This is a genomic window from Nocardioides sp. (assembly GCF_044226765.1).
Taxonomy (GTDB): domain Bacteria; phylum Actinomycetota; class Actinomycetes; order Propionibacteriales; family Nocardioidaceae; genus Nocardioides.
In genome coordinates this window covers 113,213-169,413 of sequence record NZ_JBGAGJ010000009.1, presented here as the reverse complement: position 1 = coordinate 169,413, position 56,201 = coordinate 113,213, and the positions used below count along the sequence as shown (strand labels likewise).

General features: G+C 73.1%; 52 protein-coding genes (2 of these 52 running past the window's edge). 19 read left to right on the top strand and 33 right to left on the bottom strand.

Annotation, left to right across the window (positions count from 1 at the left end; all coding sequences use genetic code 11):
• The 4 genes in view from ACILRH_RS17785 to ACILRH_RS17770 are tightly spaced (at most 11 nt apart) and all read right to left on the bottom strand, a layout consistent with a single transcriptional unit that may run on beyond the window.
• A protein-coding gene (locus ACILRH_RS17785; protein WP_395695389.1) for an MCE family protein crosses the window boundary here: on the bottom strand, positions 1 to 577 show its 5' portion. Its footprint begins 509 nt before the window's first position; 577 of the gene's 1,086 nt are visible here — the first part of the coding sequence; it begins with the start codon at positions 575 to 577; its stop codon lies beyond the left edge, outside the window.
• Complete coding sequence (locus ACILRH_RS17780) at positions 574 to 1,890, bottom strand: MCE family protein (protein ID WP_395695388.1); 1,317 nt, start codon at positions 1,888 to 1,890, stop codon at positions 574 to 576. The genes ACILRH_RS17785 and ACILRH_RS17780 overlap by 4 nt, the downstream gene beginning before the upstream one ends.
• 11 nt (positions 1,891 to 1,901) lie before the next feature.
• A complete protein-coding gene (locus ACILRH_RS17775; RefSeq protein ID WP_395695387.1) occupies positions 1,902 to 2,741 on the bottom strand; it encodes an MlaE family ABC transporter permease in 840 nt (279 codons plus the stop codon).
• A 7-nt stretch (positions 2,742 to 2,748) separates the two neighbouring features.
• Positions 2,749 to 3,522: an MlaE family ABC transporter permease gene (locus ACILRH_RS17770; RefSeq protein ID WP_395695386.1), complete on the bottom strand. Its 774-nt coding sequence runs from the start codon at positions 3,520 to 3,522 to the stop codon at positions 2,749 to 2,751.
• Positions 3,523 to 3,695: 173 nt separating this feature from the next.
• Between ACILRH_RS17770 and ACILRH_RS17765 the strand changes: the two genes are divergently transcribed.
• Both ACILRH_RS17765 and ACILRH_RS17760 read left to right on the top strand, forming a co-directional pair.
• Complete coding sequence (locus tag ACILRH_RS17765) at positions 3,696 to 4,241, top strand: DUF1707 domain-containing protein (protein WP_395695385.1); 546 nt, start codon at positions 3,696 to 3,698, stop codon at positions 4,239 to 4,241.
• Positions 4,238 to 4,912: an ion channel gene (locus ACILRH_RS17760; RefSeq protein WP_395695384.1), complete on the top strand. Its 675-nt coding sequence runs from the start codon at positions 4,238 to 4,240 to the stop codon at positions 4,910 to 4,912. Before ACILRH_RS17765 ends, ACILRH_RS17760 begins: the two co-directional genes overlap by 4 nt.
• Here the strand turns inward: ACILRH_RS17760 and ACILRH_RS17755 are convergent.
• Entirely contained in the window at positions 4,881 to 5,252 is a 372-nt protein-coding gene (locus ACILRH_RS17755; RefSeq protein WP_395695383.1) for an MmcQ/YjbR family DNA-binding protein, read from the bottom strand. The genes ACILRH_RS17760 and ACILRH_RS17755 overlap by 32 nt on opposite strands.
• A gap of 16 nt (positions 5,253 to 5,268) precedes the next feature.
• Positions 5,269 to 5,817 (bottom strand): hemerythrin domain-containing protein, encoded by a 549-nt coding sequence (locus ACILRH_RS17750; RefSeq protein WP_395695382.1) that lies wholly within the window; start codon positions 5,815 to 5,817, stop codon positions 5,269 to 5,271.
• Between the two features lie 18 nt (positions 5,818 to 5,835).
• Here ACILRH_RS17750 and ACILRH_RS17745 point away from each other — a divergent pair, with 18 nt between their 5' ends.
• Positions 5,836 to 6,894, top strand: coding sequence for an AbrB family transcriptional regulator (locus ACILRH_RS17745; RefSeq protein WP_395695381.1), 1,059 nt, complete (start codon positions 5,836 to 5,838; stop codon positions 6,892 to 6,894).
• Here the strand turns inward: ACILRH_RS17745 and ACILRH_RS17740 are convergent.
• The 4 genes from ACILRH_RS17740 to uvrB form a co-directional block, all read right to left on the bottom strand.
• Entirely contained in the window at positions 6,848 to 8,131 is a 1,284-nt protein-coding gene (locus ACILRH_RS17740; RefSeq protein ID WP_395695380.1) for a nitrate/nitrite transporter, read from the bottom strand. The genes ACILRH_RS17745 and ACILRH_RS17740 overlap by 47 nt on opposite strands.
• A gap of 171 nt (positions 8,132 to 8,302) precedes the next feature.
• Positions 8,303 to 10,810: an SCO7613 C-terminal domain-containing membrane protein gene (locus tag ACILRH_RS17735; RefSeq protein ID WP_395695379.1), complete on the bottom strand. Its 2,508-nt coding sequence runs from the start codon at positions 10,808 to 10,810 to the stop codon at positions 8,303 to 8,305.
• 77 nt (positions 10,811 to 10,887) lie between these two features.
• Entirely contained in the window at positions 10,888 to 11,331 is a 444-nt protein-coding gene (locus tag ACILRH_RS17730; protein WP_395695378.1) for a VOC family protein, read from the bottom strand.
• Positions 11,328 to 13,448, bottom strand: coding sequence for an excinuclease ABC subunit UvrB (gene uvrB / locus ACILRH_RS17725; RefSeq protein WP_395695377.1), 2,121 nt, complete (start codon positions 13,446 to 13,448; stop codon positions 11,328 to 11,330). Before uvrB ends, ACILRH_RS17730 begins: the two co-directional genes overlap by 4 nt.
• 83 nt (positions 13,449 to 13,531) lie before the next feature.
• Between uvrB and ACILRH_RS17720 the strand changes: the two genes are divergently transcribed.
• Positions 13,532 to 14,791: a phosphatidylserine/phosphatidylglycerophosphate/cardiolipin synthase family protein gene (locus ACILRH_RS17720; protein ID WP_395695376.1), complete on the top strand. Its 1,260-nt coding sequence runs from the start codon at positions 13,532 to 13,534 to the stop codon at positions 14,789 to 14,791.
• A 16-nt stretch (positions 14,792 to 14,807) separates the two neighbouring features.
• On the opposite strand, the gene ACILRH_RS17715 is transcribed toward ACILRH_RS17720, so the two are convergent.
• A complete protein-coding gene (locus ACILRH_RS17715) occupies positions 14,808 to 15,740 on the bottom strand; it encodes a DNA-3-methyladenine glycosylase family protein (RefSeq protein ID WP_395695375.1) in 933 nt (310 codons plus the stop codon).
• Positions 15,741 to 15,805: 65 nt separating this feature from the next.
• Here ACILRH_RS17715 and ACILRH_RS17710 point away from each other — a divergent pair, with 65 nt between their 5' ends.
• The gene (locus ACILRH_RS17710; RefSeq protein WP_395695374.1) at positions 15,806 to 16,591 is read left to right on the top strand and encodes an enoyl-CoA hydratase/isomerase family protein; all 786 of its coding nucleotides are present in this window, start codon (positions 15,806 to 15,808) and stop codon (positions 16,589 to 16,591) included.
• A 12-nt stretch (positions 16,592 to 16,603) separates the two neighbouring features.
• Here the strand turns inward: ACILRH_RS17710 and ACILRH_RS17705 are convergent, their stop codons facing one another.
• From ACILRH_RS17705 to ACILRH_RS17695, 3 genes are all read right to left on the bottom strand, one after another.
• Positions 16,604 to 17,635 (bottom strand): peroxiredoxin family protein, encoded by a 1,032-nt coding sequence (locus tag ACILRH_RS17705; RefSeq protein WP_395695373.1) that lies wholly within the window; start codon positions 17,633 to 17,635, stop codon positions 16,604 to 16,606.
• Positions 17,636 to 17,721: 86 nt separating this feature from the next.
• A complete protein-coding gene (locus ACILRH_RS17700; protein ID WP_395695372.1) occupies positions 17,722 to 18,708 on the bottom strand; it encodes a 5'-3' exonuclease H3TH domain-containing protein in 987 nt (328 codons plus the stop codon).
• Positions 18,705 to 19,724 (bottom strand): App1 family protein, encoded by a 1,020-nt coding sequence (locus ACILRH_RS17695; RefSeq protein WP_395695371.1) that lies wholly within the window; start codon positions 19,722 to 19,724, stop codon positions 18,705 to 18,707. Before ACILRH_RS17695 ends, ACILRH_RS17700 begins: the two co-directional genes overlap by 4 nt.
• A 69-nt stretch (positions 19,725 to 19,793) precedes the next feature.
• Between ACILRH_RS17695 and ACILRH_RS17690 the strand changes: the two genes are divergently transcribed.
• On the top strand, positions 19,794 to 21,302 hold the full coding sequence (locus ACILRH_RS17690) for an ATP-dependent DNA ligase (RefSeq protein WP_395695370.1): 1,509 nt from the start codon (positions 19,794 to 19,796) through the stop codon (positions 21,300 to 21,302).
• 56 nt (positions 21,303 to 21,358) lie between these two features.
• On the top strand, positions 21,359 to 22,039 hold the full coding sequence (locus ACILRH_RS17685) for a TetR/AcrR family transcriptional regulator (protein ID WP_395695369.1): 681 nt from the start codon (positions 21,359 to 21,361) through the stop codon (positions 22,037 to 22,039).
• Here the strand turns inward: ACILRH_RS17685 and ACILRH_RS17680 are convergent.
• On the bottom strand, positions 22,036 to 23,316 hold the full coding sequence (locus ACILRH_RS17680) for an acetyl-CoA C-acetyltransferase (protein ID WP_395695368.1): 1,281 nt from the start codon (positions 23,314 to 23,316) through the stop codon (positions 22,036 to 22,038). The two genes, ACILRH_RS17685 and ACILRH_RS17680, sit on opposite strands and share 4 nt — an antisense overlap.
• Positions 23,317 to 23,415: 99 nt before the next feature.
• On the opposite strand from ACILRH_RS17680, the gene ACILRH_RS17675 reads away from it, so the two are divergent.
• Together ACILRH_RS17675 and ACILRH_RS17670 are read left to right on the top strand one after the other, a co-directional pair.
• Positions 23,416 to 24,750, top strand: coding sequence for a 3-oxoacyl-ACP reductase (locus ACILRH_RS17675; RefSeq protein ID WP_395695367.1), 1,335 nt, complete (start codon positions 23,416 to 23,418; stop codon positions 24,748 to 24,750).
• 1 nt (position 24,751) lies between these two features.
• Positions 24,752 to 25,597 (top strand): MaoC family dehydratase, encoded by an 846-nt coding sequence (locus ACILRH_RS17670; RefSeq protein ID WP_395695366.1) that lies wholly within the window; start codon positions 24,752 to 24,754, stop codon positions 25,595 to 25,597.
• A 146-nt stretch (positions 25,598 to 25,743) separates the two neighbouring features.
• Here the strand turns inward: ACILRH_RS17670 and ACILRH_RS17665 are convergent, their stop codons facing one another.
• Positions 25,744 to 26,148: a nitroreductase family deazaflavin-dependent oxidoreductase gene (locus ACILRH_RS17665; RefSeq protein WP_395695365.1), complete on the bottom strand. Its 405-nt coding sequence runs from the start codon at positions 26,146 to 26,148 to the stop codon at positions 25,744 to 25,746.
• A 32-nt stretch (positions 26,149 to 26,180) separates the two neighbouring features.
• Between ACILRH_RS17665 and ACILRH_RS17660 the strand changes: the two genes are divergently transcribed.
• Positions 26,181 to 26,594 (top strand): nitroreductase/quinone reductase family protein, encoded by a 414-nt coding sequence (locus ACILRH_RS17660; protein ID WP_395695364.1) that lies wholly within the window; start codon positions 26,181 to 26,183, stop codon positions 26,592 to 26,594.
• Positions 26,595 to 26,666: 72 nt separating this feature from the next.
• Here ACILRH_RS17660 and ACILRH_RS17655 read toward each other — a convergent pair whose 3' ends face one another.
• From ACILRH_RS17655 to ACILRH_RS17645, 3 genes are read right to left on the bottom strand one after another with little or no spacing between them, the layout of a single operon-like run.
• Positions 26,667 to 27,542 carry an acyl-CoA thioesterase gene (locus ACILRH_RS17655; RefSeq protein ID WP_395695363.1) on the bottom strand — a complete coding sequence of 292 codons (876 nt, stop codon included), beginning with the start codon at positions 27,540 to 27,542 and terminating at the stop codon, positions 26,667 to 26,669.
• Positions 27,539 to 28,405, bottom strand: coding sequence for an acyl-CoA thioesterase (locus ACILRH_RS17650; RefSeq protein ID WP_395695362.1), 867 nt, complete (start codon positions 28,403 to 28,405; stop codon positions 27,539 to 27,541). The genes ACILRH_RS17655 and ACILRH_RS17650 overlap by 4 nt, the downstream gene beginning before the upstream one ends.
• A complete protein-coding gene (locus ACILRH_RS17645; RefSeq protein WP_395695361.1) occupies positions 28,405 to 29,346 on the bottom strand; it encodes a proteasome assembly chaperone family protein in 942 nt (313 codons plus the stop codon). The genes ACILRH_RS17650 and ACILRH_RS17645 overlap by 1 nt, the downstream gene beginning before the upstream one ends.
• A 133-nt stretch (positions 29,347 to 29,479) precedes the next feature.
• On the opposite strand from ACILRH_RS17645, the gene ACILRH_RS17640 reads away from it, so the two are divergent.
• The 4 genes from ACILRH_RS17640 (at position 29,480) to ACILRH_RS17625 (ending at position 35,684) form a co-directional block, all read left to right on the top strand.
• Entirely contained in the window at positions 29,480 to 30,682 is a 1,203-nt protein-coding gene (locus ACILRH_RS17640) for a thiolase family protein (protein ID WP_395695360.1), read from the top strand.
• On the top strand, positions 30,679 to 32,763 hold the full coding sequence (locus ACILRH_RS17635) for a 3-hydroxyacyl-CoA dehydrogenase NAD-binding domain-containing protein (RefSeq protein WP_395695359.1): 2,085 nt from the start codon (positions 30,679 to 30,681) through the stop codon (positions 32,761 to 32,763). The genes ACILRH_RS17640 and ACILRH_RS17635 overlap by 4 nt, the downstream gene beginning before the upstream one ends.
• A gap of 68 nt (positions 32,764 to 32,831) precedes the next feature.
• Positions 32,832 to 33,533 (top strand): peptidoglycan-binding protein, encoded by a 702-nt coding sequence (locus ACILRH_RS17630; protein WP_395695358.1) that lies wholly within the window; start codon positions 32,832 to 32,834, stop codon positions 33,531 to 33,533.
• 72 nt (positions 33,534 to 33,605) lie between these two features.
• The gene (locus ACILRH_RS17625) at positions 33,606 to 35,684 is read left to right on the top strand and encodes a SpoIIE family protein phosphatase (protein ID WP_395695357.1); all 2,079 of its coding nucleotides are present in this window, start codon (positions 33,606 to 33,608) and stop codon (positions 35,682 to 35,684) included.
• A gap of 6 nt (positions 35,685 to 35,690) precedes the next feature.
• Here the strand turns inward: ACILRH_RS17625 and ACILRH_RS17620 are convergent, their stop codons facing one another.
• The 3 genes from ACILRH_RS17620 to ACILRH_RS17610 are packed head-to-tail and all read right to left on the bottom strand — an operon-like array spanning position 35,691 to position 39,733.
• Positions 35,691 to 36,890, bottom strand: coding sequence for a hypothetical protein (locus ACILRH_RS17620; protein WP_395695356.1), 1,200 nt, complete (start codon positions 36,888 to 36,890; stop codon positions 35,691 to 35,693).
• On the bottom strand, positions 36,871 to 38,775 hold the full coding sequence (gene dxs / locus ACILRH_RS17615; RefSeq protein ID WP_395695355.1) for a 1-deoxy-D-xylulose-5-phosphate synthase: 1,905 nt from the start codon (positions 38,773 to 38,775) through the stop codon (positions 36,871 to 36,873). Before dxs ends, ACILRH_RS17620 begins: the two co-directional genes overlap by 20 nt.
• A 19-nt stretch (positions 38,776 to 38,794) precedes the next feature.
• Positions 38,795 to 39,733: an SMP-30/gluconolactonase/LRE family protein gene (locus tag ACILRH_RS17610; protein ID WP_395695354.1), complete on the bottom strand. Its 939-nt coding sequence runs from the start codon at positions 39,731 to 39,733 to the stop codon at positions 38,795 to 38,797.
• A 29-nt stretch (positions 39,734 to 39,762) separates the two neighbouring features.
• Between ACILRH_RS17610 and ACILRH_RS17605 the strand changes: the two genes are divergently transcribed.
• Entirely contained in the window at positions 39,763 to 40,533 is a 771-nt protein-coding gene (locus tag ACILRH_RS17605; RefSeq protein WP_395695353.1) for a thioesterase family protein, read from the top strand.
• 10 nt (positions 40,534 to 40,543) lie between these two features.
• On the opposite strand, the gene ACILRH_RS17600 is transcribed toward ACILRH_RS17605, so the two are convergent.
• Positions 40,544 to 41,272, bottom strand: a complete 729-nt coding sequence (locus ACILRH_RS17600) for a TSUP family transporter (RefSeq protein WP_395695352.1) — start codon at positions 41,270 to 41,272, stop codon at positions 40,544 to 40,546.
• Positions 41,269 to 41,697 (bottom strand): NUDIX domain-containing protein, encoded by a 429-nt coding sequence (locus ACILRH_RS17595; protein ID WP_395695351.1) that lies wholly within the window; start codon positions 41,695 to 41,697, stop codon positions 41,269 to 41,271. The genes ACILRH_RS17600 and ACILRH_RS17595 overlap by 4 nt, the downstream gene beginning before the upstream one ends.
• 30 nt (positions 41,698 to 41,727) lie before the next feature.
• Between ACILRH_RS17595 and ACILRH_RS17590 the strand changes: the two genes are divergently transcribed.
• From ACILRH_RS17590 to ACILRH_RS17580, 3 genes are all read left to right on the top strand, one after another.
• A complete protein-coding gene (locus ACILRH_RS17590) occupies positions 41,728 to 42,732 on the top strand; it encodes a glycosyl hydrolase family 18 protein (protein WP_395695350.1) in 1,005 nt (334 codons plus the stop codon).
• Between the two features lie 31 nt (positions 42,733 to 42,763).
• The gene (locus ACILRH_RS17585) at positions 42,764 to 46,189 is read left to right on the top strand and encodes a BTAD domain-containing putative transcriptional regulator (RefSeq protein ID WP_395695349.1); all 3,426 of its coding nucleotides are present in this window, start codon (positions 42,764 to 42,766) and stop codon (positions 46,187 to 46,189) included.
• Positions 46,190 to 46,528: 339 nt separating this feature from the next.
• Complete coding sequence (locus ACILRH_RS17580; protein ID WP_395695348.1) at positions 46,529 to 46,846, top strand: hypothetical protein; 318 nt, start codon at positions 46,529 to 46,531, stop codon at positions 46,844 to 46,846.
• A 50-nt stretch (positions 46,847 to 46,896) separates the two neighbouring features.
• On the opposite strand, the gene ACILRH_RS17575 is transcribed toward ACILRH_RS17580, so the two are convergent.
• The 6 genes from ACILRH_RS17575 to ACILRH_RS17550 form a co-directional block, all read right to left on the bottom strand.
• Positions 46,897 to 47,322 (bottom strand): DUF4262 domain-containing protein, encoded by a 426-nt coding sequence (locus ACILRH_RS17575; protein ID WP_395695347.1) that lies wholly within the window; start codon positions 47,320 to 47,322, stop codon positions 46,897 to 46,899.
• A gap of 730 nt (positions 47,323 to 48,052) precedes the next feature.
• Positions 48,053 to 49,135 (bottom strand): IS110 family transposase, encoded by a 1,083-nt coding sequence (locus ACILRH_RS17570; RefSeq protein ID WP_395695346.1) that lies wholly within the window; start codon positions 49,133 to 49,135, stop codon positions 48,053 to 48,055.
• A gap of 306 nt (positions 49,136 to 49,441) precedes the next feature.
• Positions 49,442 to 49,957, bottom strand: a complete 516-nt coding sequence (locus ACILRH_RS17565) for a hypothetical protein (RefSeq protein ID WP_395695345.1) — start codon at positions 49,955 to 49,957, stop codon at positions 49,442 to 49,444.
• Positions 49,958 to 50,192: 235 nt separating this feature from the next.
• Positions 50,193 to 50,408 carry a hypothetical protein gene (locus ACILRH_RS17560; protein WP_395695344.1) on the bottom strand — a complete coding sequence of 72 codons (216 nt, stop codon included), beginning with the start codon at positions 50,406 to 50,408 and terminating at the stop codon, positions 50,193 to 50,195.
• Positions 50,409 to 50,721: 313 nt separating this feature from the next.
• Positions 50,722 to 51,453 (bottom strand): hemerythrin domain-containing protein, encoded by a 732-nt coding sequence (locus tag ACILRH_RS17555; protein WP_395695343.1) that lies wholly within the window; start codon positions 51,451 to 51,453, stop codon positions 50,722 to 50,724.
• 2 nt (positions 51,454 to 51,455) lie between these two features.
• The gene (locus ACILRH_RS17550; protein WP_395695342.1) at positions 51,456 to 53,615 is read right to left on the bottom strand and encodes an MMPL family transporter; all 2,160 of its coding nucleotides are present in this window, start codon (positions 53,613 to 53,615) and stop codon (positions 51,456 to 51,458) included.
• Between the two features lie 126 nt (positions 53,616 to 53,741).
• On the opposite strand from ACILRH_RS17550, the gene ACILRH_RS17545 reads away from it, so the two are divergent.
• Positions 53,742 to 54,116, top strand: a complete 375-nt coding sequence (locus ACILRH_RS17545) for a hypothetical protein (protein WP_395695341.1) — start codon at positions 53,742 to 53,744, stop codon at positions 54,114 to 54,116.
• 31 nt (positions 54,117 to 54,147) lie between these two features.
• Here ACILRH_RS17545 and ACILRH_RS17540 read toward each other — a convergent pair whose 3' ends face one another.
• The 3 genes in view from ACILRH_RS17540 to ACILRH_RS17530 are tightly spaced (at most 5 nt apart) and all read right to left on the bottom strand, a layout consistent with a single transcriptional unit that may run on beyond the window.
• Positions 54,148 to 54,804 carry an ABC transporter ATP-binding protein gene (locus tag ACILRH_RS17540; protein WP_395695340.1) on the bottom strand — a complete coding sequence of 219 codons (657 nt, stop codon included), beginning with the start codon at positions 54,802 to 54,804 and terminating at the stop codon, positions 54,148 to 54,150.
• Positions 54,797 to 55,717, bottom strand: a complete 921-nt coding sequence (locus tag ACILRH_RS17535) for an ABC transporter ATP-binding protein (RefSeq protein WP_395695339.1) — start codon at positions 55,715 to 55,717, stop codon at positions 54,797 to 54,799. Before ACILRH_RS17535 ends, ACILRH_RS17540 begins: the two co-directional genes overlap by 8 nt.
• Positions 55,718 to 55,722: 5 nt before the next feature.
• Positions 55,723 to 56,201, bottom strand: the 3' end of a protein-coding gene (locus ACILRH_RS17530) for an FtsX-like permease family protein (protein WP_395695338.1). 2,599 nt of this gene lie beyond the right edge of the window; the window shows 479 of its 3,078 coding nt (coding positions 2,600-3,078); its start codon lies beyond the right edge, outside the window; its stop codon occupies positions 55,723 to 55,725.

Sequence of the window (56,201 nt, the reverse complement as noted above, 5' to 3'; positions counted from 1 at the left end):
CCAGGGTGTTGGTCAGCGACGCTGTGTGGGCCAGGAGGCTCTGCACGGTGCCGCCCTCGCCCTGCAGGACCTGCACGAGGTTCATGCTCAGGTCGTTGACCTGCTTCGGGTCCAGCGCCTGGAAGAGCGGCTGGAAGCCGTTGAAGAGCACGGTCAGGTCGAGCGCCGGCTGCGTCTGCCCGATCGGGATGGTGGCGCCGTCGGCCAGCGGCTCCGCGCCGCGGTCCGCGCCCTGCTCGAGCGCGAGGTAGCGGTCGCCGACGAGGTTGAGGAAGCGGATCTCCGCGCGGGACGCCGTCGTCAGCGGGACGTCGGACTTCACCCGGAACGTCACGACCGCCTCGGTGCGCTGGTAGTGCTCGACGTCCTTGACCTCGCCGACGCTGACGCCGGCGACCCGCACGTCGTCGCCCTTCTCGAGCATCGAGGCGTTGCTGAACACCGCGCGGTACGTCGTACCGCTGCCGAACCCGACGTTGCCCATGATCGCGGCGAGCAGGCCGGTGACCAGGATGGAGACGACGGTGAAGATGCCGAGCTTGACCCCGGCCGCGATGGTGGTGGAGTTCCTGGTCACCGGGCCACCCCCTCGCGCACGAGCGGGCCGTACATCAGCGAGCCGAGCGACCCGAACGAGTCGGCGGCGACACCGGTGCGGGCGGAGAGCAGCGCGTTGAGGATCCGCTGCTCGCCGGTGCTGCCGGAGTAGTCGGCGCCGACGCGGCCCAGGCCTCCGGGAGCCGCGAGGTACGGCGGCACCGGGGAGGTCGGCGGGTGCTCGTCCATGTCGCTGCCCTGCTTCAGCGCGACCGGCGGCGAGGGCACCCTCGGGCTCGGCAGCCCGAGGCACCACGGACCGTGCCCGACCTCGCCGTACGTCGGGCGGTCGCGCTGGTCGTAGGCGCGGTACTGCGGCGTGCCGAACTCGAGGTACTGCTTGACCTGGTTGCCCTCGAAGGTGCGCGCGAGCCGGGGCGCGTAGCGGGCGGCGCCCTCGAGCAGGCAGGGCAGCTCGGGTGAGTAGACCGCGAGCAGCCGCAGCACCGGCTCGGTGACCTGGCCCAGCCGGATCAGGTTGGCGCCGTTGGCCTGCAGCACCCGGGTCGAGGTGTCGGCCAGGCCGCCGAGGTCGGAGAAGAAGGTGCGCAGCTGCTGCTTGCTGTCCACCACGGTGCGGCTGGTGACCGTGACGTCGCGCAGCACGCCGAGCAGGTCGGGAGCGGCAGCGTCGTAGGTGTCGGCGACGTCGGCGAGCTTGACCAGGTCGGTGCGCAGCGTGGGCAGGTGCCCGGAGATCTGCCCGAGGTAGTGGTCGAGCTCGTCCATCGTCGCGCCGAGCTGCTCCCCGCGGCCGCCGAGGGCGGTCGCCAGGGCGTTGAGGGTCGCGTTCAGGTCGGCCGGCTGCACCGACCGCAGCAGCGGGAACAGCCGCGCCAGGATCCGGTTGAGCTCGACGTTGGTCTCGACCCGGTCCGCCGGGATCACGTCGCCGTCGGCCAGCGGCGTGCCGGAGGGGTCGTCGGGCAGCACCAGCGACACGAACTTCTGCCCGAACAGCGTCGTCGGGAGGATCTGCACCGTGACGTTGTCGGGGATCTGCTCGGCCTCGTGGGGGTCGAGGGCCACGGTGATCTCGGCGTGGTCGCCGCTCTGCGAGATCTTCCGCACCTGCCCGACCAGCGCGCCGTTGACCCGGACGTCGCCGAACTTCGCGAGCTGCAGGCCGGCCCGGTCGGCCTGGATGGTCACCGTCGTGACGTCGGCGAACGCCTTGTCGTAGATGGCGATCGAGAGCGCCACGAGCAGGGCGATCCCGGTGAGGAAGGCGACGCCCGCCACCTGCAGCCGCCGGTGCTCCCGGCGGCTGTCGTGGTGGATGTTGACCAGCATCGGCCCGCGCCTCAGCCCGTGATCCGCACGGTGGTCGTGGAGCCCCAGATCGCGAAGCTGAGGAAGAAGTCGGCGACGACGATCGTGACGATGCTGGTGCGGATCGCCCGGCCGACCGCCATCCCGACGCCCGCCGGCCCACCCGACGCGGTGTAGCCGTAGTAGCAGTGGACCAGGATCACCGCGACGGCGAGGAACAGCAGCTTGAAGAACGACCAGAGCATGTCGATCGGTGGCAGGAACTGCAGGAAGTAGTGGTCGTAGGTGCCCGGCGACTGGCCGTAGATCAGCGTGGTGATCAGCCGCGGCGAGAGGTACGACGCGCTCAGCGCCACGATGTAGAGCGGGATCACCGCGACGAACGCCGCGACCATCCGGGTGGTCACCAGGAACGGCAGCGACGGGATGCCCATCACCTCGAGCGCGTCGATCTCCTCCGAGATGCGCATGGCCCCCAGGCGGGCGGTGTAGCCGCAGCCCACGGTGGCCGCCAGCGCGATCGCGGAGACCAGGGGCGCGACCTCGCGGGTGTTGAAGTAGGCCGAGATGAAGGCGCTGAACTTCGCGACCCCGATCTGGCTCAGGGAGGCGTAGCCCTGGATGCCCACCTCGGTGCCGGCGAAGAACGCCAGGAACGCGATGACCCCGACGGTGCCGGCGATCAGGCTCAGCCCACCCGCTCCGAAGGTCACCTCGGCGAGGGTGTTGAGGATCTCGCGCGGGTAGCGCCGCACGGCACGGGGCACCCATCCGAGCGCCTTGACGTAGAAGAGCAGCTGGTCGCCGTACGCCTCGAGGGAGTCGCGGCGGCCGCGGACGAAGCTGCTGCCGAGGACGGAGAGCTGGGACATCGGCGTCTCAGAGCCCCGGCGGCGGGACGATCTGGAAGTAGATCGCCGTGATCACCGCGTTGAGGAAGAACAGCAGCATGAAGGCGACGATCACCGACTCGTTGACCGCCCGGCCCACGCCGTTCGGGCCGCCGCCGGCGTTCAGGCCCTTGTAGGCGCCGACGATCGCGGCCAGCCAGCCGAAGACCACCGCCTTGACCATCGAGATGTAGAGGTCGGGGAGGCTGGCCAGCGCGGTGAACGACGACAGGAAGGCGCCGGCCGAGCCGCCCTGCACGATCACGGTGAAGAAGTAGCCGCCGCCGATGCCGGCGCCGATCACGATGCCGTTGATCATCAGTGCGACGAACATGGTCGCCACCACGCGTGGCGCGATGAGCCGGGCCAGCGGGTCGACGCCGAGCACCTCCATCGCGTCGATCTCCTCGCGGATCTTGCGGGCCCCCATGTCCGAGCAGATCGCGGAGCCGGCCGCGCCCGCGATGATGAGCGCGGCCGCGATCGGGGCCGCCTCGCGGACCACGGCGAGCACCGCGGTCGCGCCGGCGAAGGACTGCGCGCCGAGCTGGCCGGTCAGGTTGCCGACCTGCAGCGAGATGACCGCGCCGAACGGGATGGAGACCAGGATCGTCGGCATCAGGGTCACGCTGGTGATGAACCAGGCCTGCTCGACGAACTCACGCAGCTGGAAGGGCGTGGTGAAGATCCGCTTGGTGACCTCCACGACCATGGCGGCGATCTCGCCCGGGCCGCGCAGCACCGACACGGCGGAGAACGCCATCCCGCACCTCCCGTGAACCTGTCTAGACCGCGCACACAGTAGAACGTGTTCTCGTTTCGAGCAACGACGCCCGCTGCCCTCCCGGCAGGTCAACGACCGTCCTCCCCTGGGGTGACGGCGGCGAAACCCTGCCGTCCGGCGTCGCCTGGACCGGCGCCTCCTACGATGGCGGCGTGGAGCAGGAGGTCTGGTCGTCGTTCACGCACGACCCGCGCGACCGCCGGTTCACCGGGATCCGCGCCTCCGACCAGGACCGGCTGCTCGTCGAGCAGGTGCTCGCGGAGGCGTACGCCGACGGCCGGCTCGACCGCGAGGAGTACGACGAGCGCAGCCGCCAGGTCGCCGGTGTGCGCGTGCTGGGCGACGTCAACCCGCTGCTCGGTGACCTGGTCGCCGTGCGCCCACCCAGCGGCAGCCTCGTGCACGCCTCGCGCCGCGACCTCGAGCTGCTCGCCGAGCGGCACTGGCGCGCCAAGCGCCGCGAGGCGGTCATGTCGGCCGGCGCAGCGAGCCTGGTGACCACCGCGATCTGGTTCGTCACCTCCTGGGGCGGTGGCAGCTTCGACCCCTACTTCTTCTGGCCGGCGTTCGTCATCGTCTTCAGCCTGCTCAACGTGGTGCGCACGGTCGCCACCCGGGACGACATCGTGGACGCGGAGGTGCGCCGGCTCGAGCGCAAGCGGGACAAGGAGCAGCGCAAGCCCGGGTGGTGGTGGTGACCGCGCGCTCGCCCGTCGACGTGGTGCGCAACCACCCGTCGGGGGTGCTGCTGGTCGTCCAGCTCTTCACCGTGCTCGCCTTCCCGTTCCTCGGCGACACCGTCTGGGGTCGCTCGGTGCTCGGGGTGGTCCAGCTCTGCGTGGTGGTGGCCGCGCTGGCCGCCGTACGTCGCACGCCGGCGCTCACCTGGTTCGCGGTGCTCCTCGGCGTCCCGGCGATGCTCTTCACGATCCTCGAGGCGGTGTGGCCCCACCAGGACACGGTGGTCCTGGTCTCCGCGCTGCTGCACGCGCCGTTCTACTTCTACGTGTCCTACGCGATGATCCGCTACCTGTTCCACGACGAGCGGGTCACGCGCGACGAGATCTTCGCGACCGGGGCGGCGTTCACCGTGGTGGCCTGGGGCTTCGCCTACGTCTACGCCGCCTCGCAGGTGCTCTGGCCGGGGTCCTTCGTCGGCACCGGCGGTCCCGGCGACCGACCCTGGTTCGAGCTGCTGTTCCTGTCCTTCTCCACCCTGACCAGCGTGGGCCTCTCCGACATCGTCCCGGTGGGGCTGCACGCCCGGTCCTTCGTCATGGTCGAGGCGGTGGCCGGGGTCTTCTACGTCGCCCTGGTGGTCGCCCGCCTGGTCGGCCTCACGGTGCTGGGTCGCCGTCCGGAGGCCTGAGCCGCCGCGGCAGCTTCTCGACGACGAGCCGGTAGGACTCGTCGACCGCCTCGAGCAGCTCCTCGTCGGGGATCGCGCCGCCGAACGCGAGGTCGTTCCAGCCGCTGCGCCCGATGTAGCGCATCACCGTGGCGTCCCCGGGGAAGCGGTGCAGCCACTCGTCGGCCACCTCACGGGTCGGTCCGCCCTTGACGCCGACGCCGCCCGCCGAGAGGAACGCGAAGATCCTGCCGCGCTCCCCCGGGCCGACCTTGACCACCGGGTGCTCGTGCTCCCACGGGTTGTCCGCCCACGCGCCGGGCTTGGCCAGGCAGTGGGCCAGCATCGTCTCCACGTCCACGGCGGCCCTCCCCGGGTCAGTCCTCGTCGTCCTCGAGGAGGCCGCGCCGACGGGCGTCCTCCACGAGGCGGCGCACGTTGTCCACCCGGCCGCAGTCATCGTCGACCTGGGCGTTGCGCTCCTCGGCGAACAGCACGCCGAGGTCGGCGCGGACCCGGGGTCCGACCTCCTCGCGCGCCGGGTTGAGGATCGTCAGCTCCTCCTCGGTGAGGTGGTGGTTGACGACGCGGGCGAGCTCCTCGACGGCGTCGTCGAACGCCTGGGTGTCGGTGCCCGACAACTCCAGCACGGCGAGCAGGGCGGCGTTGCCCTCCGCGTGCTCGTGGACGCCGTGCTCGGCCTCGTCCTCGTCCACCGCGTCCTTGCGCTGGAGCTTCGGGTACACGTGCCGCTCCTCGGCCTCGGCGTGGGCGACGTGGAGGGTGGCGAAGGCGCGGCGGACCGCGTCGCGGTCCTGGCTGCTGTCGCGCAGGTCGCGCAGCAGCGCCTCGAACCGCCGATGGTCGTCGAGGATCAGGTCCACCACGTCGCCCTGCAGCGGGCGCCCGAGATCGATGTTCGTCATGGTCGTAGCGTAGGCACGATGACCGAGCGCGACCGCACCCCGCTGCGCGCGGCGGTCCTCGTGCTCGGGATCACCCTGGTCCTGTCGGTGCTGCTGAGCTGGGCGCACGTCCCGTCCGCGGTCCTCTTCGGGTCGCTGGTGGGCGGCATGGCGCACGCCCTCACGTCGCCGCGGGTGCTCGCGCTGCCGCCCTGGGCCTTCCGCGGCGCGCAGGGCCTGGTCGGCATCACGATCGGCTCGCTGGTCAGCCTGGCCACCCTCGCGAGCCTCGGACCGGCCCTGCTGCCCATCGTCGTGGTCACCCTCGGCACGGTCGCGATCAGCCTGGTGGCGGGGCGGCTGCTCGCCCTGCACGGCGAGGTGAGCCGGGTGACCGGCGCGTTCGCGATGATCGCCGGCGGCGCGTCCGGGGTGGTCGCGGTGGCGCGCGACCTCGGTGCGGACGACCGGGTCGTGACCGTGGTCCAGTACCTCCGCGTCTTCGTCGTGCTCGTCACGATGCCGCTGGTGACCGCGGCGGTGTTCCACCCCGACCACGGGCTCGGCCGCTACACCGCGGGCGACGCGTCCGGGCGCGCCGACCTGGCGTTCACGGCCGTCGCACTGGTCGTCGGACTGCTGCTCGCGCGGGTGGTGCGCTTCAGCACGGCGACGCTGCTGGTCCCCCTCACCGTCGCCGTCGCGCTCGGGGCCACGGGGTGGTTCGGCGAGCCGATGGTGCCGACCGTCCTGCAGTGGCTCGCCTACGGGCTGATCGGGGTGCAGGTGGGGCTGCGCTTCACCCGCGCCAGCCTCGCCTCGATCGCCCGGCTGCTGCCGGTCGTCCTGCTGATCATCGTGGCCATGGTGGCCGCCACCGCGCTCATGGGCGCGGTGCTGGCCTGGCTGACGCCGGTCGACGGCCTGACGGCGTACCTCGCCACGACCCCCGGCGGGCTCTTCGCCGTGCTCGCCACCGCCGCCGACAGCGGCTCGGACGTCACCTACGTGATGGCCGTGCAGCTGTTCCGGCTGGTGGTGATCCTGGCGTTCACGCCGCTGCTCGCGCGCTGGCTTCGAGGGCGCCCCGGTCGATGACGCGGCGGGCCTGGACGCGGAAGCGGTAGACCTGCGAGAGACCGAGGGCCCAGATGAGGTACTGGGTGCTCATCGCCCAGCGGAACGCCGACGGGGTGTAGTCGGTGCCCGCTCCCGGCGTGCGCCAGTCGAGCACGACGCCGATGACGATGACCAGGACCAGGCTCGCGACGAACCCACCCTGGTTGATGATCCCGCTCGCACTGGCGAACCGCTCCGGCGGGTTGGAGGTGCGGCCCACGTCGAAGCCGATCATCGAGGCCGGACCGCCGACCCCGACGACCAGCACCAGGACGACGAGCAGCGGGGTCGGCGCGTGCCCGGGCCAGGCGAGCACCGCGGTCCACACGACCACGATCGACGACACGATGGTGAGCACCATCGTGGAGCGGTGCCAGGGGTGGTTGCCGACGAGCCAGCCGAGCACCGGCCCCGAGGCCATGACCGCGAGGACCATCAGGGTGAGCAGGACGCCGGCGGTGGCCGGCGACTGGTGCTCGCCCTCGACGAAGAACGGGTAGCCCCACAGCAGGCTCAGTGCGGTGGCGCTGAACTGGGTGGAGAAGTGCATCCAGAACCCCAGCCGGGTGCCGGGGTGCGCCCACGACGCCGCGAGGCTGTGGCGCACGGCGCTCAGCGACATCGCCGGACCGCGCAGGTGGCGCCGGGCAGGGGTGTCGTGGAGGACCAGCAGCACCGCGAGCGCGAGGGCGACCCCGACCGAGGCCGCGACCAGGTAGGCGCGGGTCCAGCCGAGGTGGCCCAGCGCCCAGGTCATCGGGACCGCCGCGAGCACCGCGCCGAGCTGGCCCAGGGTGCCGGTCAGCTGGGTGACCAGCGGGATCCGGTGCGCAGGGAACCAGCTGCTCACCAGGCGCAGCACGCAGATGAACGTCATCGCGTCGCCCATGCCGACGAACACGCGCGCGGCCAGCCCCGCGGCGTAGGTGTCGGCCAGCGCGAAGCCCGCCTGGGCCGCGGTCAGCAGCACCGTGCCGCACAGCAGGACGCTGCGCGAGCCGAAGCGGTCGACCAGGAGCCCCACCGGGATCTGCATGCCGGCGTACACGACCAGCTGGAGCATCGTGAACGTCGCCAGCTGCGACGCGCTGATGTCGAACCGGTCCGCCGCCGCGAGCCCGGCCACCGCCAGCGACGACCGGTGGAAGACCGCCACCAGGTAGACCAGGAGCCCGACCGCCCACACCGTCCAGGCGTTGCGGAACGAGCGGCTCACTCCCCGATGCTAGGTCGCCCGGTCCCACCACGTTCAATCGAGGGTTGTGACCCGTTGAGTTGAGGAGTGCGACCGGTTGAGTTGAGGAGTGCGACCGGTTGAGTCGGGCTCTCGGACCACGGCCGGAGGCACAACCCTCAACTCGAGTGGTCACAACCCTCAACTCAACCGTCAGGCGAGCTCGTGCAGGCGGCCCCAGCCGCGACGACCGAGGGCGGCCAGGTGCTCCCAGCGGACCCCGGCGACCACCAGGCAGGTGCCGGCGGCGGTGAGCAGGACCCACCGCGGCACCGCGTCGTGGTAGGGCACGAGCTCGACCACGACGAGCGCCGCGCCCGTCAGGGCGCCGCAGACCAGCGGCGCTCGGACCCGCCGCGCCGCACCCACGGCGACGAGTGCCGCGCAGGCCAGGGCGAGCAGCAGCGCCCGGAGGCTGACCGGGTCGCGCACGGTGACGGCGAGCGACGGCACCAGCGCGACGGCCAGGCCGGGCGCCAGCGTGCGCATGCTGCCCAGGTCGTGGTGCCGCCACCACGACCAGCCGCCGAAGGCGAGCAGCACCGCGGCGAGCGGGAGCGTGTAGGCCTCCGGGGTGTGGACGCCCGACCCGGCCAGCCGCACCCAGGTCGCGGCGAGCCCGAGCGCCGCTCCCACGACGGCCGCCGCCTCGGACCGGGACCGGATGGCCAGGGCGGCGGCGCCGGCCGCGGTCAGCGTGAGGTACGCCGTCAGCCAGGCGTCGCCGTCGCCGGAGGCGGCGGTCACACCGATCGGAGTGGCGAGCAGGCAGGTCACCAGGGACACCGGGCCCGTGGTCGTGGTCGACCCGGCGGCGACGGCCGTCACCGCGACCGCGACGACCACGGCGGCGATGCCCCACGTCCACGGCAGGTCGAGGAGCCAGCTCGCGGACGCGGCGGTGGCCGCGACCAGCGGTGGGAGCGCGAGACCCGCCAGGGCCGAGTCCGTGCGGGCCAGGTGGACCGCGACGACCGCGGTCGCGAGCGCGGCGACCGCGGTCGCCGTCAGCGGGTCGTAGAGCGACACCAGCCCCGCGACCCCCGTCCAGCCGAGGGCCAGCACCAGGTCGACCTCGCGCCGCCAGGGACCGGGCGGCGGGGCCAGGTGCAGGCCCGCCAGCAGCACGGCGACGGCCACGGCGACCAGCAGCACCGGCGCGTAGCACAGGGCGGTCACGGTCAGGACCGGGAGGACGGCGAGGACGAGGGCGCGAGGGCTGCGCACCCAGGTGCGCACGACCGGCGCGAGGACGACGACGGCAGCGACCAGCGCCACCGCCGCGAGCGGGACCGTCCACGCTGCCGCGACGTCCGCGTCGAGCGGCCGCAGGTCGGCCCGGGCGAGCAGGTCGTGGTGGCCGGCGGTGAGCTGGTCGGCCACCGCCTCGAGGACGCCCTGGGCCAGGACGGCGACCACCGTGGCCGCGCCCAGCACGGCGGCGGCCGCGATGCCGAGGGCGGCGATGCCCGTGGCAGGGACCAGGTGGTGCAGCGCTGCCGTCCGCGCCTCCACGAGCGCGGACGCGGCGACGACGACGGCCCCGACGACGGCCACCAGCAGGACCGCGGTCGCGGTGTCCCCCAGCACGGCGGCCGCCGCGATCGCCAGCAGCCAGCAGCCGGCGACCAGGGCGCCCTGGGTCAGGAGCTCGGCGCGGTGCAGCACCGTGCCGCCGACGACGACCAGGGCGGCGATCACCGCGCTCACCAGCAGCGGCTCGACGTCGGTCCAGGTGGCGGCGCCGCGGCCGTCGGCCGACCAGGCGTCGGCCGCCTGGGCGAGGCCGGAGAGGACCAGCCCGAGCCAGAGCAGGACCGTCACCACCAGGGTCCCGACCGCGAGCACCCGCTGGCCCGACCGGCGTACGGCCTCCGCGCCGGCGGCGGAGACCGCGACAGCGGTGGTGGCCGTCACCGTGGGGTGGCCGTCGAAGCGCACCAGCGCCGCGACGGCGGCCACCGCGACGGCCGCGACCGCGACCAGCTGCGGTGCGAGGAGCCGCCCGGTGGGGCAGCGCCCCAGGAGCACGTTGCCCACCGCCGGGACCACCGCCACCACCACTGCGCTGACGAGCACCAGGGTCGACGTGGCGGCGTCGCCGAACCACCCCGCGGTGCCCGCACCGGCCAGGTCGAGGGCGAGGAAGACGCCGCCGACCGTCGCGAACGTCTCGGCGGCTCCGCGCAGTCCGCGGCGGGCACTCAGCCAGGTGCCCGCGGCGGCCACGAGGGTCAGCCCCACCAGCACGGCGGTGCGACCACCGACACCGAGGACGGACCAGGTGACGGCGAGGAAGACGAGCGCGCCCACGACCAGGCACAGGCCGCCCAGGCTGAGCAGGACCGCCGGGACGGTCCAGCCCCGACGGGTCGTCGGTCCCGGCGACACCGGTCGCACCGGCGGTGGTGAGAGCGGCGGCACGGGAGCCACCGGATAGGTGCTCGAGGTGCCGTAGTCCGGCGCCCCGGTTGCCGGGGCGGCCATGGCTCGCAGCGTGGCGACGAGATGGTCGGCGCGCTGCAGGGTCTCGAAGAGCTCGGCCGCGGCGGTGCCCTCGAGCGGCAGCCCGCACGCGGGGCAGGCGGCGCGGCCGGCGGGACGCGGCGGGAGGCTCGCCCGGCAGTCGGGGCACCGGTCGGGGTCGGCGTAGCGACTCATGGTGCTGACGCTAGGGCGGTGGAGCCGCCGGTCGCGTGAGTACGACGACTCAGGTCACCGCGGAGAGACCCATGGGTCTAGTCCAGGCAGAACTCGTTGCCCTCGGGGTCCTGCATGACCAGGTGTCCGGCTCCCATCGGCGGCGTCGGCTCGAACCGCCGCACGCGGGTCGCTCCGAGCGCGACCAGTCGCTCGGCCTCGGCCTCCAGCGCGGCCATCCGAGCCTCGCCCTGCAGGCCCGGCGCCGCCCGGACGTCGAGGTGGACCCGATTCTTGGCGGCCTTGGGCTCGGGCACCTTCTGGAAGAACAGCCGGGGCCCGGTCCCCTCCGGGTCGACCAGCGCCGAGGCGTCGTTGCGGCGCTCCTCCGGGACACCCCGGGCCTCCAGCGCCTGGTCCCAGCTGTCGAACGGCGGCGGCGGGTCCTGGAGCGGGTAGCCGATCGCCTCCGCCCAGAAGCGGCTCAGCGCACCCGGGTCGTTCGCGTCGAAGGTGACCTGGACCTCCCGTCGGGCCGTCACTTCGCACCCACCTCCATCATCTGGCGCAGCTCCTTCTTCAGGTCGGAGATCTCGTCGCGCAGCCGGGCGGCGACCTCGAAGTGCAGCTCGGCGGCGGCACCCTTCATCTGGTCGGTGAGCTCCTGGATCAGCTGGGCGAGCTCGGCGCTGGGCAGCCCCGCGAGGTCCTTGGCGTGCTGCCCGGACTCACCGCCGGCGATCCGCGACAGCCCGGGCACCGGCGCCTTGCGCGCCTTCGGGTCCTGGTGCTGCCAGGTCTCCAGCAGCGCCTGGGTGCTCTCGTCCTCGCGGGCGAGCATGTCGGTGATGTCGGCGATCTTCTTGCGCAGCGGCTGCGGGTCGATCCCGTGGGCGGTGTTGTAGGCGACCTGCTTGGCCCGTCGGCGGTTGGTCTCGTCGATGGCCGACTCCATCGAGGGCGTGATCTTGTCGGCGTACATGTGCACCTGGCCCGACACGTTGCGCGCCGCGCGGCCGATCGTCTGGATGAGGGACTTGTCCGAGCGCAGGAAGCCCTCCTTGTCCGCGTCCAGGATGGCGACCAGCGAGACCTCCGGGAGGTCGAGGCCCTCGCGGAGCAGGTTGATGCCGACGAGCACGTCGTACTGCCCCAGCCGCAGGTCACGCAGCAGCTCGATCCGCTTGAGGGTGTCGACCTCGGAGTGCAGGTAGCGGGTCCGGACGCCGGCGTCGAGCAGGTAGTCGGTGAGGTCCTCGGACATCTTCTTGGTCAGCGTGGTGACCAGGACCCGCTCGTTCTTCTCCACCCGCGTGTTGATCTCGTGGATGAGGTCGTCGATCTGGCCCTTGGTCGGCTTGACGACGACCTCCGGGTCGACCAGCCCGGTCGGCCGGATGATCTGCTCGACGGTGTCACCCCCCACCTTGTCCAGCTCGTAGTCGCCCGGCGTCGCCGACAGGTAGATGGTCTGGCCGATCCGGTCGAGGAACTCCTCCCACCGCAGCGGCCGGTTGTCCATCGCGCTCGGCAGCCGGAACCCGTGGTCGACCAGGTTGCGCTTGCGGGACATGTCGCCCTCGTACATCCCACCGATCTGCGGGACGGACACGTGGGACTCGTCGACGACGAGCACGAAGTCCTCGGGGAAGTAGTCGAGCAGGCAGTTGGGCGCCGACCCCCGGCTGCGGCCGTCGATGTGCATCGAGTAGTTCTCGATGCCCGAGCACGAGCCGACCTGGCGCATCATCTCGACGTCGTAGGTCGTGCGCATCCGCAGCCGCTGGGCCTCCAGCAGCTTGCCCTGCCGCTCGAAGGTCGCGAGCTGGTCCTCCAGCTCCAGCTCGATGCCCCGGATCGCGCGCTCCATCCGCTCCGGGCCGGCGACGTAGTGGGTGGCCGGGAAGACGTAGAGTTCGTCGTCCTCGGTGACCACCTCGCCGGTCAGCGGGTGCAGCGTCATCAGCCGCTCGATCTCGTCGCCGAAGAACTCGATCCGGACCGCCAGCTCCTCGTACACCGGGAAGATCTCCAGGGTGTCGCCGCGGACCCGGAAGGTGCCGCGCGTGAAGGTCATGTCGTTGCGGGTGTACTGGATCTCCACGAGCCGGCGCAGGACCGAGTCGCGGTCGTGCTCCTCACCGACCTTGAGCCGGATCATCCGGTCGACGTACTCCTGCGGCGTGCCCAGGCCGTAGATGCAGGACACCGTGCTGACCACGATCACGTCGCGGCGGGTGAGCAGCGAGTTGGTCGCCGAGTGCCGCAGCCGCTCGACCTCCTCGTTGATCGAGGAGTCCTTCTCGATGTAGGTGTCGGTCTGCGGGATGTAGGCCTCGGGCTGGTAGTAGTCGTAGTACGAGACGAAGTACTCGACCGCGTTGTCGGGGAAGAGCTGGCGCAGCTCGTTGGCGAACTGCGCGGCGAGCGTCTTGTTGGGCTGCATCACCAGGATCGGGCGCTGCAGCCGCTCGGCCACCCAGGCGACCGTCGCCGTCTTGCCGGTGCCGGTGGCGCCCAGCAGGACGACGTCCTGCACGCCGGCGTCGATCCGCTTCGCGATCTCCTCGATCGCCGCCGGCTGGTCACCGGACGGCTGGTAGTCCGAGACCACCTGGAACGGCGCCACGCGGCGCTCGAGATCGGTGACTGGTCGCATGGGATCGAGCGTAGACGGGGCCACCGACAGTGATCCCCGCAGTGACCGGTGGGACAGGAGGGGACGGCCGCTAGATTGGGTCCGTGAGCAGGAACCAGTCGGCCGCGGAGCGCGTGCTGCGCCTCCTGCGACGAACGCTGCTCACGGTCGTCGGGCTCCAGCTCGCGCTCGCGATCGGCATGACGCTGGTCGACTCCTACCGGCGCCGCGGCAAGAAGCCCAAGCCGTTCCCGGTCACCCGGCCGCACGCCGTGCCGGTCGGCGACGGCACGCTGACGACGTACACGTTCGGCCAGGACCTCTACGACGCGATGCTCAGGGCCATCGAGCAGGCCCAGCGGCAGATCCTGTTCGAGACCTACATCTGGAAGGGCGACGAGGTCGGCGAGCTGTTCAAGGCGGCGCTGGCCCGCGCGGCCGACCGCGGCGTCGAGGTCTACGTGATCTACGACGGGTTCGCCAACCTGGTGGTCTCCCCGCGGTTCAAGCGGTTCCCGCCGACGATGAAGGTGCTGCGCTACCCGGTCTACCCGGCGGGCTGGCGGTTCTTCGACCTCAGCCGCTACGGGCGCGACCACCGCAAGATCCTGGTGGTCGACGACGCGGTCGGGTTCGTCGGCGGCTACAACATCGGGTCGGCGTACGCGACCGAGTGGCGCGACACCCACGTGCGGATCACCGGCCCGGGCGTCTGGGACCTCAAGCGCGCCTTCGCCGACTTCTGGAACCTCAACCGGCGCCGCCGGATCGGGACGTCGGAGCGCCCCCTGCTGCTGGAGACGGCGTCGACCTGGGAGCCGCGGATCCGGTTCCACCGCAACGTGCCGCGGCTGTGGATGTTCCCCATCCGCTCGATGTACATCGAGGCGATCAACCGGGCCTCGCGCAACGTGTGGATGACCCACGCCTACTTCTGCCCCGACCAGGACTTCGTCGACGCGATGAAGGGCGCCGCCTCGCGCGGGGTCGACGTGCGGCTGCTCGTCCCGCTGAAGTCCAACCACATCGTCGCCGACTGGATCTCGCGCGGCTACTTCGAGCAGCTCCTCGAGGCGGGCGTGCGGATCTTCCGCTACCGCGACGCGATGGTGCACGCGAAGACCTCCACCATCGACGGCACCTGGTCGACGGTCGGGACGGCCAACGTCGACCGGCTCAGCCTCCAGGGCAACTACGAGATCAACGTCGAGGTCATCGACGAGGACTTCGCGGCCGCCCTCGAGGAGATCTACCGCACCGACGAGGCCAACACCCTGGAGCTGACCCGCAACGAGTGGGAGGCGCGCGACCTGCACCGCAAGTTCACCGAGATGGTGCTCGCGCCGCTCCGGCCGCTGCTGTAGTCACCTCACCCGGGCCTCAGGTGCGGGTGACCCGCGCGGGCAGGTGGGTGCGGGGGGCCATCCGAGCGCCGCGGCGCGGCATCCGGCCGCCGGCGAGGCCGACCAGGATCGTCACCCGGCCGCGGTGCGGGCGCCAGGGCTCGAGCGCCTCGGCGAGCTCGGCGTCGTCGAAGGCCCGGCCGGCCAGCGCCCAGCCGACGTCCTTGGCCACGTGGTAGTCGCCGAACGACACCGCGTCGGCGTCGCCGTGGGCACGCTGGCGCACCTCCGCGGCCGTCCAGACGCCGATGCCGGGCAGCGAGGTCAGCCGCCGCTCCACCTCCTCGCCGGGCAGCCCGACCGTGCGCTCCAGCGCGTCTGCCACCCGGGCGGCGGTGACCAGCGCGCGCGAGCGTGCGGGGTCGACGTGCATCCGCAGCCACTCCCAGGAGGGCACCTGCCGGATCGTCGCGGCGTCCGGCTGCACCCAGAGCCGGCGCTCCCGGCCGGGGCCGGGTGCGCGCTCGCCGAAGCGGTGCACGAGCATCCGGAAGCCGGCGAAGGCCTCCTGCCCGGTCACCTTCTGCTCGATGACCGCCGGCGTGAGCGCCTCCATCACCAGCCCGGTGCGGCCGATCCGCGTGTGGCCGTAGCGGCGCCACGCCTCGGTGACGAGCGGGTGGTGGCCGGGCTCGAAGTCGCTGACGTCGTCGTCGGCGCCGAGCAGCCCCGGGAGCGAGTCCAGCACCCAGCCGGCGCCCGGACCCCACGCCTCGGCGTGCACGGTGCCCTCGGCCGGCCGCGGCTCGACCAGCAGCGTGGTCGGACCGTCGGGGGTGCGGATGCCCCGCCAGTGCCGGTCGCCCTCGATCCGGTACGTCGGATCGCCGCCGCCCCGCTTGTGGATGCGCAGCACGGGTCCGACCGGGCACGGCCAGGCGGGCCGCCAGTCCCGCACCCGTGCCTCCACGTCCGCGAGGCTACCCGGGGGCACGGACAGCACCGCAGACATAGAACACGTTCTAGTCTGGCGACATGACGCTGCTGATCGAGGACCGCCACCGGGTCCGGACGCTCACCCTGGACCGGCCCGAGGCGCTCAACGCGTTCGACGAGGCGCTCTACGACGCGACGACCGACGCGCTGCACGCCGCGGCGGCGGACCCGGACGTCGCGGTGGTGCTGCTGACCGGCAACGGGCGGGCCTTCAGCGCCGGCACGGACCTGCTGGAGATGCACGCCCGCGCGACCGACCCCGACTTCGTGCCCGGTCGGCACGGTTTCATCGGGCTCGTGGACGCCCTGGCGGCGTTCCCGAAGCCGCTGGTCTGCGCGGTCAACGGGGTGGGGCTGGGGATCGGCACGACGATCCTCGGCTTCGCCGACCTGGCGTTCATGTCGGCCACGGCCCGGCTCAAGTGCCCGTTCACGAGCCTGGGTGTGGCGCCCGAGGCGGCGTCGTCGTACCTGCTCCCCCGGCTGGTCGGGCGCCAGCAGGCGGCCTGGGTGCTGCTGTCGGCGGAGTGGATCTCGGCGCAGGAGGCGCTGGAGATGGGTCTGGTCTGGCGGGTCTGCGAGCCCGACGACCTGCTGCCCGAGGCCCGGCGGCACGCCGAGCTGCTCGCCGCCCGGCCGATCTCCTCGCTGGTCGCGGTCAAGCGCACCATGACCGCTCCCCTGCGTGCCGGCATCGACGCCGCGCGGGAGCGCGAGAACGCCGCGTTCGCCGAGCTGATGGGCGGGCCGGCGAACCTCGAGGCGCTCGCGGCGTTCGCCGAGGGCCGCGAGCCGGACTTCACCGCCCTCCCGCCGGGGTGGTGACCGCGAGCCAGGTCAGGCCCGTCCGGGCAGGCGCGACTGGAAGATCGCGGTGGTGTCGCCCGGCTCCCCGCGTCCCATGCGGATGTGGAAGATCCGGCCGCGCGGGGTCACGAACACGTTCGTCGGGAAGCCGACGGCCTCGGACCCCGGGGTGTAGGCGAGCTGCTGCTGGAGCGCTTCGAGCCGCTTGTCGGCCTGCGTGGCGAGCACGTGGGTGGGCAGCTTGAACTTGGTGCGCCAGGCCTGTGCGTTGGTCGCGGTGCTCTGACGCTGGGACATCGACCCGTCGACGAGGACGGTGAGCAGGCGGACCGGCGCCCCGAGTGCGTCGCCGAGCGCCGCGATCTCGGCGCTGTCCTGGACCGCCTGCTCCATCGAGGCGGGGCACCAGGCACCGGAGAAGTCGAGCTGGAGGTAGCTGCCGCGGTAGTCCGAGAGCCGCGCCACCTTGCCCCGCTCGTCGACCAGCGTGAGGTCGTGCACGCGGTCACCGACCGCGAAGCCCGTGCCGGTGTCGGTCTTCGGCCAGCCGGTCCGGGAGATGCAGGACGTCGTGGAGACGACCTCGGGGACCGTGGTGCGGTCGGGCGAGACGGCGGCGCGGGCACAGGAGGTTCCCGACGTCGGGCCGCTGACGCGGGCGTACACGGCGACGGTGCGCTTCTCGCCGGGGGCGAGCCCGGTGACCGTGCAGACCGTCGAGGTGGCCGACCGGGTCGTGCAGGTCGCCGCCGCCGGGTCTCCGACCAGGGAGGTGAACCTCAACGTGCCGTCGGCGGGGAAGCGGAAGCGGACGTCCGCCCGGTCGAGCGGGACGGCGCCGGTGTTCGTGACGACCGCGCGCACCATCGCCTGGGTGCCGGGGTGGAGCGCGGTCACCGTGACCTGCTTCAGGTCGGGAGTCTGCGCGCGCAGGCCAGCGCTCAGCCTGACCGTCAGCGGGTTCGCGGGCGCCGCCCCGGCCGACCCGGGCAGGCCGCCGACCGCCGTCCCCACCAGGACCAGCGCTGCACACCACCGCAACGACGCGTGAACGCGCGACATCGTCTTCCCCCCAGGGTCGTGGGACCCGCCCTCGAGCCCCGGCCGGGCCGAACGCTAGCGGCCGATGCTGAGACCGACCGACAGGTCTAGACGCGCCCGCGCGAACTGGCCGGCGGCTCGGTCAGCACCCGGAGCGCGAGCTGGGTCGTCGACGGCACGCCGAGGTAGCCGACCACCCGCGACACCCGGTCCGGCTCGAGCGGCAGCAGGCCGGGGCTGCCCGGCACGTCGGGGCTCAGGCCGAGGTCGAGGTCGGTGCGGCCCGACATCATCGCGACGTTGAACTCGAAGCGCTCGCGGGCCGCCGGCGTCGCCAGCCGCTTGAGCACCGACGCACCGATGCGCGGGCGGCCGACCTCCTGGCAGTAGGAGTCGAGGGTCGCGACCAGGGTCTCGCCCCCGCAGTGGTCGATGTCGGCCCAGACCGCCTGCATCGAGCCCATCTGCGAGAGCAGCACGGGCGCGAGCTTCTCGCCGATGCCAGGCACCCCCGGCAGGTTGTCGCTGGCGTCGCCACGCAGGGCGGCGTACTCCAGGTAGTGCTCGGCGGCGATGCCGTAGAGGGCCCGCAGGCGTGCGGGGTTGAGCAGCGGCGAGGCGGAGATGCCGCCGTTGATCAGCCGCAGCACCTGCGTCCGGTCGCTGGTGTGGGCGAAGGAGTCGCGGTCGGAGGTGATGATGACGCAGCTCCAGCCGGACCGCTCGGCCCAGGCGGCCGCGGAGGCGTTGACGTCGTCGGCCTCCAGGCCGGCCGGGGTGACGGTGAGCATGCCCAGCGCGTCCAGCAGGGCCCCCGCCCGCTCGAGCTGGTCGACGAGGTCGGCGTCCTTGGCCGCCCGGCCGGCCTTGTAGCCCGGGTAGGCCTCCTCCCGGACCGACGAGGACCGGTCGTCGAGCCCGAACAGCACGGCGTCCGGCGCGAACTGGTCGATCGCCTCCAGGATCTGGCGCAGCATGCCGTGCAGCGCCCAGGCCGGGCGACCGGACCGGTCCCGCAGCCCGGACTCGGCGCGCGCGTGGTGGTTGCGGTGCAGCAGCGACGGCGCGTCGACCGTCAGCAGCAGGCGGCTCACAGCAGCCCGATCGACGCGGCGTGCCGGCGTACGGCGTCGCTGTCGGCCGCCAGCACGAACGGCACGTCCTCCGACCAGCCGTCCGTGACCTGCTCGACGCGCCCGTCGCCGGGGTCCAGCCGGACCTCGCGGATGTAGACGGCGAGCACGCGGCCGGGGTGCTCGCGCACGATGTCGGCGTAGATCTGCGGGTCCTTCTCGCCGGAGTCGCCGAGCAGCACGAACGACAGGTCGGGGTGGAGTGCGAGCACCTCCTCGATCCGGTCGTGCTTGCGGGCGCGACCGTCGCGGGTGCCGACCAGGTCCCGCAGCAGCAGCGGGCCGAGGGGGAAGTCGCGGTGCCGCAGGAACCCGTGCAGGAAGGTGTGCAGGTTCCACGGGCTCGACGACACGTAGAAGACCGGGTTGTCCCGCCCGGCGAGGTCGCGGTAGAGCTCCGGGGCGCCGGGGAACGGCGTGCGGGTCAGCTCCGAGCCGGTGAACGTCTGCAGCAGCATCTCACCGGCCCGCTGCACCCCGGTCTCGATGATCGTGTCGTCCACGTCGGAGATGACGCCGAACCGCGCCCGCGGGTCGGGCACCCGCACCGCGAACGGCGTCGTGTGCAGCCCGTCGACGCCCCGGTAGGCCTCGGCCAGCTCGACCGTGCCGCGCTGCCAGGGCGTGTCGAGCACGGCGGTCGGGTGCAGCTCGGCGCGGAAGTAGCCGTCCCCGTCGGTGGTCGCCTCGACCGTGGTGCCGGCGACCGTGACGCGCAGGCGTACGCCGGGCAGCTCGACGGTCACGAACTGCGCCATGCTGCGGCGCACCGCGGCGCCGACGCCCTCCCCCGCCACCGCCTCCGACAGGGGCGGGTTGTCGAGCACCCGGCCGCGCACCACGACCCCACCGGGACCCCCGTGGCCGCCGTAGGTCTCGATCCGGAAGTGCTGCAGCGGCTTGCGGGAGCGCCGGCGCAGACGGATCGCGTCCCAAGTGTGCTCGGCGCCCACGAGCAGCCGCTGCTTGCGTCCCACGGGGTGAACGCTAGTGGCAGCACGGACCTGGCCCGGCCGGGTGTCGGTGCGCTGGTCTTGAATGGCGGGGTGCAGCTCGCGGACGTCGTCGCCACCTCGGGGACCGTCGCCGCCACCCGGTCCCGCAAGGCCAAGGTGGCGGCGCTGGCAGACCTGCTCGGGCGGGCGGCGCCCGACGAGCTCGAGACCGTCACGGCCTACCTCGGCGGCACCCTGCGGCAGCGCCGCACCGGTCTCGGCTGGCGCGGCCTGACGACGCTGCCCCCGCCGGCGCCGGGGCCGGGGCTGACGGTGCGGGAGGTGCACGAGGAGTTCGACCGGATCGCGGCGCTCTCGGGCAGCGGGTCGCAGGCGGCGCGCTCGGCGGCGGTCGAGGCGCTCTTCGGGCGCGCCACCGCCGACGAGCAGGCCTGGCTGCGCGGCGTGGTCACCGGCGGGGTGCGCCAGGGCGCCCTGGACTCGCTGGTGCAGGAGGCCGTCGCGCAGGCGGCGGGGGTGCCGCTGGCGGCGGTCCGGCGTGCCGCGATGCTCGGCGGCTCGACCGTCGCCGTCGTCCGGGCCGCGTTCGCCGGCGCCGACGCGCTGGCGCAGGTGCGGCTCGAGGTGCTGCGACCGGTGCTGCCGATGCTCGCCTCGAGCGCTCCGGACCTGCCGGCCGCGCTGGCCAAGGCCGGGGCGGGCGCGGAGGTGGCCGTGGACCAGAAGCTCGACGGCATCCGCATCCAGGTGCACCGCTCCGGCTCCGAGGTCGTGGTGGCGACCCGCTCGCTGGAGGACATCACCGCGCGCCTGCCCGAGGTGGTCGAGGTCGCCCGCTCCCTGCCGGCGACGACGTTCGTGCTCGACGGCGAGGCGCTCGCCCTCGACGAGTCCGGCCGCCCGCGCCCGTTCCAGGAGACCGCGTCACGCACCGCCATGGGCGCCGGGGTGACCGTGACGCCGTACTTCTTCGACGTGCTCCACCTCGACGGCACCGACCTGATCGACGCACCCGCCCACGAGCGGGCCGCGGCGCTGGAGCGGCTGGTGCCCGTCGAGCACCGGGTCCCGCGGGTCGTCACCGCGTCGGCCGACGAGGCGCAGGACTTCCTCGTGCAGACGCTGGGCTCGGGCCACGAGGGGGTGGTGGTCAAGGACCTGGCGGCGCCGTACGACGCCGGCCGTCGCGGCGCCGCCTGGGTGAAGGTGAAGCCGGTGCACACCCTGGACCTGGTGGTCCTCGCGGTCGAGTGGGGCTCGGGCCGGCGTCAGGGCTGGCTGTCGAACATCCACCTCGGGGCGAGGGACCCGGAGACCGGTGGGCTGGTGATGCTCGGCAAGACGTTCAAGGGGATGACCGACGAGATGCTCGCGTGGCAGACCGAGCGGTTCCTCGGGCTGGAGACGAGCCGGTCGTCGTACGTCGTGCACGTGCGGCCCGAGCAGGTCGTCGAGATCGCCTTCGACGGCGTGCAGCGCTCGACGCGCTACCCGGGCGGCGTCGCCCTGCGGTTCGCGCGGGTGGTGCGCTACCGCGACGACAAGCCGGTCGACGAGATCGACACGATCGATACGGTCCGGTCCTACCTGCCCGGCTGACGCGACTCCCGTCACACCCGTGCAACTGGCAGTTGCACGCTCGTACGATGTGGCCCGTGAGCACCACCGAGACCGACGGCCGGCGCAGCGCCGCCGCTGTCCGGCGCCGGGCGCGCGAGAAGCAGATCATCGCGGCCACCCGCGCGCTGTTCGACGAGCGCGGCGTGCGGGACGCCCAGATCGAGGACATCGCCCGGGCGGTCGGCATCAACCGGGCGATCGTCTACCGGCACTTCACCGGCAAGGAGGAGCTCTTCGCGCTGACGCTGGTCGGCTACCTCGAGGAGCTCCGGTCGGTCCTCGTCGAGGCGGTCGCCACCTCCGAGGACCCCGAGCGGCAGCTGACGGCGCTGGTCGGCGCCTTCGTGGAGTACGGCGTCGCGCACCCGGCGTTCGTCGACTGCGCCCAGACCCTGATGCGGCGCACCGGCCCCGACCTGCTCGACGAGATGTCCGAGAGCGCCCTCTTCCGCCTCGGCCGCGGCATCTCCTCCTGCCTGGCGCTGCTCACCCAGGTGCTCGAGGACGGCGTGGCGGCGGACACCTTCACCGTCGACGACCCGGTCCTGCTCGCGAACACCCTCTATGCCAGCGGCCTCGGCGCCCTGCAGCTCGCCCGGGTCGGCATCCTGGTGAAGGAGGCCGCCCCCGGGATCCCCACGGTCGGCTCGATCTCGCCCGACCAGGTGCGCGACTACCTGGTCGCCTCCGCGGTCGCGCTCGCGCGTACCCGCTAGCGCTCGAGGATCGCCACGACCCCCTGGCCGCCGGCGGCGCAGATGGAGATCAGTGCGCGACCCGACCCGCGCTCGGCGAGCAGCTTGGCGGCGACGTTGACGATCCGCCCACCGGTCGCGGCGAACGGGTGGCCCGCGGCGAGCGAGGAGCCGGTGACGTTGAGCCTGTCCCGGTCGATCGCACCGAGCGGCGCGTCGAGGCCGAGGCGCTCCTTGCAGAAGATCGGGTCCTCCCACGCCTTCAGCGTGGCCAGCACCTGCGAGGCGAAGGCCTCGTGGATCTCGTAGAAGTCGAAGTCCTGCAGGGTCAGCCCCTGGCGCGCGAGCAGCCGCGGGACGGCGTACGCCGGGGCCATCAGCAGCCCCTCGTTGCCGTGCACGTAGTCGACCGCGGCGGTCTCGGCGTCCACGAAGAAGGCAAGCGGCTCCAGGCCGTGCTCGGCGGCCCACGCCTCCGAGGACAGCAGCACCGCGGAGGCGCCGTCGGTCAGCGGGGTGGAGTTGCCGGCCGTCATGGTCGCCGCCTCGCCGCGGCCGAAGACCGGCTTGAGCGTCGCGAGCTTCTCCACCGACGAGTCGGGCCGCAGGTTGTTGTCGCGCTCGAGGCCGCGGAACGGCGTGACCTGGTCGTCGAGGAAGCCGCGCTCGTACGCCGCCGCGAGGTGCTGGTGCGAGGCGGCCGCGAGCTCGTCCTGGGCCTCGCGGGTGATCTCCCACTCCAGCGCCGTCAGCGCGGCGTGCTCGCCCATCGAGAGCTTGGTCCGCGGCTCGCCGTTCTGCGGGATCTCCAGCCCGATGTCGCCGGGCCGGATCGCGCCCAGCGCCTTGACCCGCCCGGCGGTGTCGCGGGCGGCGTTGACCTTCATCAGCTTGCGCCGCAGCCTGTCGCTCACCGCGACCGGAGCGTCGGAGGTCGTGTCCGTGCCACCGGCGATGCCGGAGTCGATGGTGCCGAGCGCGATCTTGTTCGCCACCTGGATCGCGGCCTGCAGGCCGGTCCCGCAGGCCTGCTGGATGTCGACGGCGGGCGTCTCCGGCGCCAGGCGCGAGCCCAGGACCGCCTCGCGGGTCAGGTTGAAGTCGCGGGCGTGCTTGAGCACCGCGCCGGCGACCACCTCGCCGACCCGCTCGCCGCGCAACCCGAACCGGGCCACCAGCCCGTCGATGGCGGCGGTGAGCAGCTCCTGGTTGGACGCGTCGGCGTACGCGGTGTTGGAGCGGGCGAACGGCGTGCGGTCGCCGCCGAGGACGGCGACGCGGCGGGTGCGGTCGGTCATGCGGCACATCCTCGTTCGCAGGCCCCGGCGAGAGAAGCGGGTGAGGGGCAGATCACGAAAAGTGGACACTGAGTTGCACGAGGAGTTGCAATATCGGCCATGAGCGACCTCTACCAGGGCTTCACCTCCTCCGCGATCGGCAAGCAGGTCACCCGGCTGCTGGGCCTGCCCCAGCCGGCCCGGCTCGAGCGGTACGCCGAGGGCGCGCCGCTCGTGGACGGCACCGTGGCCGTGGGCGGACGCGGTCGCCTGGCCGAGGCGCTCGTCGGGATCCTCGACTCGCTCGGCATCGCCGCGGTCACCGACACCGCGGGCGACCAGACCTTCAAGGGTCTCGTGCTCGACGCCACCGGGCTCACCACGTCGGAGCAGCTGGTCGAGCTGCGCGACTTCTTCACCCCGCTGATGCGCCGCCTGGACCCCTGCCCGCGGGTGGTCGTGATCGGCACGCCGCCCGAGCTGGTCGCCGACGGCGAGCGGGTCGCGCAGCGGGCGCTCGAAGGCTTCACCCGCAGCCTCGGCAAGGAGATCGGCCGCGGCGGGACGGTGCAGCTGGTCTACGTCGCCGAGGGCGCGGAGGGCGCGGTGCACAGCACGCTCGCCTTCCTGCTCTCCCCCAAGTCCGCCTACGTGTCGGGCCAGGTGGTCCGGATCGGCGCCCACGGCGCGACCGACGCCGGCGAGGTGGGCGACTGGCTGCGGCCGCTCGAGGGCCGCGTCGCCCTGGTGACCGGCGCCAGCCGGGGCATCGGCGAGCAGATCGCCCGGGTCCTGCACCGCGACGGCGCGACCGTCGTCGGGGTCGACGTGCCGCAGGCGGCCAGCGAGCTGCAGGCCGTGATGAAGGAGATCGACGGCGACCACCTCGTGCTCGACATCACCGCCAAGGACGCCCCCCACCGGATCGCCCGGCACCTGAAGGAGAAGCACGGCGGGGTCGACGTCGTCGTCCACAACGCCGGCATCACCCGGGACAAGAAGCTCGCGAACATGGCCGAGGACCGGTGGGACCAGGTCATCGCGGTCAACCTCACCGCCCCGGAGCGGATCACCCGCCAGCTGCTCGACGAGAAGGTCGTCAACGACAACGGCTCGATCATCGGCGTCGCGTCCATCGCCGGCATCGCCGGCAACGTCGGGCAGACCAACTACGCCGCCTCCAAGGCCGGCGTCATCGGTCTGGTCGACTCTCTCGCCGACGAGCTCGACCGCGGCATCACGGTCAACGCGGTGGCGCCCGGCTTCATCATCACCCAGATGACCGCCGCGGTGCCGTTCGCGACCCGCGAGGTCGGTCAGCGGCTCAACGCGATGGCCCAGGGCGGGCTGCCGGTCGACGTCGCCGAGGCGATCGCCTGGTACGCCAGCCCGGGGTCCACCGCCGTCAACGGCAACGTCGTGCGGGTGTGCGGCCAGATGATGCTGGGAGCCTGACGTGGCCGGCGTGCCCACGATGGTCAAGGCGGCGCTCCCGGCCGTGCCCGGGCTCAACCTGGTGCCCGGGATCCGCAAGACCGGTGGCGAGCTGCCGGACCTCTCGCGCGTCCGGCACGACGTACCCGTCGACCCGCGGCACGTGGCGGCGTACGCCGACCTGTGCGGCTTCCCGCGCAAGGACACCTTGCCGCTGCCCTACCCGCACCTGCTGGCGTTCGGGCTGCACCTGGAGATCATGACCGCGGGGTCGTTCCCGTTCCCGGCGATCGGGACGGTCCACCTTGAGAACTCGATCACCCAGCACCGCCCGATCGGCCTCGACGAGCGGCTGCAGGTCACCGCCCGGCCCGACCACCTCCGCGCCCACCCCAAGGGCCAGGTGTTCGACATGCTGACCACCGTGCACTCGCGCGGCGAGCTCGTCTGGGAGGAGACCTCGACGTTCCTGCGCCGTGGGCCCGGTCGCGACGACGCGCCGGGCGGCACGACCTTCCCCGAGGCGCCGCCGCACGGCATCACCTGGTCGCTGCCCGGTGACCTCGGACGGCGCTACGCCGCCGTCTCCGGCGACCGCAACCCGATCCACCTCTACCCGCTGACCGCGAAGGCGTTCGGCTTCCCGCGCCAGATCGCCCACGGCATGTGGACGATGGCCCGCTGCGTCGCGGCGCTCGAGAACCGGCTCCCCGACGCCGTCACCGTCGCGGTCGCGTTCAAGAGGCCGGTGCTGCTGCCCGGCACGGTCGCCTTCGGCACGCGCGCCGTCGACGACGGCATCGCCTTCTCGCTCAGCTCGCCGCGGAGCGGCGCCCCGCACCTCGCCGGGGTTGCGTCCGCGGCCTGACCGAGAGCGCGCGCCGAGCCCCGGAGTTTCATCACGGTATGCAGGTCAACCTGCACTTCCCACGGTGGGCTCGCCAGGGGAAGTGCAGGTTCGTCTACATACCGTGATGAACCGGCAGCGGACCCCCGCGCGCCGGTCGACCGCCCTCAGCGGCGGGTGAGGGCCATGACCGGGATGACCCGGTCGGTCTTGCGCTCGTAGTCGGCGAACCCGGGGTAGAGAGCGGCCTGCTCGGCGTACTTCTCGTCGCGCTCGGCGCGGGGCAGCTCCTCGGCGTGCACCTCGATCGTCTCGTCTCCGACCTCGATCGTGGCGTCCGGGTTGGCCGTGAGGTTGTGGTACCAGTCCGGGTTGGTCGGCGCGCCCGCCTTGGACGCGAACACCAGCCACCGCTCACCGTCACGCAGGTACATCATCGGGCTGATCCGCTCCTGGCCGCTCTTGGCACCCGTCGTGTGGAGGAGCAGCAGCGGCGCCCCCTCGAAGTTGCCGCCGACCCTGCCGTGGTTGGCGCGGAACTCCGCGATGATCTGTGCGTTGTAGTCGCTCACGCGGACATCCTGCCTGGCCTAGGGTCGTCCGGGTGAAGAGACGAGCCTTCGTGCTGCTCAACCGGGCCGTGAACGTCGTGGTGGCGCGCCTGAAGCCGCGGAGGTTCCGCGGCGGCGACCTGCTGATCCTCACCACCACCGGGCGGAAGAGCGGGAAGGAGCGGACCACTCCCCTGCTCTACCTCGCAGACGGCGAGCGGTGGCTGGTCGTCGCCTCGAACGGCGGCGCGGACTGGGAGCCCGGCTGGTGGCTCAACCTCCGCGCCGGCGGCACCGGGACGGTCGAGCTGGACGGCGTCCGCTCGACGGTCTCCGGCACCGAGATGGACGGGTCGGAGCGGGAGGACGCCTACCGGCGCCTGTGCCGCGAGGTCTTCGACTACGAGAGCTACCAGCGCAAGGTGAGTCGCCGGCTCGCGGTCGTCGCGCTCACGCCGGCGTCCTGACGGGTCACAACGCCCAACTCAACGGGCAACGACGCCCAACTCAACCGGCAACACGGCCCAACTCAACGGGGGTCAGGCCTGGCCCGGGCCCTCGTAGTCCTCGCCGCGGGGACGGATCAGGCCCTCCTGCGCGACCGTCGCCACGAGCGTGCCGTCCTCGGCGAACACCCGCCCGAAGGCGAGGCCGCGGGCGCCCTGCGCCGACGGCGACCACTGGTCGTAGAGCCACCAGCGGTCGGCGCGGAACGGGCGGTGGAACCAGATCGTGTGGTCGAGGCTGGCCATCTGCACCTTGGCCGGGTTGCCGCCGTGCACGGCCAGGGTGGCGCCGAGCAGGCTCACGTCACTGGCGTAGGTGAACGCCGCCGCGTGGACCGCCGGGTCCTCGGGGAGCCCCTCGCGCAGCCGGATCCACATCCGGGCCTGCGAGACGTGCCCACCGTCGGGCGGCAGCCCGTAGCGGGTGTTGCCGAGCCACCGCACGTCGAGGGCGCCCCACTCCTTGCCTAGCGCGTCGGCCTCCTTGTTGCCACCGCGGCGCATCACCTCGACCAGGTCGAACCCGGACTCGGGGGCACCGACCTCGGGCATCGCGTCCTGGTGCTCCCAGCCCTCCTCCTCGACCTGGAAGTTGAGGGTCTGGTAGTAGATCGGCCGGCCGTGCTGACGCGCGACCACGCGGCGGGTCAGGAAGGAGCGCCCGTCGCGGATCCGCTCGACGTCGTAGACGATCGGGACCGAGTAGTCGCCGCCGAGCAGGAAGTAGGAGTGCAGCGAGTGCACGGCGTACGCCGGGTCCACGGTCCGGGTCCCGGCCATCAGCGCCTGCGCGGCCACCTGCCCGCCGTAGACGCGGGCGCGCTCGGTGACCGGCTGCTTGCCGCGGTAGAGGTCGGTGTCGAGCGCCTCGAGGTCGAGCAGGTCGAGCAGCTCCTGGGTCGGGTTCACCGCGCCCCCTCCGCCGGCAGGTCCTTGCGCGGCCGCAGCACGGCCTCCTGCGCGACCGAGGCGACCAGGCCGCGGCCGGGCTGGAAGACCCGCGCCAGGACCAGGCCGCGCCCGTTCGCGGTGGCCGGGGAGTGCTGGTCGTAGAGCCACCACTCGTCGGCGCGGAACGGACGATGGAACCACACGGTGTGGTCCAGCGAGGCCAAGAAGACCTTTCCGGAGCCGAAGGTCAGCCCGTGCGCCGACAGCGTCGCGCCGGCCAGCGTCATGTCCGAGAGGTAGGTGAAGGCGGCGGCGTGCCAGAACGGGTCGTCGGGGAGGCGGGACGACACCCGCAGCCAGACCCGCTGCCGCCCGGGCCGCGCCGGGTCGGGCTCGATGCTGTCGTCGGCGGAGGAGCCGATCACCCGGATGTCGGCCACGGCCCACTGGTCGGCGTGGAGCTCGTCGCGCGTGCGTCGCGAGACCGGCCGGCAGTCCTCGGGATCGGGGACCTCGGGCATCTCCTCCTGGTGGTCCAGGCCGGGCTCCTCCTTGTGGAAGCTCGCGGTCTGGGCGTAGATCGGACGGCCGTGCTGCTGCGCGATCACCCGCCGGGTCAGGAAGGACCGGCCGTCGCGGAGGTTCTCCACGTCGTAGATGGTCGGCGTCGACGGGTCGCCGGGCTGGAGGAAGTAGGAGTGCAGCGAGTGCACGGCGTACGCCGGGTCGACGGTCCGGGACGCGGCGACCAGCGCCTGGGCGGCGGCCTGGCCGCCGAAGACGATCGGCCGCGACGTCGGCATCTGGGCGCCGCGGAAGAGGTCGTCGTCGATCCGCTCGAGGTCGAGCAGCTCGACCAGCTCGTCGGCGTCGCGGGGCATCAGGCGTCGTCCTCGACGGTCGGACCGGCGGGGTCCTCGGGGCCGTCGAGCCCGGCCAGGAACCGCTCGAACTCCTTGCCGAGCTCCTCGCCGGTCGGGATCCGCTGCTCCTGGGCGAGCAGGCTCGACCCGCTCTCCTCCGCGCGCTCGAAGGCGTCGTACTGCCGCTCCAGCGCCTCGACCACCGAGGCGACCTCCTCGTTGGCGGCCAGGTAGCGGGCGATCTCCGCCTCGGTGTCCTCGGCCTCGGCCCGCAGCCCGGAGAGGTCCACGGTCAGCCGGCCGGCGAGCTCGACCTGCTCGAGCAGCGCGGCCGCCGCGCGGGGGTAGTCCATCTGGGCGAGGTAGTGCGGCACGTGGGCGACGAAGCCCATCGCGTCGTGGCCGGCCTCGCCGAGCCGGACCTCCAGCAGCGCCTGCGCGCTGCTCGGGATGCGCAGCTCGCCGCGCCACGGGCTCTCGCCGGTGAGCAGCTCGGGCCGGTTCGCGTGGTGGGTGATCGCGATCGGCCGCGTGTGCGGCACCGCCATCGGCACCGACCCCATGCCGACCACGCGGGTCACGCCGAACCGCTCGACGACCTCGCGGACCGCGGCGCAGAAGCCCTCCCACCGGGTGTCGGGCTCCGGCCCGTGCAGCAGGAGGTACGCCGTGCCGCCGGTGTCGTGCAGCAGGCGGACGACCAGCCGCGGGGCGTCGTACGACGCGTAGTGGTCGCGCACGAACGACATCGGAGGGCGCCGGGCGCGGTAGTCGTGCAGCTCGTCGACGTCGAAGGTCGCCACCACGCGGCTCTCGGACAGGTCCACGAGGTGCTGGGCGGCCCGGGCCGACGCGTTGCCGGCGTCGAGGAAGCCGTCGAGCACCACGACCATCGTCAGCGACGAGAGGTCGTCGAGCTCGGGCACGTCGTCGACGATGTGCACCAGGCGGTCGGGCATGCGGCACAGCGTAGTGATGCCGTCCGCGCGACCGGTGCCGGGCGGGACGAGGGGGACGTCACACCGGGCTCCCGCGACGCCGTAGTTACTGCAGGGTAACGTGGCGCCATCCCCGATCCCCAAGGAGACATCCGTGTCCCGTCAGCTGCGTGAGGTCGTCTTCGTCGACGGCGTGCGCACGCCGTTCGGCAAGGCCAAGGGCCAGTACGCCGAGACCCGTGCCGACGACCTCGTCATCAAGTGCATCCGCGAGCTGCTGCGCCGCAACCCGGAGCTGCCGCCCGACCGCGTCGACGAGGTCGCCGTGGCCGCCACGACCCAGATCGGCGACCAGGGCCTGACCATCGGTCGGACCGCCGCGCTGCTGGCCGGCCTGCCCCAGAGCGTCCCGGGCTACGCGATCGACCGGATGTGCGCGGGCGCGATGACCGCGGTCACGACCACGGCGTCCGGCATCGCCTTCGGCGCGTACGACGTCGCGATCGCCGGCGGCGTCGAGCACATGGGCCGCCACCCGATGGGCGAGGGCGTCGACCCGAACCCGCGGATCGTCTCCGAGCGGCTCGTCGACCCCGACGCGCTGGTGATGGGCAAGACCGCGGAGAACCTCCACGACCGCTACCCGACGATCACCAAGGAGCGCGTCGACGCCTACGCCGTGCGCTCCCAGCAGAAGACCGCGGCGGCCTACGAGGCCGGGCGGATCCAGCCCGACCTGGTGCCGGTCGCGACCCGCTCGGCCGAGGAGGGCTGGGGTCTGGCGGTCAGCGACGAGCCGATGCGCCCCGGCACCACCCTGGAGTCGCTGGCGACGCTGAAGACGCCGTTCCGTGCGCACGGCAAGGTGACCGCCGGCAACGCGGCGGGCATCAACGACGGAGCCACCGCGGCGCTGCTCGCCGACGAGGAGACCGCTCGCGAGCTCGGCCTGCCGGTGAAGATGCGGCTGGTGTCCTACGGCTTCGTCGGCGTCGAGCCCGAGGTGATGGGCGCCGGGCCGATCCCGGCGACCGAGCGGGCGCTGGAGCTGGCCGGGCTCACCATCGACGACATCGGCCTGTTCGAGGTCAACGAGGCGTTCGCGGTGCAGGTGCTCGCGTTCCTGGAGCACTACGGCATCGCCGACGACGACCCGCGGGTCAACCCCTTCGGGGGCGCGATCGCGATGGGCCACCCCCTCGCCTCCTCCGGGGTGCGGCTGATGACCCAGCTGGCCGCGTCGTTCGCCGAGCACCCCGAGGTGCGCTACGGCCTGACCACCATGTGCATCGGCATCGGCATGGGCGGCACGGTCATCTGGGAGAACCCGAACTGGACCGAGGGAGGCGCCCGATGAGCGACCTGACCGACCTGCTCGCCCGCGCCGAGGCGATCTCCTCCGACGCCGAGCGCGTGACGAGGGCACACCTGCGCAAGGTCGCCCTCCCGTCCGTCGAGGGCCACAGCGCCGGCGTGATGGGCCTGATCACCCTCGACAACGGCGAGGACCACACCAAGCCGAACACGTTCGGCCCGCGCTCGCTGCTCGAGCTGAACGCCGCGATCGACGCGGCACTCGCCGACGACGAGATCACCTCGATCGGCGTGACCGGCAAGCCGTTCATCCTCGCGGCCGGCGCCGACCTCACCTCGGTCGCGGGCGGTGGCCCCGACGCCGTGCGGGTCGTGGCCGAGCTCGGCCACGCGGTCTTCCGCAAGCTCGGCGAGCCGGGCGGGAAGACGTCGTTCGGGTTCATCAACGGCCTGGCCCTCGGCGGCGGCCTCGAGGTCGCGCTGCACTGCCACTACCGCACGGTGATGGACAGCGCGCCGGCGATCGGCCTGCCCGAGGTCATGCTCGGCCTGGTGCCCGGCTGGGGCGGCGCGTTCCTCGTGCCGAACCTCGTCGGGCCCGACGCCGCGGTGACGGTGCTGCTGGAGAACCCGCTCAACAACGGCAGGACGCTGGGCGGCGAGGCGGCCTACGAGATCGGGCTGGCAGACGCGGTCTTCTCGGGGGCCGACTTCCTCGAGGAGTCGCTGCGCTGGGCGGCCGCCGTGCTGTGCCGCGAGATCGTCGTGGACCGGCCCGCGGTCGACCGGGGGGCGACCTGGGACGCCGCGGTCGAGCGCGGGCGCGGCATCGTGCAGGCCCGCACCGGCGGGGCCAGCCCGGCCGCGCTGGCGGCGCTGCAGCTCGTCGACGCCGCCCGCGACCACGACCGCGACGCGGGCTTCGCCCGCGAGGACGACGCCCTCGAGGCCATGTCGCGCACGCCCGAGCTGCTCGCCTCGCTCTACGCCTTCGACCTGGTGCAGAAGCGGGCCAAGCGGCCCGCGGGCGCGCCGGACCGCTCCCTCGCCCGCCCGGTCACCAAGGTGGGCATCGTGGGCGCCGGCCTGATGGCCTCCCAGCTCGCGCTGCTCTTCGTGCGCCGCCTCGAGGTGCCGGTCGTGCTGACCGACCTCGACCAGGAGCGCGCGGACAAGGGCGTGGCCTACGTGCACGCCGAGATCGACAAGCTGCTCGCCAAGGGCCGGATCGGCCCCGACAAGGCCAACCGCCACAAGGGCCTGGTCACCGGCACGACCGACAAGGCGACCCACTTCGCGGACGCCGACTTCGTCATCGAGGCCGTCTTCGAGGAGATGAAGATCAAGAAGTCGGTCTTCGCCGACGTCGAGGCGGTCGTCTCGCCCGAGTGCGTGCTCGCCACGAACACCTCGTCGCTCTCGATCACCGAGATGGCGGCCGACCTCGAGCACCCCGAGCGGGTCGTCGGCTTCCACTTCTTCAACCCGGTCGCCGTGATGCCGCTGCTGGAGATCGTCAAGGGCGAGCAGACCGACGACGCCACCCTCGCGACCGCGTTCGCCACCGGCAAGGCGCTGAAGAAGACGACGATCCTGGTCCAGGACAGCCCGTCGTTCATCGTCAACCGGCTGCTCGGGCGATTCATGGGCGAGGTCGGCCGGATCGTCGACGAGGGGACCCCGGTCCCCGTGGTCGACGGTGCGTTCGCGGGCGTGGCCCCGATGCCGCCGTTCGTCCTGCTGTCGCTGGTCGGCCCGGCGATCGCGCTGCACAACAACGAGACGCTGCACGCGGCGTACCCGGACCGCTTCTACGTCTCCCCCGCGCTCGAGCGCGTGGTGGCGGCGCGGAAGGCGTCGTACTACGGCCCGGACGGGTCGATCGACCCCGAGGTCGAGGCGATGCTCGAGACCCCGGCCGCTCCGGTCGTGCTCGACGCCGCCGAGGTGCGGACCCGGGTCCTCACCGCGCTCGCCGACGAGGCGCGCCGGATGCTGGACGAGGGCGTCGTCGCCGCGGCCGAGGACCTCGACCTGGCGATGATCACCGGCGCCGGGTTCGCGTTCTGGAACGGCGGGCTGACGATGCTGCTGGAGCGGGAGGGCCTCGGCTCGTTCCACTGACCACGCTCGCGGGGCCCCGTCAGCAGGCCCGGTCAGCGGGCAACCGACCGGGTGATTGACTGACCGTCATGAGGCGTCTGCTCACCGCGGCCCTGGTCAGCCTCGGGCTGCTCACCGGGGCACTCGCCACCGGGTCCTCCGCCGTGGCGGCGGAGGACTGGGTGGTGACCGCCCAGCGCGCGCTGAACGCCTTGCACTGCGACGCGGGGCCGGCCGACGGCCGCATCGGTCCGCACACGCGGTCCGCCGTGCTGCGGTTCCAGTCCCGGGTCGGGATCACCCGGACGGGGCGCCTCGACGAGACCACCCGGCAGCGCCTGCGGGCCGACGACGCGCCCCGGTGCGACGCCCGGCCGGTGCCCGCCCGGTCCGGCAGCGGCCGGCGCATCGTCGTGTCGCAGCAGCAGGACTGGGTGTGGCTGGTCGGGCCGCGCGGCCAGGTGCTGGCCCAGGGCGGCATGGTCGACAACCCGTCGGTCCTGCGGCCGGGGTCCTACGCCACCGGCTCCTACTGCGGGCGCGCCGCCCGGATCAAGCGCAACCAGTCCACCAGCGGCGACGTGTGGCTCGACGACTTCGTGCGGTTCGCGCCCTGCGGCATCGGGTTCCACCGGATCCCCCGCTCGAAGGCCACCGGCCGGCAGATCCACGCCGACTGGGTCCTGGGCACCGACCTGGCCGTCTCCCACGGGTGCGTCCGGCTGAGCCGGGCGCTCGCGCACCGGGTGTGGACGTTCACGACGCACCGGACCCCGGTCCGGGTGGTCTGAGCTGTCCACAGGTCCGGTGGGAGCCTCGGGATTGCGCCACGGCCGGTGCCCGGCGCGTGCGAGCATGCGCCCATGACGGACGACTCGGCGGCGTTCCTGGCCGACCTCATGGTCGCCGCCGTGGTCGCCGACGCCGACGGCGTGGTCCGCTACGCCAACGCCGAGGCGCGACGCCTCTTCGGCGACGACCCGCGCCTGGTCGGCGAGCCGCTGCGCGACCGGCTCTTCAGCGGGCCCGACCGAGGGGCCGCCGACGAGGTGGCCGCGCGGGTGCTGGCCGGCCACCGGTGGTCCGGCGAGCTGAGCCTGGTCTGCTCCGACGGGCACGCCCGCGAGCTGGTCACGTCCTGGTCACCGGGCGGGGACCGCGGCCTCGTGCTCCTCGCCGAGGACACCCGGCACGCCCGGATCCTCACCCGCCGCCTCGACCGGCTCACGCGGGTCAGCACCGACCTGCTCGCCGCCCAGACCGTGGGCGACGTGGCCACCGTCGTCACCGAGCAGATGACCGACGCGGCGGGCGCGACGGTCGGGTCGATCTCCCTGGTCGTCGACGACGACACGCTCGCGCTCGTGGGCATCCGGGGCGGGCAGCCGGGCGTCGCGAGCCGGTGGGCGACGTACTCGCGGCACCACGGCACGCCGGCCGCCGACGCGCTGCGCGCGCGCCGGCCCCTCGTGCTGGTCGGGCGCGACGAGATCGCCGCCCGCTACCCCGACCTCGAGCGGGCCGCCGAGGGCGAGCGGTCGCTCGCGGCCCTGCCGCTCGCCGTCGGCGACCGCCCGCTCGGCGTGGTGGGCCTGTCGTTCCCAGGGCGCCGGCGCTTCGACGCGCCCGAGCTGCTCTTCCTCACCCTGCTGGCCGACATGGCCGCCCACGCCATCGACCGGATCCAGGCCCAGGAGGCCGCCGCCGACCGCGAGTCCAAGCTGACGTTCCTCGCCGAGGTGAGCGTCGGGCTGTCCGGGCAGCTGGACTACGAGACCACGCTCGCGGCAGTCGCCGAGGCCGCGGTCCCGTGGTTCGCGGACTGGTGCGCGATCGCGCTGGCCGACGACGACCGGCTGCGCACCATCGCCGTCGCGCACTCCGACCCGGCCGTCGCGCCGCTCGTCGAGGAGGTGCAGCACCGCTACCCGCCCGCGCCGGACGCCATGGCCGGGCCCTACGAGGTGCTGCGCACCGGGGAGTCCGTGCTCATCCCGGAGATCACCGACGACATGCTCGCCTTCCGTGCGTACGACGACGAGCACCTGCGCCTGCTCACCGAGCTGGCCCCGCGCAGCATGCTGATCTGCCCGCTCGCCGTCGGCGAGCACGTCCTCGGCGCGATCATGTGGGTGGCGGGTGAGGGCAGCCGCCGGTTCGACGACGACGACCGCTCCTTCGGCGAGGACCTCGCGCGCCGCGCCGCCGTCGCCATCGACAACGCCCAGCTGCACTCGGAGGTGCGCGACGTGGCGCTCCAGCTGCAGCACGCCGTGCTGCCGGACCGGCTGCCGGAGCTCGCCGGCTGGGAGACCGCGGTGGTCTACCAGCCGTCGGGCCGCACCGACGCCGGCGGGGACTTCTACGACGTGGTGGACCTGCGCGACGGCCGGGTCGCGCTCTTCGTCGGCGACGTGATGGGACGCGGCGTCAACGCGGCGTCGGTGATGGCCCAGATGCGGTCCGCGATCCGCACCCTGATCGCCCTGGACCCCGACCCGACCGCGGTGCTCTCGGGGCTCGACCTGGTCTTCGAGCGGCTGGGCCTCGAGCACCTGGTCACGACCGTCTACGCGGTCGCCGACCCCGGCGCCGGCACCCTCGCGGTCGTCAGCGCCGGCCATCCGGCGCCGCTGGTGCTCCGCGCCGACGGGGCCGTCGAGGTGGTCGAGCACGAGCAGACACTGCTGCTCGGCGCCGGCGGCGGCACTCGCAGCGTCACCGTGCTCCCCTTCGGCCCGGGCGACATCGCGCTGATGTTCACCGACGGCCTGGTCGAGCGGCGGGGCGAGGACGTCGACACTGGGACCGGGCGGCTGGTCGCCGCGTCCGAGCGTCTCGAGCGCGAGCCCCTGCCGCGGTTCGTCGCCGCCCTGGTCGACGAGGTGCGTGACCCCACCCGCGACGACGACGTCGCCGCCCTGGCGCTGCGGCGGCGCTGACCGACGTCAGCCGGCGCCCGGTGCGTAGCGCGCCAGGATCAGGCGGTCGGCCTCCTGGGCGAGCCGCTCGGTGGTGGTGCCGAGCAGGTCGCGCAGCACGACGTCGGGGTCCGCACCGGGCTGCGCCATCGCGTCCAGCAGCTGCCACGGCTCATCCGGGCCGTAGGTGTCGGCGAGCACCTCGACCGCGAACCAGGCCAGGCCGTAGTGGGCCTCGGAGTCCGCGTCGTTGAACGTCGCGTCGTCGGGCAGGTCGTCGTCGCCCGCCTCGGCCGCCGCGACGGCGGCCTCGGGGATCCGGCGCTGCTGCGGCGCGAGAGGCGCGACCGACACCCACTCGGCGATCCCCTCGGCGAGCCACACGGGGACGTCGTCGTCGCGGGTCCCGAGGGCGACGTGGGTCAGCTCGTGCCGCACCAGCCGGTCCCGCTCGGCGCCGGCGACCTCCAGCATCCGGGGGTTCAGCGCGAAGCGGGTGGAGCGGCCGACCGGGAAGGCCACGGCGTCGAGGTCCTCCGGGTCGTCGCCGGGGACGTCGTGCAGGCCGTCGACGAACGTCGGGTCGGCGAGCGCGTAGAGGACGACCGAGCGGTCCCAGTCGTAGGGCACCTGCGCCGAGACGCTCGCGATGCCGCTCTCCACCGACCGCAGCAGGTCCGGTGCCTGGGCCACGCTGCCGGCGTCGAAGACGCCGAGCACGCCCGCTCCCTGGCGGACCTCGACCGGCCCGAGGTCCCACGGCTGGGGGTCGGTCAGCCGGGCACCGGTGAGGAGCAGGCGGCCCGGGTCCCCCGGGGCAGCACGGAAGCGGAACCGGCCCGGCGTCACGACCGGGCGGTCGTCGTACCCCTCCAGGCGCAGGACCAGCTCGGCGGTCACGGTGTAGCGGTCGCCGTCGCGCTGCAGGGTGCCGGGCTCGACGCGGTACCCCAGGTGGCCGAGCGGCAGCTGGGTCAGGTTGTCGAACCAGGTGCGCTCCCGCTCGCGGAGGGCGGGTCGCCGGGCCAGGAGCTGCTCGAAGCCGTGCAGGTCACCGGCGCGTACGGCGTGGGCGCGGGCGTCGAGGGCGTTGGAGACGGACCGCGCCAGGTCGGTGGGCGGGGCGGTGGCGTGCTCCGCCCCGTCGGGACCGGAGCAGCCGACGAGGCCCGCGAGCAGCAGGGCTGCCGCGAGGAGGAGAGCCCCGCTACGTGGTCTGCTCGACATCGATCGGAGAACGACCGTCGGCCAGCGAGGTCATGTCCTCCACGATGCCGAGGGCGAGTGCCTGGGGGGTCAGGCCGATCCGCTCGAGGATCGCGTCGCGCTTGGCGTGGCCCAGGAACTCCTGCGGGATGCCGTGCAGGCGGAACGGCGTGTGCACCCCTGCGGCGTTGAGGGTCTGCAGCAGCACGGCGCCGCAGCCGCCGGTCTCTCCGTTGTCCTCGATGCTGACCACGAGGCGGTGCTCGCGCGCCAGCGACACCACGGCCGGGTCGACCGGCTTGACCCACCGCGGGTCGACGACGGTCACGCCGATGCCCTGGGCGACCAGGCGGGCGGCGACGTCGACCGCGGTCGTGGCCATCGAGCCGACCGCCACGACGAGCACGTCCTTGGTGCCGTTGCGGACCAGGACGTCCACGCCGCCGACCCGGTCGACCGCATCGACGTCGGCGGGCGGCGGTCCCTTCGGGAAGCGGACGACGGTGGGGGCGTCGTCGACCTCGACCGCCTCGTTCACGAGCTCGTGGAGGCGGGTGGCGTCGCGCGGTGCGGCGAGCCGCAGGCCCGGGACCACCTGCAGGATCGACATGTCCCACATGCCGTTGTGGCTGGCCCCGTCGTCACCGGTCACGCCGGACCGGTCGAGCACGAACGTCACGCCGAGCCGGTGCAGCGCGACGTCCATCAGCACCTGGTCGAAGGCCCGGTTGAGGAACGTCGCGTAGACCGCGAAGACCGGGTGCAGGCCGCCGAGCGCCAGACCCGCCGCCGAGGTGGTCGCATGCTGCTCGGCGATGCCGACGTCGAAGGTGCGCTCGGGGAACCGCGCCTGGAACGCGTCGAGACCGACCGGGTGCATCATTGCCGCGGTGATCGCGACCACGTCGGGGCGCCGCTGTCCGATCTCGACCATCGTGTCGGAGAAGTGGTCGGTCCAGATCCGGCCCTTGGGCTTCTCGGCACCGGTCTGGACGTCGAACGGCCCGGGACCGTGGAACTGGTCGGCCTCGTGCCGCTCGGCCGGGTCGTAGCCGTAGCCCTTGCGGGTGATCGCGTGCACGATGACCGGACCGTCGAATCGCTTGGCCTGCGCGAGCATCTGCTCCAGCGCGGCGCGGTCGTGCCCGTCGACGGGGCCGACGTACTTCAGGCCGAGGTCCTCGAAGAGCCCCTGGGGCGCCAGCGCGTCCTTGACGCCCTTCTTCATCGCGTGGAGGGCGTCGTAGGTCGCCGGCCCGACGCCGGGGACGGCGTTGAGCCGGCGCTTGACCAGGTCGAGGACGTGCTCATAGCGCGGGTTGGTGCGCAGCCGGGTGAGCGCGTTCGCCAGCCCGCCGATGGTCGGGGTGTAGGAGCGCCCGTTGTCGTTGACGACGATGACCAGCTTGCTGCGGTCGGCCACCGCGATGTTGTTCAGCGCCTCCCAGGCCATGCCGCCGGTGAGCGCTCCGTCCCCGATGACGGCGACGACGTGGCGGTCCTCGCCGCGGATCGTGTAGGCCTTGGCCAGGCCGTCGGCATAGCTCAGCGCGGTCGACGCGTGGGAGTTCTCGACGATGTCGTGGTCGGACTCGGCCTGGCTCGGGTAGCCGCTGACCCCGCCCTCCTGGCGCAGCTTCTCGAAGCCCGCCTTGCGGCCGGTCAGCAGCTTGTGCACGTAGGCCTGGTGACCGGTGTCGAAGACGATCCGGTCGCGCGGGGAGTCGAACACCCGGTGCAGCGCCATGGTCAGCTCGACCACGCCCAGGTTGGGGCCGATGTGACCCCCGGTCCGCGCACAGGTCGCGATCAGGAAGTCGCGGATCTCGCTGGCGAGCTCGTCCAGCTGGGCGTCGCTGAGGTCGCGCAGGTCACGCGGCGACGTGATCGAGTCGAGGAGGCCCATAGCGACCGATTCTACGTTCTCAGAGCGAGACGACCGCGATCGCCGGCTCGTGCAGGCTCCCGAACCACACCCGCCCGTCGTGCTCCCGGACCCCGGTGACCATGTGGTACGACCCGCCCGGCCCATCGCTGGGGAGGTCGATGTCGTGCACCAGCGCGCCGGCGTCGTCGTACGCCTGGGCGCGCACGGTGCGCTTCGGCTTCGGCTGGAGCCGCTCCGGGATCTTCGTGACCGCCCGGCGGACCGGCAGCGGCGCCCGCTGCAGCCGCTCGACCACGGGGTCCTTCGGGCTCGCGATCGAGACCCAGATGAGCCCGTCGCTCCCCCGGGCGATGTTGTCCGGGTAGCCGGGCAGGTCGCCGACCAGCAGGTCGCGGGTGCCCGCCTTCGGCCCGGTCAGCCACCACCGCACGACGGTGCGCGCGCCGGTCTCGGCGACCGCGACGTACGACTCGTCGGCGGCCAGCGCGACGCCGTTGGCGAAGGCCAGCCCGTCGATGACGACCTCGGTCGACCCGTCGGTGCCCATCCGCGCCAGCCGCCCGGTGCGGGTGTCCTGGACGAAGTCGTCCTTCCACTGCTCGATCCCGTACTTCGTCGAGGAGTCGCTGAACCAGACCGTGCCGTCGGCCGCGACCGCGGCGTTGTTGCAGAAGGCCATCGGCGCCCCGTCCAGCCGGTCGGTCACCGGCTCGACGCCGCCCGTGCGCGGGTCGACGCGCAGGACGCCCCGGTGGGCGTCGCAGACCAGCAGCCTGCCGTCGGCGTCGATCTCGATCCCGAGCGGGCGACCGCCGGTGTGGGCGACCCGGTCGATGCGCCGGCCGTCGTGGCCGACCCGGAAGATGCTGCCGTCCTCGGTGCCGGTGAACACCGCACCCTCGTCGGGGCCGGGGCCGCCGACCACCACGTCCTCCGCGCCGGGGCCGGGGACGGGGTGCACCGTGAGCGTCGTCATGAGGCCATCGTGACAGCATCGGTGGGGCCATGGCCTACTTCGAACCGACCGGCGACCACACCTTCCGCGCCACCGAGCACACCGGCGGCGCCTGGGACACCGGCACCCAGCACATCGCCCCCGCCCTCGGCCTGCTCGTGCACGCCGTCGAGGCGGACCGGGACGCTCGCCGCGAGGACGGTCTCGTGGTCAGCCGGCTCTCCTACGACATCCTCGGCACGGTCCCGGTGGCCGAGGTGGACGTCGCGGTCGAGGTGCTGCGAGCGGGACGCACCATCGAGCTCGTGCAGGCGACCCTCGCGCACGGCGGTCGGGCGGTCGTGCTGCTGCGGGCGTGGCTGCTGCAGCCGCGTGACACCGCCCCGCTGCAGGGCAGCGCTCTCGAGCCGGTCGCCGGACCGGACGAGCACGAGCCGTGGGACCCGACGACGGTGTGGCCGGGCGGGTTCATCGCCTCGGTCGAGGTGCGCCGGCGCCCGATCGCGCCGGGCCGGGCGTCGTTCTGGGTGCGTACGCCGGTCCCGCTGGTCGCCGGCCGGGACGTCAGCCGCACCGCGGCGACCGCCGGGCTCCTCGACATCGCCAACGGCATGACGGTGCGGGCGGACCCGAGGGCCGTGGCCTTCCCCAACGTCGACCTGACCGCGCACCTCGTCGCCGAGCCGCAGGGCGAGTGGGTCGGGTTCGACACCTCGGTCACCTTCGGCGCCACCGGGACCGGGCTGACCTCCAGCGTGCTCCACGACCGGACCGGGCCGATCGGCACCAGCAGCCAGAGCCTCACGGTGCGCCCCGGCTGAGCGCTCGACGTCACGCCAGGGAGCGCACCACCAGCACCAGCGCCGAGGCCGCGGAGACGACCAGCACCGCCGTCCGGACCCGGTGGGTCGGCAGCACCCGCCGCAGCGGCACGCCGAGGACGACGCCGAGGACGACGGCGGGCAGCAGGAGCGCACCGACGGCGACCTGGTGCCGGGTCAGGTGACCACCCAGCGTCAGCCCGACCAGGCTGATGCCGGCGCCGACCAGGAAGTACACCGCCATCGTCGTCCGGATCTGGCGCGGCGGGCGGTGCTGGTAGAGCAGGGCGAACGGCGGCCCACCGATCGACGTCGCCGTGCCCGTCACCCCGCCCACGAACCCGGCCACGCCGAGCGTGCCGCGGTTGACCGGCACCTCGACGGCGCGCCAGGTGAGCGCCACGGCGACCAGCACCATCAGTCCGATCAGGACGCCGAGCTGGTCGGTGGTGAACGCCCCCACCACCCAGACCCCGGCGAAGGTCCCGAGCACCCGGGTCGGCAGCGACCAGTTCAGGCCGTGCCAGTCGATGTCGCGGCGCTCCTCGGCCAGCGTGATCACGGGCAGCACGAACGCCAGGCAGATGAGCACACCGGGCATCAGCTGCGGGGCGAGCAGCGTGATCACCGGCGCCGCGACCAGGCCGATGCCCAGGCCGACCACCGCCTGGACCGTGGAGCCGAGCAGCACCGCCAGGAAGACGAGCGCGAAGACGCCCGGCGCGAGCCCACCGGTCACGCCAGCAGCTCCCGGTACTCCTCGGAGCCCAGGAACGCCGGGACGACCACGGTGGCCGACGCCGTCAGGTCGAGGCTGCGCGCCCGCCCCGGCTCGACGAACACGATCTGGCGCCCCTCAGCGGCGCGGACGTCCGTGTCGGCGAGGTCGGTGCCGGCGTACCAGACCTGCGCGGTGTCGAGAGTCCCGTAGGCCTCGTGGAACACCTCGATCTCGCGGAACAGCCGCAGCGTGCCCGGCGCCAGCTCGACACCGGTCTCCTCGGCCAGCTCCCGGTAGGCCGCGGACTCGTAGCCCTCGTCGGCCTCGACGTGCCCACCGACCAGGCCCCACTTCTCGGGGTCGATCACCGGGTGCTCGTCGCGCTCCTGGAGCAGCAGCCACCCGCGCCGGTCCACGAGCAGGACGGAGGCGAACCGGTGCATGCCGGTCACGCTAGCGGGCAGAGTGGACGCATGCGTCTCGCGGCCCTCGCCCTGGCAGCCGTCCTCGCCGTGCCCGTCCCGGCAGCCGCCCGGGCGGTGGACCGGGCGCCGCAGCGCGTGCCGGACGGGCTGGAGGTGACCGGCTGGGTGCTCGAGTCCTCCCCGCCCGCGGTGGTCGACCGGAACGCGGCGGGTCTCACCACGGTCAGCGTCGCCGGGGTGACCCTCCGCCGCGACGGCGGCTCGGTCAGCACCCCCGGCGCGGGTGCCCGCCGGCTGCTCGCGACGGCCCACCGCGACGGGCTGCGGGCCGAGCTGCTGGTCAGCAACTACAGCGACGCGCTCGGCGACTTCGACCCCGCCCGCAACCACGCGCTGCTCTCGAGCCCGCAGCGGATCGCCCGGGTCGCCGCCCGGTTGGCGTCGTCGGTGCGGACCGAGGGCTGGGACGGGGTGAACATCGACCTCGAGCGGGTCCGGGCCGCCGACGGACCCGGCCTGGTCGACCTCGCGGCGGCGCTGCAGGAGCGGATGCCCGCGGCGCGCACCGTCTCGGTCGACGTCAGCGCCGCGACCTCGCTGCGCGGCTACCGCCAGGGCGGCTACCGGCTCGGTGCGCTGGCCGACGCGGTCGACGTCGTCGACCTGATGACCTACGACCAGCACGGGCCCGGGTGGTCCGGGCCCGGCCCGATCGGGGCCCTCGGGTGGCAGCGCGACGCGCTCGCCGCGCTCCTCTCCGTGGTGCCGGCCGACCAGGTCCAGCTCGGCGTGGCCGGCTACGGCTACAGCTGGCCGCGGCACGGCACCGGCCGGGACCTCACCGTCCGCCAGGCCCGCGCCCTGGTGCAGCGCGACGGGGCGATCGCCCGCTGGAGGCCGGGGGTCGGCGAGTGGACCGCCCGCCTGTCCGACGGCACCGTCCTGTGGTGGTCGGACCGGCGCTCCTACGACCTGCGGGTCACCCTCGCGCGCCGGGCGGGCGTGGCCGGCCTGGCCGTGTGGCGGCTCGGCTCGGCGGACCCGCTTCGCTGACAGCGGCGCCCGGCGTCCCTATCCTTCCCGCATGCGGATCGGTGTCCTCGGGACGACCGTGGCCACGGACCCCTCCGGGCCGGTCAACCTCGGCGGACTCAAGCAGCGCGCCCTGCTCGCGGCGCTCGCCCTCCACCGGGGGCGGGCCGTCGCTGCCGACACGCTCGCCGACATCGTGTGGAACGGCCGCCCGCCGCCGGGCGTCTCCGGGACCCTCCAGAGCTACGTGGCGGGCCTGCGCCGGGCGCTCGAGCCCGACCGGACCGGGCGCGGCGGCGGCACGCTGCTGGTGACCGAGCAGCCCGGCTACGCCCTCCGGGTGCCGGACGACGACCTGGACTCCACCGCGTTCGAGGCGGCGGTCTCCGCCGCCCACACCACGGTCGCCCCGCTCGCCGAGGCACTGTGCCACGCGCGTCCGCTGCCGGCCGGCTCCGGCGACGCGGCGACCCTCGACCCGATCCACCGCGACCTCGGCGAGGCGTTGGTGCTGTGGCGCGGGTCGGCGTACGCCGACCTCGGCGACGTCCCGGCCGCGGACGCCGAGCGCGCCCGGCTGGAGGAGCTGCGCCTGCTGGCAGCGGAGGACCGGGCGGCCCTCGGGATCCTGCTGGGTCTGCACGCGACCGTGGCGGCCGAGCTGGACGCGTTGACCAGGCAGCACCCGCTCCGCGAGCGCGCCTGGGCCCTGCGGGCGCTCGCGCTCGCCGGCTCCGGGCGACAGGCCGACGCGCTGGCGGTGTTGCGGCAGGTCCGCGACGTGCTGGACGAGGAGCTCGGGCTCGAGCCCGGCGCCGAGATCCGCGCGGTCCAGGGCGCGGTGCTGCGCCAGGAGGCCCCGACGGTGGCCCCGACCGTCGCCCCGACGGTGACGCCCGGGGCGACCGCACCGGCGGCGTCCGCGGCGCCACCGGCGTCCACCCAGGAGCCCGGCGCGCTCCCGTTCCCGACCCTGTGGGGCTGGTCCCTGGCGGGCCGGGACGAGGAGCTGGCGGCCGTCACCGCGCTCGTCGACGACGTCGTCGCAGGAGCCCAGGTCGGCCCGGCGTTCGTCGCACTCACCGGCGAACCCGGCATCGGCAAGAGCCGCCTGGCGATCGAGGCGGCGACGTACGCCTCCGAGCACGGCGTCACGATCGCGTGGGGGCGCTGCTCCCAGGACGACGGCGCGCCGGCGCTGTGGCCTTGGGCGACCGTGCTGGAGCGGCTCGGGTCGGAGCTGCCGAGCGGTGGTGGACAGGAGAGCAGCGACGGCAGCGGAGCCGCGTTCCGGGCCTGGGAGGCCGTGGTCGACCGGGTCCTCGACGCGGCGACGGCGGGGCCGCTGATGCTGGTCATCGACGACCTGCACTGGGCCGACACCTCCAGCCTGCGCGTGCTGAGGCTGCTCACCGAGGCGGCGGTCGCGGACGGGCCGGTGCCGCGGCTGCTCGTGCTCACGACCTGGCGCGAGCACCCGCCGCCCGCGGGCGCGCTGGCCGAGGTCGCCGAGGCGCTGGCGCGCAAGCACGCCCTGCGGCTGCAGCTGCGCGGCATCTCGGCCGACGCGACCGCCCAGGTCTTCCGGCAGATCTCGGAGGCGGAGCCCAGCGAGGGCGACGTGGCGGCGCTGCGGCGACGCACCGAGGGCAACCCCTTCTTCCTGGTGGAGTACGCGCGGCTCGCGCGCGACCGCGGTGACCTGGGCGAGCTGATGGCCGAGCCCCAGCCGCCGGCGGCGGTCCACGAGGTGCTCTCGCGGCGACTCGCCCAGCTCGAGGGCGACACCCGCGACCTGCTGCACGCAGCGAGCGTCCTGGGGCGCATCTTCGAGTTGGGCACGCTCACCGACACGGTCGGCAGCGACGAGGACCGGGTGCTGGACCTGCTGGACCCGGCGCTCGCGGCCGGGTTGGTCGACGAGGACGGGGTGGACCGGTTCCGGTTCACCCACGCGCTGGTGCGCGACACGGTCCTGGCCGGGCTGCCGGCCTCGCGCCGCGCCCGGGTGCACGCGCGCGCGGCGGCAGCGCTGGCCGGGCGGCGCGGGCACGAGGCGGAGATCGCCCGCCACTGGCTCGCGGCCGGGCCCCGGCATGCGGGCGACGCGTGGCGCGCGGCGCGGGCGGCCGCCCGGGCCGCGACCGAGGTGTTCGCCTACGTCGAGGCGCTGGAGATGCTCGAGCACGCGCTGCGCGCCCAGGACGAGGACCAGGCGTCCGACGACTACGCCCGCTTCGAGCTGCTCACCGACCTCGCCGACGTGCTCCGTCGGGCGGGGCGCTGGATCGAGCTGCGCGGCGTCATGCACGAGGCGGTCGAGGTCGCCGACGACCTCGGCGACGTCGAGCTGCTGGCCGTGGCCGCGGTGATGACGAGCACCGGCGCGCTGTGGCAGTCGGCGGCGCACGCCGAGGTCGACGAGTTCGTCGTCGACGCGCTGCGGCGGGCCCTGGATCGGCTGCCGTCCGGCGACGACCCGGCGCGGTGCCGGGTGCTGCTCGCCCTGGCCGGGGAGATCTACTACGGCTCGACGCCCGCAGAGCGCGAGGCGCTGGCCGCCGAGGCGGTCGCGATGGCGCGTCGCCTCGAAGATCCCGCGCTGACCCTGGACGCGTGCCTCTACTCCGCGATCGCGGTCTGGCGGGGCGGCACGGCCGCCCTGCGGCTGGAGCTGACGACGGAGGCGGTCGCGCTGGCGCGGGAGCTCGGGGACGGGGTCAGTCTCGCCGCCTCGCTCACGATGCGGGCGGTCGCCGCCGGGGAGCTGGGCGAGATCGCCGTGCTGGAGGACTCCCTGGCCCTGGCCCGTGCCGAGGCCGACCGGGTGCGGCACATCTACGCCCAGCTCGTCCTGGACTCGCTCGAGGTGTCCTGGGCGTCGATGCGCGGCCGGTTCGACGACGTCTCGAAGATCATCGACCACATGCAGTCCATCGGGGCGGCCGTCTCCATCACCGGGTACGACGAGGCCGTCGCCGGCGCGATCCTCATGCAGCTGCTGTGGCAGGGGCGCGACGAGGAGCTGTCTGCCGGGATGGTCGCGATGGAGCCCACCACCTTCCTGCCCATCTCCACCTCGGTCGCGACCGGACTGTGCCGGGCCGGCCACCTCGACCGGGCCCGGGCGTACGTCGACAGCCACCGCGACGGGATCGCGGCCGGGATGGACGGCAACACGTGGTACTCGCCCATGGCCTGGAGCATGGGCGCCGAGGCCGCCTGTCACCTCGGCGAGCGGGAGCTGGCCGCGACGGCGTACGAGAAGCTGGCCGACCTCGCCGGCCGCCCCGCCTGCGCCGGCTCCGGCGCCGCGGTCGGCCCGGTCGACATGTTCCTGGCGATGGCCGCCCACGCCACCGGCGAGGAGGACCTCGCGACCAAGCACGCCGACCGCGCCCTCGAGCTGTGCGCCGAGTGGCAGGTCCCGCTGGCGGCCGACTGGGTGCGCCGGGAGCGGGAGAGGTTCGGCTTCTGAGCCGTCGACGTGACCGGCCTGCCGGTGGCCGCGCTGGTCGTGCCAGCGCCATCCCCCGAGAACCGGGTCAGCGAGCTGGTGTTGGCGCACCTTGACCGGCAGGGTGTCACCGAGCGGCTCGAGGTTGTCCTGGTGGACCGGCGGAGCCACCGCCGCATCGCACGGATCGCGGGTCCGTGCGCAGGCCTGCTCGGCGCGGACCGGTGTCGAGTCGAGTGCCTGAGACCTGCCTCCAGGTAGGTGTGGGGCACACGATCCGTCTGAACCAGCGACCGACCCGCGGCATGAGCGCGCACTCCTCGGCCCGGTCGCGTGCATGGGTTTGGCACGATGCCGCCCATGGGCATCGAGGTCACGCTCCATCGTGACGGGGAGCGACTGTCAGGTCTGCCGGATCCAAACGGGGGCTCGTTCGCTGCGGCTGGCGACTTCGACGAGCTGCTCGGTTCCCCCGAACTGCCGTTCATTGGAGCACTGGATCCATACGGTGACGCCACGCTCAGCCACCTGGTGATGGACGACCTGATCGCAGATGTGAACGTCGCACTTGCTAGGGCGAGGCCAGGACGCCAACTTCGTGGACTGCGACGGCTGCGCGTGATGGCGGAGATGGTGAAGGCTCAGAAGTCGCTGACCCTTCGTGTCTTGGGTGACTAGCGATCGCTCATCGGTGTGACCGCGCACGGACCACGGCATGTGCGGATGGTTCAGCGAGGACCGAGGAGTCGCTGGGAACCGGGCGGGTTTGCGTAGTCAGGTTCCCAAGGGAGGCGTCCGGCGGAGTCCGGCCGTACGATCTGGAGTGCCGGGACATCGCCGTAGATCGCCTTCACTGCGGCCAGGTCGGTCATGTCGGTGATTGGCAGCACTGGCATCGCGGGACCGTCCGCTAACTCCGTTGTCTCTTGCCCTGCCGCGAACCGCCCGCCTTCGCGAACCACGATCTCGCCAACGATGTTCAAGAAGGCCGTGCCAACCTCGGGTGGAAGGCCGGTCATCACCACCTCGGGATGACCGTGCGCGGTCAACCCGACGGTGTAGGACAGGCACTTCGCCGGGTCGGAGTCTGCGACGTTCCGCACCGCCCAGCCGTAGGCGGCGATCTTGGCGCGAAGATCGTCTAGTGGGTCCACGTCGGCACCCTAGGCGAGAGGGGGCTTGGCGCTCGCCTCCCTGGGCGACCGCGCTGCTGGCGGCATGAGCGGGCACCGAGACTTGCACGTTTAGGCTCGCCAGATGGACAACGTTCCACACGCGAGTCGACTCGTCGCTTGGGTGCGCTCCATCGGGGTGCTTGCCTCGTCGGCTGAACAACAAGGAGCCTGGCTCGACTCGCTCGGACCCGTCGCCTCATGGAACGTCGGCGAACTCGGGCTGGAGTTCGAAGACGGCTATCTCCTAATGGACCAATGGGTTGAGGCGGGTTGGGTCCCTCGTGAGTCGCTGCAGCCCATCAACGCCGTGAACCAGACTCTGGATGAGATGAGCGGCGAGGGCAATGCAGCCCTCTGGACACGTGAGGCGCTCATGCAGCACGAGGCGTGGCGGACTGTGCGCACGCTAGCCATGGCTGTTCTGATATGTACTCGCCCCGTGTCAAGGGGCAGGTTGGAGCGCCGCCGGACCTTGGGGTCTGGCGGCGCTCCGCTGTCTCGGGGTGCTTGGTGCCGGTCGGCGTGTGCGACGCGTGTCGATTCTGATATTCGCGGGTTGGTACCGCAGGGCGGCGTTCGGCGGGAGGAAACGGCTTGTCTGAGCACGAGCGTCATCGACGTGATCGGTGGCTCACAGAACAGTCGCTGGTTCTCTCCGGCGCGCGTGAGGGCATCAAGCAGGAACCCGAGGCAGGTCAGGGTGGTGGTGTTAGGTCTCGAGAGTGGCCAGCGACCAGCACCATCCGGCGAGTTCGCGAGCGATCGCGACATTGGCCACGTTGTGGGGCTTGGATCGGGCGCTGAAGTTCTTCCAGCGGCGGTGGAGTCGCTGGTTTCCCAGGTGCGCGCGCGTCCGGGCGGCCGGGGGTGCTTGGTCCCACCGCTGTTGGAGGACAGTGCCGACGCGGTAGACGGCCTTGTGGTGCCAGGCGGACTCGATCAGCAGGCGGCGGACGTGGGTGTTGCCGGACTTGGTGATGCCGCCTTGGCGGCGTGACTCTCCGCTGGAGTACTCGCTGGGGACCAGGCCCAGGTAGGCGCCGATGCTGGAGCCGGTGAAGCGATCCCAGTCGCCGATCTCGACGGCCAGTGCAAACGCGGTCAGGGTGGAGATCCCACGCAGGCAGGCCAGGTTGCGGGTGGTCGAGGAGAACTCGGAGTCGTTGGCCACCTCGATGATGGCCGACTCGAGTCGGTTGCGTCGGGCCAGCGCGAAGTCGAGCTCTTCGCGCGCGGCTTCGTAGGCGGCCTGGGTGCCGCGGCTTGGGAAGGAGATCGTGCCCAGCCAGTGGTGGTGCTTCCCGGTCCAGGTCGCTCCGCCCGAGTACAGGTGACCGTGGCGCAGCAGCAGCTTGGAGACTCGGTGCCGCGCGGCCATCAGCTCTGCGCGGGTGTCCTCGCGAGCACGGACCAGGTCACGAGCGGACTCCTGCTCGGGTGTGGGAACCCGGACGGCGACGAGCTCATCCATGCGCAGAAGTCGCGCCAGGAGCATCGCATCCCGAGCATCGGTCTTGACCCGGTCGCTGCTTGGGCGAACCAGTCTGGATGGTGCTGCGATCACGCACCGGTAGCCGGCCGCGGTCAGGCGGCGGTACAGCTCGTACCCGGTCGGGCCGGCCTCATAGGACACCGCGACCGGGCCGGGCAGATCCTTGAGCCAGTCCAGAACAACGTCAGGTTGTGGGACCAGGCGACGTCGATGAAGCTCGCCGGTCACCGCGTCGATACCGGCAGCAACGATCGATCTGGCGTGCACATCCAGACCGACGCCCGTACGCTCTTGAAACATCGGGGCCTCCCACGCATGTCGGATAGGCCGAGCAGGGGACTCTGCTCGGTAACCCACGAATCTGCGTGGTGAGGCCCCGGCCCGCAATCGGCCACAGGCAGCCGATCAGTCATACCGTCTGATCACGTTCAACTGAGACTTCGGGACTGTGTCGACACGCCCGCTCATCGGCACGACCGCGCACACCATGCGGCAGATCCGGTAGAGCTGAATGACGGCGCGCTGCTCCACCGTGCCGCCCGCTGGCGGAACCACCCTGAGCCCGAGCCTTAGCGGGTGTTGTGTTCCCAGTTCCGTGCTCAGTGGTTATGGGAGGTCGTCCATCGTCATGTCGGGGCATTCCTTCGGGCAGAGCGCGAGCCTGACCGGCGCAAAGAGCGTCTCTCCGGCGGACCTCATGTAGAAGCCGTGCATGATCCCGGTGCCACTGCCTGTCCTTTTCAGGCTGACTGCGACCTCGCTGACGGCCCTGTTCTTGCCCTTGCAGTTTTGCGTCACCGGCCCCTGGTTGAAGGCTTCGTCGCTGAGCACCGTCCCGGGCCAGATGCCGCTTCCTCCGACCCCTGGCTTGATGCCCCAGTCGACCAGTTCAACGTTCTCGGGATCCTTCAGCGAGACGGACTCGATCTGGGCCGGCTTGCCGTTCGCGGTGCAGACCGCGCTGGCGTAGAACGCGATCGGCTTGCCCAGCGGGATGTTGCCCCGGGCGATGCCGGCTGCCGACGGCTCCCTCCCGTTGAGCCATCCGAGCTCTCCTCCCGGACCGTTCGAAGACGACGAGCCGCCGTGGTGGCAGGCGGCGACCAGGGCCGCGGCTGCCATCAGGGCAACTGGACGTACAAAGGTCAGCACGCCGGGGCCATTGCGCCAGAGGCGTAGATCGGCGTGAACTGGCGGTCGCGGGGGTCGATCAAGATTGTGCGCTATGCCCGCCGCCGTGTTCTGCCTACCCGAGAGCATGACAGGAAGGTACGCGGCATTGCCCTCTGCTCAGCATGACCGGACGTTCGACTCGCGGCTATGTGCGGGCGTCCCGGCGCACGGTTGCGCAGGAGCGTCACTGACGGCGGCGGGACGAAGCAAGCGCCAACTCGATCATCACGACCAAGCCGACGGTCCCCACGAATGTGATCGCTCCCCAGACCAGACCAGCGATCGCAGGCAGGTCGCATTCAGCCGCGCCTCCGTCGCCGCCACAGTCCGTATGCACGGCATAACCGGTGCCGAGCCCATACGCGATCACCGGAAGAAGAGCTACGACCACCACGTACATGCCGATCCGCTGACCGGCTGTCGGTCTAGCCATCGGCACAGTCCCTTGGCATGAGTGAAGTGTCCCGCACACCGGATGTCGGTCCCTCACCTCGGCAGGAGCGCGCACCATCTGCGACTGCGGATCCTCAAGGCAGAAGAAGGGCAGGTCGAGCCAGGGGTGTGTTGTCCACCGTCTCACGCAGTCGATCGGTGGCTGAGTCACCGCTACGGGCCGGCAACAGGGACACACCCCGTGAGACCAGGTCGGCGCTGTCACCGACCACCCGGTACCGAGTCGGAGCGACTGACGCCCGCTCGGTGTCCGGGGAGGCTCAGGCGTGACGGAAGGTCCGCGCCTCGCGGCGCGCGAAGCGGCGGTGCGTGACCAGCCAGATCACCTTGAGCAGGGCCGGGGCGCTCGCGAAGACCCGGTCGAGCGCCTCGCGGGGCACGCCTTGGCCGATCCACGGGACGATCCGGGCGACCTCGGTGAGGGAGCCGCCCTTCTCGATCTCGGCCTCGAGCTCGTGCCAGCGCTCGACCGTCACCAGCCGCTGGACGATCGCGATCGCCTCGGTCTCCTCGTGCGCCAGGTGCCGGCGCAGCGACTCCCGCGCCGCGCACACCCGCACGACCAGCGCGGCACGCGCGTCCTCGTCGGTCCGCTCGGCGAGGCGGCGCAGGCCCGCGGCACAGGAGTCCAGGAGCGGGTCGATCTCGCCGTGCTCGGCCTCCATCGCCTCGAGCACCGCGACGTCCTCGGGCGCCCCGAGCGCCGTCAACGCCGGCCAGATGTGCTCGTCCTCGGCCGTGTGGTGCTTGTGCAGCACGGCCGCGAAGAGCTCCCAGCGATCGGCGAGCGCCCGCCAGGCCCGACGGTCGTCGGCCGGCGTGGCCCGCACGGCGGCGGCGAAGGCGTCGAGATCGCGCCGGAAGCCGTGGTGCATGAGGTACATCGTCTGCATGTCGATCGGTCCCTCGGGGGCCGCCGCCTGGCCCGGCAGCCGCAGCTGCCGGGGCCAGGCGCGCGACTGGGGGCCGTCGTGCGTGTCGTGCGTGGTCATGCTCAGGCCTCGACCTTCTCGCGTCGGGCGTCGTCCGAGCCGGTCTCGTCGAACTCGGTCCAGACGTCGTCGGCGGTCTCGTCGTCGCCCTCGACCTCGATGCTCGGGAGCAGGCGGTCCAGCCAGGCCGGCAGCCACCAGTTCCAGCGGCCCAGCAGCGCCATGGTCGCCGGCACCAGGACCATCCGGACGACGGTCGCGTCCAGGACGATCGCGACCGCCATCCCGATCCCGAGCTGCTTCACGACCGTGTCCGCCTCCATGGAGAACCCGAGGAAGACGACCACCATGATCGCGGCGGCCGACGAGATGACCCGGCCGGTCGCGGCCAGGCCGCGCTCGACGCTGCCGCGCGCCTCGCCGGTGCGCAGCCAGTCCTCGCGGATGCGCGAGAGCAAGAACACCTCGTAGTCCATGGAGAGCCCGAAGAGGATCGCGAAGTTGAGGATCGGGATCCAGCTCGACACCGGGATCGGGTGGTCGACACCGACGAGGCTGCCGCCCCAGCCGTGCTGGAAGATCATCACGAGGACGCCGTACGACGCCGCGATGGACAGCAGGTTCATGAGCGCCGCCTTGACCGGCACCACCACCGAGCGGAACATCATCGCCAGCAGCAGGACCGAGACTCCGACGACGAAGGCCACGACCAGCCACAGCCGGGCGTCGAGCAGGTCGACGATGTCGGAGAAGAACGGCGTCATGCCGGTCACCTCGACCCCCTCGGGGAGGTCGCCGCGCAGCGAGGCGACCAGGCCGGGGATCCGCTCGTCGGTCGGCCCGAAGGCGGGCTCGGCGTCGAGGACGGCGATCGCGCCGTCCGGCGTGGTGACCGGCTCGGAGACGCCGACGATGCCCGGCTCGGCAGCCACCGTGGCGGCCACGGCGCGCGGGTCGGCCTGCGCGGTGTCGACGACGATCGTGAACGGGCCGTTCGCGCCGGCGCCGTACTCGGCGTCGACGAGGTCGTAGGCCTTGCGCTGGGACGTCTCGAGGCCGGCGCTGCTGCCGTCCTGCGGCCAGGTCCGCATCCCGAGGACGGGCGCGGCCAGCAGGAGGAGGAAGACCAGCGCGGCGAGCGCGGCCGCCACGGGCCGCCGCACGACTCCACGCGCCCAGCGCGCGGTGAGCGGCACCCGGTCGGCGCGGTCACGCCCGCGCCGGGTGCGCCGCGGCAGCAGCCGGTGGCCGGCCAGGCCGCACAGCGCGGGGACGAGCGTGAGCGAGGCCGCGAGGACGGACACCACGGCGATCGCGGTCGCGTAGCCGAAGGTGGAGTAGACCGGCAGGCCGCCCAGGCGCAGGCCCATGAGGGAGATCAGGACGGTCAGCGAGGCGAAGACGACGGACCGGCCGGCGGTGGCCATCGCCCGCCCGGCGGCCTCCTGCTTCGGGAGGCCCTGCCCGAGGAACTCGACGTGCCTGGTGACCAGCAGCAGGGCGTAGTCGATGCCCACGCCCAGGCCCACCATGGTGGCGACCGTCGGCGCTGCGGTGCTCACGTCGGTCGTCGCGGCCAGGAGGCCGACCCCGGCCGAGCCGACGCCGAGGCCGGTGAGGGCGACGGCGATGGGGAGCCCGGCGGCGATGACCGAGCCGAACGCCACGATGAGCAGGACGAGCGCGGCGACGACGCCGGCGAGCTCGCCGGTGCCCTCGAGGGTCGACTCGGTCTGGCTGGGGAGCTCGCCCCCGAGCTCGGCCTGCAGGCCGGCGTCGCGGAGCGGGGCCACCGCGTCGACGAGCGGGTCGTAGCCGCTCGCGCCGACCAGGTCGTGGTCGGTGGACGGCACGTCGTAGCCCAGCGTCACCAGCGCGGTGTCGCCGTCCTGGGACAGGCGCGGGGGGTTGACCGAGCTGACGTGGTCGATCCCGTGGAGGCGCTGCACGAGGGCGTCGAGGGCCGCGGGGTCGAGGCGACCGCCGTCGCGGTCGTGGACGACCACCTGCGCAGTGGCGCCGCCTCCGTCCGGCACGTGGGCGCGGAGCTGGTCGACGCCGGTCTGCGCACGGGCGCCGGGGACGTTGTAGTCGTCGTGGAAGGTGCCGCCGAAGGCTGCGGCGAGGCCCAGGGCGACCACGAGGGCGGCGAGCCAGGCGGAGATCGTCCGCCAGGGGTGCGCCGCCGTGCTGCGGCCGAGTCGGTGGAGGATGCGGTTCACGGTGCTGCTCCTGGGTGTGGGGTGGGGTCTGCGGGGTGTCCTGGGGAGCAGGTTGCGTGGTGCCACTTGGGACCGGCTGGGAGCCGACTTGGAGGAGGCCCGGACGGCTCGGATATCGTGAGCGCGATGTCCCAGACCGAGATCGCCCTGACCCTGTCGATCGTCGGCGGCTTCGCGCTGCTGGCGGCGACGGTCTTCGCGTTCTTCCTGGAGCGTCAGCGAGCCGGCGTCGTCCTCCTGGTGCTCGCCGGCGCCGCGTTCACCTGCTCACTGCTCTTCATGACCCAGTTCAGCAACGAGTGGGAGTCGGGCATGCGGGCCGAGGTCCGCGCCAAGTACGCGGTCACGATCCAGGAGTGGGGTGCCCCGCTCGGGAGCGCCCCGGCGTGGGAGGTCGACAACAAGGTCGCCGACTGCGTCGTCATCACCAAGGGCCCGCACGCGCCGGTGATGACCTGCGACGGCGAGGAGCTGCCGCTGCGTCACCCGCACCGGCACTGACGGCCCGCAGCCGCTCCTCAGCGCAGCCCCGTCAGCCCGGTGGCCTGACCCAGGTGCCGACGCCCTCGTCGAGGTGCAGCTCGGCGTCGGCCTCGTCGGCCGCCTCGGGGTCGTGGGTGGCCATCACGACGGCGGCCCCGCGGTCGGCCTCGGCCCGCAGCGCCGCGACGGCGCGCTCCCGGTTGGCCGCGTCCAGGTCGCTGGTCGGCTCGTCGGCGAGCAGCACGCTCGCCCGGGCCGCGAAGGAGCGAGCCAGCGCGACGCGCTGCTGCTGGCCTCCCGACAGCTCCTCGATGAGGTGGTTGCCGGACTCCTCCAGGCCGACCAGGGCCAGCGCGGCGGCGGTACGCCGGTGCGCGTCCTGGGTCGGGACCCCGGTCGCCAGCAGCGGCACGAGCACGTTCTCCGCCGCGGTCAGCGAGGACGCCAGGCCGTTGCCCTGGGGCACCAGGACGACGCCCCGGGCCGCCGCGGCGCGCCGGTCACCCATCGGCCGGTCGTCCAGGAGCACCCGGCCGCTCGTCGGCGCCAGGGCACCGGCGAGCGCCCACAGCAGCGACGACTTGCCGGCACCCGACGACCCGGTGACCGCGACCAGCTGGCCGGGGTGGACGACCAGGTCCACGTCGCGGACCGCGACCCGGTCGCCGTAGGTGACGCGGACCGCGTCGGCACGCAGCTCAGGCATGGTCTCCTCCCGGTGCCCGGTGGCGGGCGTGGTAGCCGGCGTCGCCGTCGGGCTCGGGGCGGGTGGCGGACTCGTCCTCGGTGAGCAGCACGTACTCCCCCGGCCCGTCCTCGACCGGGTGGAAGCGCACCAGGGTGCCGGGCTGGAGGTGCTCGCGCACGTGCAGCGGCAGCGGCAGGAACCCGTCGGGGGTGACGACGGCGTACTCCTCCCCGCTGCGACCCTCTCCGCCCACCCGGCCGTCGCGGATGGTGATGGTGCGCGGGAGGAACGCCGCGACCTCGGGGTCATGGGTGACCAGCACGACGGTGGTGCCGAGGTCGCGGTTGGCGTCGGCCAGGGCGCCGAGCACGCGGTCGCGGGCCGGGTGGTCGAGCTGGCTGGTCGGCTCGTCCGCCAGGAGCACCGCGGGACGCGGGGCCACCGCGACGGCCAGTCCGGCCAGCTGGAGGTGGCCGGGCGTCAACGCCCCGAGCGCGTCGTGCCCGTGGTCGGCCAGCCCGACCCGCTCGAGCACCTCGTCGGGCTCGGGCAGGTCCTTGCCGGCGCGTCGGGCGGCCTGCTGGGCGAACCGGACGTTCTCGTGGGGCGTCAGGTAGGGCAGCAGGTTGCGCTGGGCGCCCTGGAGCATCAGCGACACCTGCTCGGCCCGCATCCGGTCCAGCTCGCGGTCCGAGGCCGCCGAGAGCTCGAGGTCGTCGACGAAGACCTTGCCGGCGCTGGGCCGGAAGACGCCGGCGAGCAGGTGCAGCAGGGTCGACTTGCCGGCACCCGACGGCCCGAGGAGCCCCACCATCCCACCGGCCGGCACGTCGAGGTCGACGCCCGACAGCGCCGCGACCTCGTGGCCCTCCGACCGGTAGATGTGCACCAGGCCCTGGGTGCGGACCCGGCCGGGAGCGGATGTCGTCATCGCCGTCATGCTGTCCCCTCCCGCAGTCTGCGCAGCCCGGCGCGGCGCGCCATCGTGCGGCCGACCCGCACGGCACCGGCGCCCAGGACGACCAGCGCGGCGGCGGCCGCGCCGAGCACGGGCCCCCAGGCGATGTCGAGGTCGAGGGTCGAGACCAGCGGCGCGTCCGCGAAGAGCGGCACGATCGGCAGCGCGAGGTACGCGCCGTACACCCCGGCGACCGTGCCCGCGACGACCCCCACCACGACGGGGGGCAGCTGGGCCGCCACGGACATCGTCGTGACCGGGCCCCGGCCGACGCCGGCCATCCGCAACGCGGCGAGATCGCGCGTGCGGACCGCCCAGCTGCTGGCAGCACTGACCACCAGGACCAGGAGCGCGATGAGGACGGCGGCACCCCCCACGAGGGCTGCGAGCTGGAGGCTCCAGGCGGCGGTCGACTCGTCGTAGGAGCGTCGTACGTCGGTCAGGCGGGTGACGTCCC

Coding starts and splice junctions, on each gene's coding strand:
- ACILRH_RS17780 (WP_395695388.1), bottom strand. CDS start 1,890: ATGCTGGTCAACATCCACCACGACAGCCGCCGGGAGCACCGGCGGCTG.
- ACILRH_RS17775 (WP_395695387.1), bottom strand. CDS start 2,741: ATGTCCCAGCTCTCCGTCCTCGGCAGCAGCTTCGTCCGCGGCCGCCGC.
- ACILRH_RS17770 (WP_395695386.1), bottom strand. CDS start 3,522: ATGGCGTTCTCCGCCGTGTCGGTGCTGCGCGGCCCGGGCGAGATCGCC.
- ACILRH_RS17750 (WP_395695382.1), bottom strand. CDS start 5,817: ATGACGAACATCGATCTCGGGCGCCCGCTGCAGGGCGACGTGGTGGAC.
- ACILRH_RS17745 (WP_395695381.1), top strand. CDS start 5,836: ATGACCGAGCGCGACCGCACCCCGCTGCGCGCGGCGGTCCTCGTGCTC.
- ACILRH_RS17735 (WP_395695379.1), bottom strand. CDS start 10,810: ATGAGTCGCTACGCCGACCCCGACCGGTGCCCCGACTGCCGGGCGAGC.
- uvrB (WP_395695377.1), bottom strand. CDS start 13,448: ATGCGACCAGTCACCGATCTCGAGCGCCGCGTGGCGCCGTTCCAGGTG.
- ACILRH_RS17710 (WP_395695374.1), top strand. CDS start 15,806: ATGACGCTGCTGATCGAGGACCGCCACCGGGTCCGGACGCTCACCCTG.
- ACILRH_RS17705 (WP_395695373.1), bottom strand. CDS start 17,635: ATGTCGCGCGTTCACGCGTCGTTGCGGTGGTGTGCAGCGCTGGTCCTG.
- ACILRH_RS17680 (WP_395695368.1), bottom strand. CDS start 23,316: ATGACCGACCGCACCCGCCGCGTCGCCGTCCTCGGCGGCGACCGCACG.
- ACILRH_RS17675 (WP_395695367.1), top strand. CDS start 23,416: ATGAGCGACCTCTACCAGGGCTTCACCTCCTCCGCGATCGGCAAGCAG.
- ACILRH_RS17650 (WP_395695362.1), bottom strand. CDS start 28,405: ATGCCCCGCGACGCCGACGAGCTGGTCGAGCTGCTCGACCTCGAGCGG.
- ACILRH_RS17645 (WP_395695361.1), bottom strand. CDS start 29,346: ATGCCCGACCGCCTGGTGCACATCGTCGACGACGTGCCCGAGCTCGAC.
- ACILRH_RS17635 (WP_395695359.1), top strand. CDS start 30,679: ATGAGCGACCTGACCGACCTGCTCGCCCGCGCCGAGGCGATCTCCTCC.
- ACILRH_RS17630 (WP_395695358.1), top strand. CDS start 32,832: ATGAGGCGTCTGCTCACCGCGGCCCTGGTCAGCCTCGGGCTGCTCACC.
- ACILRH_RS17625 (WP_395695357.1), top strand. CDS start 33,606: ATGACGGACGACTCGGCGGCGTTCCTGGCCGACCTCATGGTCGCCGCC.
- ACILRH_RS17620 (WP_395695356.1), bottom strand. CDS start 36,890: ATGTCGAGCAGACCACGTAGCGGGGCTCTCCTCCTCGCGGCAGCCCTG.
- dxs (WP_395695355.1), bottom strand. CDS start 38,775: ATGGGCCTCCTCGACTCGATCACGTCGCCGCGTGACCTGCGCGACCTC.
- ACILRH_RS17610 (WP_395695354.1), bottom strand. CDS start 39,733: ATGACGACGCTCACGGTGCACCCCGTCCCCGGCCCCGGCGCGGAGGAC.
- ACILRH_RS17605 (WP_395695353.1), top strand. CDS start 39,763: ATGGCCTACTTCGAACCGACCGGCGACCACACCTTCCGCGCCACCGAG.
- ACILRH_RS17595 (WP_395695351.1), bottom strand. CDS start 41,697: ATGCACCGGTTCGCCTCCGTCCTGCTCGTGGACCGGCGCGGGTGGCTG.
- ACILRH_RS17590 (WP_395695350.1), top strand. CDS start 41,728: ATGCGTCTCGCGGCCCTCGCCCTGGCAGCCGTCCTCGCCGTGCCCGTC.
- ACILRH_RS17585 (WP_395695349.1), top strand. CDS start 42,764: ATGCGGATCGGTGTCCTCGGGACGACCGTGGCCACGGACCCCTCCGGG.
- ACILRH_RS17580 (WP_395695348.1), top strand. CDS start 46,529: ATGGGCATCGAGGTCACGCTCCATCGTGACGGGGAGCGACTGTCAGGT.
- ACILRH_RS17570 (WP_395695346.1), bottom strand. CDS start 49,135: ATGTTTCAAGAGCGTACGGGCGTCGGTCTGGATGTGCACGCCAGATCG.
- ACILRH_RS17565 (WP_395695345.1), bottom strand. CDS start 49,957: ATGGCAGCCGCGGCCCTGGTCGCCGCCTGCCACCACGGCGGCTCGTCG.
- ACILRH_RS17560 (WP_395695344.1), bottom strand. CDS start 50,408: ATGTACGTGGTGGTCGTAGCTCTTCTTCCGGTGATCGCGTATGGGCTC.
- ACILRH_RS17555 (WP_395695343.1), bottom strand. CDS start 51,453: ATGACCACGCACGACACGCACGACGGCCCCCAGTCGCGCGCCTGGCCC.
- ACILRH_RS17545 (WP_395695341.1), top strand. CDS start 53,742: ATGTCCCAGACCGAGATCGCCCTGACCCTGTCGATCGTCGGCGGCTTC.
- ACILRH_RS17540 (WP_395695340.1), bottom strand. CDS start 54,804: ATGCCTGAGCTGCGTGCCGACGCGGTCCGCGTCACCTACGGCGACCGG.
- ACILRH_RS17535 (WP_395695339.1), bottom strand. CDS start 55,717: ATGACGACATCCGCTCCCGGCCGGGTCCGCACCCAGGGCCTGGTGCAC.